General features: G+C 48.8%; 47 protein-coding genes (1 of these 47 running past the window's edge). 29 read left to right on the plus strand and 18 right to left on the minus strand.

All coding sequences use genetic code 11. From position 1 onward, the window contains the following. Positions 1–117: 117 nt before the first annotated feature. From AC0J20_RS12590 to AC0J20_RS12605, 4 genes are all read left to right on the plus strand, one after another. On the plus strand, positions 118–333 hold the full coding sequence (locus tag AC0J20_RS12590; RefSeq protein ID WP_473021907.1) for a hypothetical protein: 216 nt from the start codon (positions 118–120) through the stop codon (positions 331–333). Between the two features lie 536 nt (positions 334–869). After that, positions 870–1,424 (plus strand): AAA family ATPase, encoded by a 555-nt coding sequence (locus tag AC0J20_RS12595; protein ID WP_473021908.1) that lies wholly within the window; start codon positions 870–872, stop codon positions 1,422–1,424. Between the two features lie 137 nt (positions 1,425–1,561). Further along, complete coding sequence (locus tag AC0J20_RS12600; RefSeq protein WP_473021909.1) at positions 1,562–2,035, plus strand: CreA family protein; 474 nt, start codon at positions 1,562–1,564, stop codon at positions 2,033–2,035. Positions 2,036–2,089: 54 nt separating this feature from the next. Next, a complete protein-coding gene (locus tag AC0J20_RS12605) occupies positions 2,090–2,698 on the plus strand; it encodes an HAD-IB family hydrolase (RefSeq protein ID WP_473021910.1) in 609 nt (202 codons plus the stop codon). A gap of 25 nt (positions 2,699–2,723) precedes the next feature. On the opposite strand, the gene AC0J20_RS12610 is transcribed toward AC0J20_RS12605, so the two are convergent. Further along, a complete protein-coding gene (locus AC0J20_RS12610) occupies positions 2,724–3,044 on the minus strand; it encodes an Mpo1-like protein (RefSeq protein WP_473021911.1) in 321 nt (106 codons plus the stop codon). A 167-nt stretch (positions 3,045–3,211) separates the two neighbouring features. Between AC0J20_RS12610 and trxA the strand changes: the two genes are divergently transcribed. The 7 genes from trxA to AC0J20_RS12645 all read left to right on the plus strand — a co-directional run bounded on the left by trxA (position 3,212) and on the right by AC0J20_RS12645 (position 9,594). Next, positions 3,212–4,039 carry a thioredoxin gene (trxA, locus tag AC0J20_RS12615; protein ID WP_473021974.1) on the plus strand — a complete coding sequence of 276 codons (828 nt, stop codon included), beginning with the start codon at positions 3,212–3,214 and terminating at the stop codon, positions 4,037–4,039. Positions 4,040–4,218: 179 nt separating this feature from the next. Next, positions 4,219–4,914, plus strand: coding sequence for a spondin domain-containing protein (locus AC0J20_RS12620; RefSeq protein WP_473021913.1), 696 nt, complete (start codon positions 4,219–4,221; stop codon positions 4,912–4,914). A 9-nt stretch (positions 4,915–4,923) separates the two neighbouring features. Beyond that, positions 4,924–5,649, plus strand: a complete 726-nt coding sequence (locus AC0J20_RS12625; RefSeq protein ID WP_473021915.1) for a spondin domain-containing protein — start codon at positions 4,924–4,926, stop codon at positions 5,647–5,649. A gap of 72 nt (positions 5,650–5,721) precedes the next feature. Further along, positions 5,722–6,447 (plus strand): response regulator transcription factor, encoded by a 726-nt coding sequence (locus AC0J20_RS12630; RefSeq protein WP_229530103.1) that lies wholly within the window; start codon positions 5,722–5,724, stop codon positions 6,445–6,447. Next, positions 6,444–7,928: a HAMP domain-containing sensor histidine kinase gene (locus tag AC0J20_RS12635; protein ID WP_473021916.1), complete on the plus strand. Its 1,485-nt coding sequence runs from the start codon at positions 6,444–6,446 to the stop codon at positions 7,926–7,928. Before AC0J20_RS12630 ends, AC0J20_RS12635 begins: the two co-directional genes overlap by 4 nt. Before the next feature lie 165 nt (positions 7,929–8,093). Continuing rightward, positions 8,094–8,657 carry a methanogen output domain 1-containing protein gene (locus AC0J20_RS12640; protein ID WP_473021917.1) on the plus strand — a complete coding sequence of 188 codons (564 nt, stop codon included), beginning with the start codon at positions 8,094–8,096 and terminating at the stop codon, positions 8,655–8,657. Then, positions 8,617–9,594, plus strand: coding sequence for a GGDEF domain-containing protein (locus tag AC0J20_RS12645; RefSeq protein WP_377307075.1), 978 nt, complete (start codon positions 8,617–8,619; stop codon positions 9,592–9,594). The genes AC0J20_RS12640 and AC0J20_RS12645 overlap by 41 nt, the downstream gene beginning before the upstream one ends. Here the strand turns inward: AC0J20_RS12645 and AC0J20_RS12650 are convergent. The 6 genes from AC0J20_RS12650 to lptM are packed head-to-tail and all read right to left on the minus strand — an operon-like array spanning position 9,586 to position 14,258. Then, positions 9,586–10,353: an HAD-IA family hydrolase gene (locus AC0J20_RS12650; RefSeq protein WP_473021918.1), complete on the minus strand. Its 768-nt coding sequence runs from the start codon at positions 10,351–10,353 to the stop codon at positions 9,586–9,588. The two genes, AC0J20_RS12645 and AC0J20_RS12650, sit on opposite strands and share 9 nt — an antisense overlap. Then, complete coding sequence (gene xerC / locus AC0J20_RS12655; RefSeq protein ID WP_473021975.1) at positions 10,313–11,197, minus strand: tyrosine recombinase XerC; 885 nt, start codon at positions 11,195–11,197, stop codon at positions 10,313–10,315. The genes AC0J20_RS12650 and xerC overlap by 41 nt, the downstream gene beginning before the upstream one ends. 21 nt (positions 11,198–11,218) lie before the next feature. Further along, positions 11,219–11,899, minus strand: coding sequence for a DUF484 family protein (locus tag AC0J20_RS12660; RefSeq protein WP_473021919.1), 681 nt, complete (start codon positions 11,897–11,899; stop codon positions 11,219–11,221). Further along, positions 11,896–12,726, minus strand: coding sequence for a diaminopimelate epimerase (gene dapF / locus AC0J20_RS12665; RefSeq protein WP_229530096.1), 831 nt, complete (start codon positions 12,724–12,726; stop codon positions 11,896–11,898). The genes AC0J20_RS12660 and dapF overlap by 4 nt, the downstream gene beginning before the upstream one ends. A gap of 33 nt (positions 12,727–12,759) precedes the next feature. Beyond that, entirely contained in the window at positions 12,760–14,010 is a 1,251-nt protein-coding gene (gene lysA / locus AC0J20_RS12670; RefSeq protein ID WP_473021920.1) for a diaminopimelate decarboxylase, read from the minus strand. A gap of 14 nt (positions 14,011–14,024) precedes the next feature. Then, positions 14,025–14,258 carry an LPS translocon maturation chaperone LptM gene (gene lptM / locus AC0J20_RS12675; protein WP_473021921.1) on the minus strand — a complete coding sequence of 78 codons (234 nt, stop codon included), beginning with the start codon at positions 14,256–14,258 and terminating at the stop codon, positions 14,025–14,027. Between the two features lie 120 nt (positions 14,259–14,378). Between lptM and AC0J20_RS12680 the strand changes: the two genes are divergently transcribed. Beyond that, on the plus strand, positions 14,379–15,521 hold the full coding sequence (locus AC0J20_RS12680; protein WP_229530093.1) for a hypothetical protein: 1,143 nt from the start codon (positions 14,379–14,381) through the stop codon (positions 15,519–15,521). Between the two features lie 41 nt (positions 15,522–15,562). Here the strand turns inward: AC0J20_RS12680 and AC0J20_RS12685 are convergent, their stop codons facing one another. The 3 genes from AC0J20_RS12685 to AC0J20_RS12695 form a co-directional block, all read right to left on the minus strand. Then, the gene (locus tag AC0J20_RS12685; protein ID WP_473021922.1) at positions 15,563–18,250 is read right to left on the minus strand and encodes a response regulator; all 2,688 of its coding nucleotides are present in this window, start codon (positions 18,248–18,250) and stop codon (positions 15,563–15,565) included. Continuing rightward, positions 18,247–20,631 carry a TonB-dependent receptor gene (locus AC0J20_RS12690; protein WP_473021923.1) on the minus strand — a complete coding sequence of 795 codons (2,385 nt, stop codon included), beginning with the start codon at positions 20,629–20,631 and terminating at the stop codon, positions 18,247–18,249. The genes AC0J20_RS12685 and AC0J20_RS12690 overlap by 4 nt, the downstream gene beginning before the upstream one ends. 134 nt (positions 20,632–20,765) lie before the next feature. Beyond that, positions 20,766–21,947: an HD-GYP domain-containing protein gene (locus AC0J20_RS12695; RefSeq protein WP_473021924.1), complete on the minus strand. Its 1,182-nt coding sequence runs from the start codon at positions 21,945–21,947 to the stop codon at positions 20,766–20,768. 237 nt (positions 21,948–22,184) lie between these two features. Between AC0J20_RS12695 and AC0J20_RS12700 the strand changes: the two genes are divergently transcribed. The 5 genes from AC0J20_RS12700 to AC0J20_RS12720 are packed head-to-tail and all read left to right on the plus strand — an operon-like array spanning position 22,185 to position 26,238. After that, positions 22,185–22,907, plus strand: a complete 723-nt coding sequence (locus tag AC0J20_RS12700; RefSeq protein WP_229530181.1) for a 1-acylglycerol-3-phosphate O-acyltransferase — start codon at positions 22,185–22,187, stop codon at positions 22,905–22,907. Between the two features lie 31 nt (positions 22,908–22,938). Beyond that, positions 22,939–23,292 carry a ribonuclease E inhibitor RraB gene (gene rraB / locus AC0J20_RS12705; protein WP_229530089.1) on the plus strand — a complete coding sequence of 118 codons (354 nt, stop codon included), beginning with the start codon at positions 22,939–22,941 and terminating at the stop codon, positions 23,290–23,292. Positions 23,293–23,331: 39 nt separating this feature from the next. Then, a complete protein-coding gene (locus tag AC0J20_RS12710) occupies positions 23,332–24,561 on the plus strand; it encodes a nucleoside recognition domain-containing protein (protein ID WP_229530088.1) in 1,230 nt (409 codons plus the stop codon). A 17-nt stretch (positions 24,562–24,578) separates the two neighbouring features. Further along, positions 24,579–25,403, plus strand: a complete 825-nt coding sequence (locus AC0J20_RS12715; RefSeq protein ID WP_473021925.1) for an alpha/beta hydrolase — start codon at positions 24,579–24,581, stop codon at positions 25,401–25,403. 40 nt (positions 25,404–25,443) lie between these two features. Beyond that, a complete protein-coding gene (locus AC0J20_RS12720) occupies positions 25,444–26,238 on the plus strand; it encodes an alpha/beta hydrolase (protein WP_473021927.1) in 795 nt (264 codons plus the stop codon). A gap of 42 nt (positions 26,239–26,280) precedes the next feature. On the opposite strand, the gene AC0J20_RS12725 is transcribed toward AC0J20_RS12720, so the two are convergent. Both AC0J20_RS12725 and AC0J20_RS12730 read right to left on the minus strand, forming a co-directional pair. Then, complete coding sequence (locus AC0J20_RS12725; protein WP_473021928.1) at positions 26,281–26,976, minus strand: hypothetical protein; 696 nt, start codon at positions 26,974–26,976, stop codon at positions 26,281–26,283. A gap of 168 nt (positions 26,977–27,144) precedes the next feature. After that, the gene (locus AC0J20_RS12730) at positions 27,145–28,275 is read right to left on the minus strand and encodes a peptidase M14 (protein ID WP_473021929.1); all 1,131 of its coding nucleotides are present in this window, start codon (positions 28,273–28,275) and stop codon (positions 27,145–27,147) included. A 199-nt stretch (positions 28,276–28,474) separates the two neighbouring features. Here AC0J20_RS12730 and AC0J20_RS12735 point away from each other — a divergent pair, with 199 nt between their 5' ends. From AC0J20_RS12735 to AC0J20_RS12780, 10 genes are all read left to right on the plus strand, one after another. Continuing rightward, positions 28,475–28,981: a GAF domain-containing protein gene (locus AC0J20_RS12735; protein WP_473021930.1), complete on the plus strand. Its 507-nt coding sequence runs from the start codon at positions 28,475–28,477 to the stop codon at positions 28,979–28,981. A 91-nt stretch (positions 28,982–29,072) separates the two neighbouring features. Further along, positions 29,073–31,742 carry a hypothetical protein gene (locus AC0J20_RS12740; protein WP_473021931.1) on the plus strand — a complete coding sequence of 890 codons (2,670 nt, stop codon included), beginning with the start codon at positions 29,073–29,075 and terminating at the stop codon, positions 31,740–31,742. After that, complete coding sequence (locus tag AC0J20_RS12745) at positions 31,735–32,106, plus strand: response regulator (RefSeq protein WP_229530082.1); 372 nt, start codon at positions 31,735–31,737, stop codon at positions 32,104–32,106. Before AC0J20_RS12740 ends, AC0J20_RS12745 begins: the two co-directional genes overlap by 8 nt. Then, complete coding sequence (locus tag AC0J20_RS12750; RefSeq protein ID WP_473021932.1) at positions 32,099–35,278, plus strand: poly-gamma-glutamate biosynthesis protein PgsC/CapC; 3,180 nt, start codon at positions 32,099–32,101, stop codon at positions 35,276–35,278. Before AC0J20_RS12745 ends, AC0J20_RS12750 begins: the two co-directional genes overlap by 8 nt. Continuing rightward, positions 35,275–37,686 carry a hypothetical protein gene (locus AC0J20_RS12755; protein ID WP_473021933.1) on the plus strand — a complete coding sequence of 804 codons (2,412 nt, stop codon included), beginning with the start codon at positions 35,275–35,277 and terminating at the stop codon, positions 37,684–37,686. The genes AC0J20_RS12750 and AC0J20_RS12755 overlap by 4 nt, the downstream gene beginning before the upstream one ends. After that, positions 37,686–38,474, plus strand: a complete 789-nt coding sequence (locus AC0J20_RS12760; protein WP_473021934.1) for a hypothetical protein — start codon at positions 37,686–37,688, stop codon at positions 38,472–38,474. The genes AC0J20_RS12755 and AC0J20_RS12760 overlap by 1 nt, the downstream gene beginning before the upstream one ends. Further along, positions 38,459–43,084, plus strand: coding sequence for a hypothetical protein (locus AC0J20_RS12765; protein WP_473021935.1), 4,626 nt, complete (start codon positions 38,459–38,461; stop codon positions 43,082–43,084). The genes AC0J20_RS12760 and AC0J20_RS12765 overlap by 16 nt, the downstream gene beginning before the upstream one ends. Next, positions 43,081–47,154, plus strand: coding sequence for a hypothetical protein (locus AC0J20_RS12770; protein WP_473021936.1), 4,074 nt, complete (start codon positions 43,081–43,083; stop codon positions 47,152–47,154). Before AC0J20_RS12765 ends, AC0J20_RS12770 begins: the two co-directional genes overlap by 4 nt. Before the next feature lie 81 nt (positions 47,155–47,235). Then, on the plus strand, positions 47,236–49,404 hold the full coding sequence (locus AC0J20_RS12775; protein ID WP_473021937.1) for an ATP-binding protein: 2,169 nt from the start codon (positions 47,236–47,238) through the stop codon (positions 49,402–49,404). Then, positions 49,379–50,047 (plus strand): response regulator, encoded by a 669-nt coding sequence (locus tag AC0J20_RS12780; protein ID WP_229530075.1) that lies wholly within the window; start codon positions 49,379–49,381, stop codon positions 50,045–50,047. Before AC0J20_RS12775 ends, AC0J20_RS12780 begins: the two co-directional genes overlap by 26 nt. A 19-nt stretch (positions 50,048–50,066) precedes the next feature. Here AC0J20_RS12780 and AC0J20_RS12785 read toward each other — a convergent pair whose 3' ends face one another. The 3 genes from AC0J20_RS12785 to AC0J20_RS12795 all read right to left on the minus strand — a co-directional run bounded on the left by AC0J20_RS12785 (position 50,067) and on the right by AC0J20_RS12795 (position 54,348). Next, positions 50,067–52,247 carry a PDC sensor domain-containing protein gene (locus AC0J20_RS12785; protein WP_473021938.1) on the minus strand — a complete coding sequence of 727 codons (2,181 nt, stop codon included), beginning with the start codon at positions 52,245–52,247 and terminating at the stop codon, positions 50,067–50,069. After that, the gene (locus tag AC0J20_RS12790) at positions 52,240–53,445 is read right to left on the minus strand and encodes an ABC transporter substrate-binding protein (protein WP_473021939.1); all 1,206 of its coding nucleotides are present in this window, start codon (positions 53,443–53,445) and stop codon (positions 52,240–52,242) included. Before AC0J20_RS12790 ends, AC0J20_RS12785 begins: the two co-directional genes overlap by 8 nt. A gap of 153 nt (positions 53,446–53,598) precedes the next feature. Beyond that, positions 53,599–54,348 carry a HesA/MoeB/ThiF family protein gene (locus tag AC0J20_RS12795; RefSeq protein ID WP_473021940.1) on the minus strand — a complete coding sequence of 250 codons (750 nt, stop codon included), beginning with the start codon at positions 54,346–54,348 and terminating at the stop codon, positions 53,599–53,601. A 204-nt stretch (positions 54,349–54,552) separates the two neighbouring features. On the opposite strand from AC0J20_RS12795, the gene AC0J20_RS12800 reads away from it, so the two are divergent. Further along, on the plus strand, positions 54,553–55,317 hold the full coding sequence (locus tag AC0J20_RS12800) for a choice-of-anchor H family protein (RefSeq protein ID WP_473021942.1): 765 nt from the start codon (positions 54,553–54,555) through the stop codon (positions 55,315–55,317). 66 nt (positions 55,318–55,383) lie between these two features. Then, complete coding sequence (locus AC0J20_RS12805; protein WP_473021943.1) at positions 55,384–55,797, plus strand: hypothetical protein; 414 nt, start codon at positions 55,384–55,386, stop codon at positions 55,795–55,797. 75 nt (positions 55,798–55,872) lie between these two features. On the opposite strand, the gene AC0J20_RS12810 is transcribed toward AC0J20_RS12805, so the two are convergent. The 3 genes in view from AC0J20_RS12810 to AC0J20_RS12820 are tightly spaced (at most 11 nt apart) and all read right to left on the minus strand, a layout consistent with a single transcriptional unit that may run on beyond the window. After that, the gene (locus AC0J20_RS12810; RefSeq protein ID WP_473021944.1) at positions 55,873–56,457 is read right to left on the minus strand and encodes a hypothetical protein; all 585 of its coding nucleotides are present in this window, start codon (positions 56,455–56,457) and stop codon (positions 55,873–55,875) included. Continuing rightward, positions 56,450–57,004 carry a sigma-70 family RNA polymerase sigma factor gene (locus AC0J20_RS12815; protein WP_473021945.1) on the minus strand — a complete coding sequence of 185 codons (555 nt, stop codon included), beginning with the start codon at positions 57,002–57,004 and terminating at the stop codon, positions 56,450–56,452. Before AC0J20_RS12815 ends, AC0J20_RS12810 begins: the two co-directional genes overlap by 8 nt. Before the next feature lie 11 nt (positions 57,005–57,015). Then, a protein-coding gene (locus tag AC0J20_RS12820) for a TonB family protein (protein ID WP_473021948.1) crosses the window boundary here: on the minus strand, positions 57,016–57,671 show its 3' portion. It continues 13 nt past the right edge of the window; 656 of the gene's 669 nt are visible here — the last part of the coding sequence; its start codon lies beyond the right edge, outside the window; the stop codon is at positions 57,016–57,018.

Below are 57,671 nucleotides of genomic sequence, written 5' to 3' on the forward strand. Positions count from 1 at the left end.
ATACGTATGCAGTTTATTCCTGTGACTTTTTGAAAATTTAGCAATTAAAAACTTGTAAATGTTGAGGTGTACATATATGTCTTTGTAGGTCTGACTTGAGCTACATGGACGTAGTGAATGCCGATTTTGCAGGAGCAAAAATCGGCCAGTCAGACACCTTTGCTGGCTTTTAGCATCTTCGTTGGACTAAAGTCCAACCTACCTCATATCTACAACGATTCCGCCTTTGAGGCTTATGTTGTCTCGCGCCAAGGGCATATGGGGGTTGAAGGGGAGCTCCCCTTCGAAGAAGCAATATCAGAGTACTGGACTGTCAATCTGACACCGTTGTAAGAAACAACCAATGTTGCTCTGTTTAATATTATTGTCGGGGCGCCGACAGCGCCTCAAGGTGAGCGGCTGCGCCCCCCTTGAGAATCCCCCGCAGCCCCTGACGCGCAAAAACATAAACTCCGACATCAGAACAACGACGACCATCAATGACAGCACATCCCTGTGCTGGGCATTGATTGAGGTATCTTCCCTGATACCTCTCATCGTTGTTTTAGCTAATGTCGGAGTTTATTGCGCGTAAAGGGGAATTAAATTCAGTACTTCGATTTAATCACTGTGCAACTTTTAAGACGACATTCATTTTGGTTTTGTAAAAATTCACCGCCTGATTTGTTCAAAGTCAGAACAACGCAATCTCTTGCAGGACTGGGCTTAGCATAACGACCTCAGACACAAGATAGACAATCTTGTGACACTTTGTTAATCCAGACAAAAACTCATTGGCTGCCCTTTTCCTCTAAGGCATTATATCCCATAGAGTTTTGCCGCTTTTTCGGCTGTTAGTTTGCAATAAGGTGTTATTTCACCGGGATAGTATGAGAAAAACAAAAGTAGTGGCTGTCAGCGGTGTATCTGGAGCAGGTAAAACCACCATTGTGAAGCAATTAGCCAAGGAGTTTTCATGCCCGTATTTGCTCTTTGACGATTTCGTTACCCAGAACTCTTACCCGCAAAACATGAAGAGCTGGCTGGCAAATGGCGCAAATGTTTCCCTTATTAAAACACCTGATTTTGCTAATGCAATAAAGGCCTTAGTTGCTGAAAATAGGTGTAATTTCGTTTTTATTGAAGAACCGTTTGGCAGAGAGCGTGACGTGATTTCGCCATTAATTGATTACGTTATTCTCTTAGATCAACCATTGGAACTGTGCCTGGCTCGCATTATCCAAAGACACACCGACAAACCTACCACAAATTCAAGTAACTCGATTTCAGCTTATTTAGATAAATACTGTGATCACTTCAGAGATATTTACCTGACCTGCGCCAACCAGGTCAGGCGCAACGCAGATTTGGTTATTAAAGAGGTATTATCTGTCCAAGATACAACCAGTTGCATAGGTAACTGGCTAAAAAATCAAGCCCGTTAATCGAAGCCTTGTTGTTATGGGTGTCTGCTTAATTTTGGTTAATTTAGTGATGGGTGTCCTTTGAATTTCCCTGATACTTGCATTTCACTCAAAATGATTAAGAATGTCAGCCACATAACAGCAATTGGCCTATTCCAATGAAAAAACTGACTGTACTCACCCTGTTCAGCCTCCTGCTTATTGGTTGTAACCGCAATGAGGTGGGCGATATCTCACTGGGTGTCTTTACCACCAAGGACATCAAACTGGATGCCTTTCGCGATCCGGTTGTGACGGGGGTTACCTGTCATGTTTCCAGCATTGAAGCGGATCTCAGTTTCGCTGATCCGTCAGACAGCTCAATCGCCTGTCGGCAGACCGGACCAATAACATCAGCGATGATTGCAGAAATAGACAAAAGCGAATCCGGCGAAGTGCTGTTTCGTAAATCCAAAAGTATATTCTTAAAAACCATGAAAATACGCCGCGTTTACGATGCTGAAAATCAAACCCTGCTGTATGTGGCTTACTCCACCAAAGAAACTTCAGGAAGCTTTAAGCACAGTCTGTCGACAGTACCGCTATACGGAACTGAAGCCTACCGGGTCGCAGCGTCACAACCTGCCGATTAAAGGCGTTTTGCAGCTAACACTCACACAGACAACACAGAAGCATGAGAAACTGTTTTGAACATTGCTTTATTTGATTTCGATGGAACCATCACCAATGCAGATATGTACAGCAAATTTCTGCATTTCTCGGCCACAAAAAAGCGCGCGATACTGGCAAAGGTCTTGTTATCTCCATTTTTCATTCCGTACAAAATGGGGCTTCTTTCGGCACCTAAAATGCGCAGTATTGCCAGCTTTATTGCGTTCGCCGGCCGTGTGGAAGAAGACGTTGTTGCCGTCGGCGAGAAATACGCCACCAAGGTTATTCCTGACTTTCTGAGAGAAGAGGCCTTAACCCGATTGCACTGGCACAAAAGCAATGGCGATCAGATTGTTATCGTATCAGCCTCGCTCGATATTTATTTGAGGTACTGGTGCGCAAAAAATGGATATTCCCTGATTTGCAGTGAACTTAAAGTTCAGCGCGGCAGGTTTTCCGGACGCTATGTTAATGATGATTGTAGCAATGCGAACAAATCAAAGCGGATCCGCTCTGAATTTGATTTAAAGCAGTATGATAAAGTTTATGCGTATGGCGACACAAAAGAAGACCTGGCAATGTTAGGTCTGGCAGATGAAGCCTACCTGAATTGGAAAAAGCACTCGGTGCATACATTACCTTAGCCGTTCACCTCCCCCAAAAGTCGCGCTAAAACTTAATTTTACCGGTCAGGATATCCTTAAACATCACCCAGTCCCCAAGCAAGCTATAAAACGGATAAGTGAATGTGGCCGGGCGATTTTTCTCAAAAAAGAAATGCCCCACCCAGGCAAACCCATAACCGATGACCGGCAGCAACCAAAGCAGCATCCAGTTACCGGTAACAATGGCACTGACCAGGCACAGTAACACCAGGCAGGAGCCGACGAAGTGCAAGCGGCGACAGGTAACATTCGCATGCTCAGCGAGATAAAACGGATAAAACTCAGCAAAAGTCTGATATTTTTTTTCACTGGTGGTATCTGACATAAGAAGTTCTCACGATAAAATCTCATATCAATGTAGCATAGCCCTGATAAAACTCTGTCACTGATACGACATTCTGGTTGTATTGTGACTGACAGCCCATACATAGAAAGCAACTTAAGCTCGTTAAAGGAAACCCTGTGGAACAAGTAGCCAGCAATATCGTGCATATGACACCAGAAAACTTCCAGCAAATTGTTCTGGAAGAGTCACAACAACGCCTGGTCATGGTGGACTTCTGGGCCGACTGGTGTGAACCCTGTAAATCCTTGATGCCCATACTGGAAAAGATTGCCGGCGAATATCCTAACGACCTGCTGCTCGCCAAAGTGAATTGTGATCAGGAACAGGCCATCTCCATGCAGTTTGGGGTTCGCAACTTACCCACGGTTATCCTGGTCAAAGATGGTCAGCCGGTCGATGGCTTTACCGGAGCCCAACCCGAAGGTGAGATCAGAAGCCTGCTGGAAAAGCACCTGCCAAAAGTCGAAGATGGCTTGTTGATTCAGGCCGGTGAGTTGCTGGCTGAAGGCAAATATGACGAAGCATTTCCCCTGCTGAAAACCGCGTACGAAGCCGCGCCAGAAAGAGTCGATATCAAGTTTGCCCTGATTGATACCTATCTGGAATTGGGCCGATTGAATCAAGCCAAAGAATTGCTGGATAGCGTCTTAATGGTGGATCAGGATGCCAATTATCAAACGCTGCGCGGCAAACTGGAACTGGCAGAAAAGGCCTCTCAGTCGCCTGAAATCATTGCCCTGGAAGAGGTCGTGGAGAAAAACCCCGACGATTTACAAGCCAAAATAGACCTGGCGGTGCAGTACCAGCAAAATAATCGCCAGGAAGAAGGTCTGGCGTTACTTCTCAAAGTACTGCAAAAAGACCTGAATTTTGGCGATGCCCGCAAACTGTTGATTGATGCCATCAATGCCCTGCCGGAGGGCGACAGTCTGGCTGGTACCTACCGCCGTAAACTATACGCTATGTTGTATTAGCGAGGCCTTCAATGTTTAGCGAACAGCCCCTACCGGGGCTGTAATGCACCAAACCCTGACGTTTCTTGAACATATCGTGAGTAACTTAGAAGGAATTTGTCATACTTCCGTGATACTTTTGCGATAACTATTTTTCATACTTTTCCCGTTGTTTAATTAAAATCAATCCGAGGAAAATTATGAAACTGCGTAACCTGATATTGTCCACTGCCTTGCTGTCTGGCGCTGCTGCCAATGCCGCAGAACTCAACATTGAATTTCAAAATCTGACCCAGGGGATTTACTTCACCCCGATTCTGGTCGCCGCACACCCTGCTGAGTCGTCGTTGTTCGAAACCGGTGAAAGTGCCTCCGATGAACTGCAAATGATGGCAGAAGGCGGTGATATCAGCGGCTTAGCGGATATCATTGCCGGTGTTAACGGCAATGCCGCCGAAGTGCAGGCTGAGCTTACAGCACCGGGGATGAGCCGCTCCTTTGCGCTGAGTACCGACGCCGATAACACGGTGCTCTCACTGACTTCCATGTTACTGCCCACCAATGATGCCTTTGTGGGCCTGGATAACTGGACCATCCCTACCGAAGCGGGTACTTACACCCTGTATCTCAATGCCTACGATGCCGGTACTGAAGCCAATGATGAAATTCGCGGCAGCGGTGCACCAGGACAAGCTGGAATGCCCGTACCGCCCCCACTGGAAGCGTTAGTTGGGACAGGGGGTAGTGGCGTCACCGCAGAAGAAACCAATACAACCGTGCATATCCACCGGGGTAATGTCGGTGACAGCATGAATGATGGTGGTATCAGTGATATCAACAGCAGTGTGCAGCGTTGGTTAAACCCCATCGCCAAACTGACTGTTACCGTGCAGTAGGAGTCCGTCATGACAAACCTGAAATTAACACATTACAAAAAACAACTGCTGCCGCTCAGTGCCCTGTTTATGCTGGCAGCCTGCGGCAGTGATAACAACCACACCACTGAAGTCCCCCCGGCCGAAGATCCGGCTCCGGTTATCAGTAGCTATGAGATCACTGTGACTAATCTGAGCCATGCTCAGCCGCTATCCCCGGTAGCAGTGGTACTGCACAGTACCGGTCAATTCTGGACTATCGGCGAGTCCGCATCAGAAGAACTGGAGTATCTGGCAGAAGGCGGTGACAACAGCTTTATCCTGGGTCATTCCATGGTGGAATCAGGGGAGAGCGGCGTTGCTCCTGTAGCACCTGGTGCATCGGAAACAATTTCTATCAGTATTGAAGACAATGACATGCCGCTACTGTCGGTAATCACTATGCTGGTCAACACCAATGATGCCTTTACCGGACTCAATGCACACAATCTGGCAGAGCTGGCACCCGGTGACAGCTGGAGTACTACGGCGCATGTGTACGATTCAGGTACGGAAAAAAACTCGGAAGCAAGCGGCACTATTCCCGGTCCTGTAGATGGTGGAACCGGTTTCGATGCACTGCGTGACGATGTGGATTTTGTCAGTATGCATCCAGGCATAGTTGCCACCGAAGATGGATTAGCCAGTTCAGTGCTCAGCAAAGTTCACGCCTTTGACAATCCCGTGGCAAAAATTAGCGTAAGCCGAATTGAATAATCTCCCTGATACCAGGCTCAAACTGTCCCGCCGGTCAGTTTGAGCCCGTTGACTTAAACATTGCGAATAAGCATGAGCCATAAAATACTAATTGTTGAAGATGATCTTGATATTGCAGACCTGATCCGGGTGAATCTCGCTGAATTAGGTATCGACATAGAGCACTGCATTGATGGACAGCAGGCACTGGACAAAGCCAGGGCCGAACACTTTGATCTTTTGCTGCTGGATATCATGTTACCTTCACTCAGTGGTTTAGACATATGCCGCATCATCCGCCAGGAAAGGCCCGCTCAGGCGATATTAATGCTCACCGCTAAAAACTCCGAAACCGATCGTGTATTGGGACTGGAATTGGGTGCCGACGACTACATGTCAAAGCCTTTCAGTGTCAGAGAATTACAGGCCCGGGTGCGTTCACAGTTGCGCAAGGTGACATTGGTTCGTCAGTTAGCAGAGCAGCCACCTAAGAACCTCGATGAAACACTGCAAACCGGAATATTACACATTGAGCACAAAGCCCGACTTGCCAGCTTAAACGGTTATACTTTGGAACTCACCGCCACCGAGTTTGATTTACTGTGGTATCTGGCTAAACATCCCAATCAGGTGTTCAGCCGTGCACAGTTACTGGAATCGGTCTGGGGATACTCGCACAATGGCTATGAACATACGGTTAATTCTCACATCAATCGCTTGCGGGCCAAAATTGAAAAGGATGCCGCATCACCCAATATAGTGCAGACCGTCTGGGGCGTGGGCTATAAGTTTAACCCCGAAGGTGTGCAGCTACCGTGAAGCTGTGTTTTTATCAACGCTTATCTCTGGCCACCATCAGTATATTTTTGTTGATCACCAGCAGTTTCCTGTGGTGGTCAAACGCTATGCAGGAACGCACTCAACATCAGGCAGAGCAACAACTGCATCTCAATCTGGCGCAACATTTAGTGGATGACAATCCGCTGTTGAAAGAAGGTGTTTTTGATTACCAGGCGCTGGGTAATTTGTTTCATACCCTGATGGTGATGGGGCCCAACTTTGAGTTTTACTATCTGGATATCGAAGGCCACATTCTGACCTTTAATGCCCAACCCGGCAAAGTCAAAACCCGGCAGGTGGCCCTGCCACCCATTGAGCGTTTGTTACAACACCCGGACCAGCTGCCCATTTATGGCAGCAACCCCAAAGACCCGAAAAAAGACAAAATCTTCTCTGTTGCTCCGGTTTACAAAGCGCAGCAGAAACAGGGCTATTTGTACGTTATTCTGGGCGGTGAACAGTACGATACCATTATCAAAAAACTCACCCATGACCAGAACTTCGCGCAATTTACCTTGCTGGGTGTCACCACTCTGGTGTTATTTTTAGTGCTGATGGTGTGTTTGTTCGCGTGGCTGACCAAGCCCATGAAAAAACTGACACTGGCAATGGATTCAGTACGAGCCGCAGACTATGATCTCAGCCGCTCCGGGTATTCACCTATGCATTGGGATCGCAACAGCATAGATGAAGTGCAAAAACTGGGTTGTGCCTTCAATGACATGGTGGCCCATATTCAGGGGCAATTCGAAGCCTTGCAGGCACTGGATAGCCGCCGCCGTTCATTGTTGGCGGATTTATCTCATGATTTGCGAACTCCGCTGGCCAACCTGCAAGGTTATATAGAAACTCTGGCGCTAAACCATCAGAATTTAAACCCGGAAGACACTGAACGCTTTATTCAGATATCGCTGAAAAACGCCAGGAACCTGAAGCATCTTATCGACCAGATTTTTGAGCTGGCCTACATTGAAGCCGGTCAGATAACCCTGCACAAAGAACCCTTCCCCATTGTGGAATTGATCCATGATATAGCCGCCAAATTTACCCTGAACGCCCGGGAAAAGAATATCGAAATAGCGGTGCAGGCAGCACAGTCAGATGCCATCGTCTATGCCGACATCGGAAAATTAGAACGGGTGCTCACCAACCTGATAGAAAATGCTATCAGACACACACCGGAAAACGGCAAAGTTACACTTAGCATTGTAAGCCAGTGTAATGGCGTTGCAGTTTCTGTGGAGGACAATGGCGTTGGTATTCCGGCCAATGAACTACAGCATATTTTTGAAGCCAGATATCAGGCCAGTAACAGTGAAAAAGACCACCATATTCACGCCGGATTAGGGTTGGCTATCTGTAAAAAGCTCATGGAGCTCAATGACAGTTCATTGTCCGTCATAAGTGAAAAAGGCCGGGGAACCTGCTTCAGCTTTGTTTTGCCAACACCTGAAGAGTAATTGTGTAAATTTTATAGTCCCAATTAGTGAACCACTTCACATTCAATTTATGTGAAATTAAATTAATTAGACTAAACTACTATTGACGTTTTAGAAAAATTGGACTTTGAGTTTTACACAAAGTAGGTTTGCTGTTTCCGAATTGTTGTGACAACAGGAGCAGGTATGCCAGAAATTTCCGCCGAGCAGCGCATCGATATCAAAAATCTGGATGTTGATCTGAACAGCGATAAATTTTTCCGGCAAATGATCCGAACGATAGCGGGCACGTTAGAAGACAACGTGGGTATCGACGAAGCATCCGGGTTTATCGCCATCGTGGGCCAGGAACTGGGGCGCAGAATTGAAATAGAATACGAGAAGTCTCTGAATACCGGACAATTTAACAAGGAAACTATTGCAGACATTTTAGTGGATTTAAAGCGTCGTATTGGTGGAGATTTTAGTGTTGCGTCGGTTAACAACCGGCAAATAGTTTTAACCAATCGCTGTTGTCCATTCGGTGATGAAGTATTGAGGCGGGATTCACTGTGTATGATGACCTCCAATGTGTTTGGCTTCATCGTGTCAAATCACAACGGCTATGCCGCGATAAAGTTACCGGAAACCATCGCGCGGGGCCACGGCAAATGCCGGGTCGTCATTGAGTTAAAAATGTCTGACGAATTCACAGAAAGTGAGGGGTATCGTGAGTATTTTAATCAATCAGCAGGAAAAAACAGGGCCTAGATTCTCTATTCAGAGCTTGTTAAATGGCTTCTCTGAGCCCGCCTACTTGTGCGATCACAAAGGCAATATCATCAATCTCAACAACACGGCCAAAACCCTGTTGCAACATTGTGATCAAGACACCACCCAGCCACACAACCTGCCTCAGGTGCTGGGTATCGATCAGCTCAAGTTCTCCAGAGTAGCCAGGGGCACCTTGCGCACCACAGCTAACATCCCATCGCGTTTTGAAGCAGCTCACCCGATTTCCAACGAGCAGTCTGTTATCGCCATGACCCTGTCCTCAGTAAGAACCGAAGGCAACAGACAACCCACTCACCTGCTGATCAGGTTAACCGACAATAACTCCTTGCTGGAGAGAAAATTCCGCCGCCTGAAAGATCAGGTAGATCAGGTTCAGGAAGAATTGAAAAAACAGGTTAAGCAATCCATCACCGACCCGCTGACAGGCTTGTTAAATCGCAGAGCCATCAGCAATGAATTTAGCGATCATCAATCGCCCTTTAACTGTGAAGATCACACCCACTCCATCGCGATTGTGGATATTGATGATTTTAAGGCCATCAATGACTCGTTTGGCCATCGGGTAGGAGACGAAGTGCTTCGTGGTCTGGCCGCCCTTATGCGTGAGCAATGTCGGGAAGAGGATATCTGCTGTCGCTGGGGAGGCGAGGAGTTTGTCATCGCGTTACTGGATACCGATCAGGTTCAGGCCCTGGAAGCCATGCAACGCCTGCGCATCGCAGTGGAAAAGCACAACTTCGGCACAGAAGCACGGCTGGTTAAAATTACAGTAACCATTGGGATCAGCGAATTTTCCTGTCAGGACAGCATAATCGAAGTTATTGAGTCTGCCGATGCCGCCATGTACAAAGCTAAAAAATCGGGTAAAAACAGTGTATTACTCAGCAGCCACAAACATCTGACGCTAGATTAGTTGCAATAATTCCGACAGCGAATCGAGTGCAATGTGGGGCAACAAATGTGCCTGTTCACGGTTCAGGTTCATCGTTCTGTTTTCGGCATACCAGGCGGCCTGAAAACCCGCCATAACAGCACCGGCAACGTCTTTTTCCAGATTATCGCCCACGTGCAAAATAGACTGCGCCGGTACCTTCAGGTCACGGCACGCCAGTTCAAACATATCCGGAAAGGGTTTACTGCGCATTGTTGAACTGGCGTGATAAACCCGCTCAAAACACCCATCAAGACCAATTCTGGCGATATCAACGTTGCCATTGGTAATAGCCATCAATGGCACTTTTTGCGCTAACTGTTTGAGCACGGTGACATACTCATCAGGTACTTTGAAATGGCTGCGGTGAAAGTAAAAGGTGTCATAACTGCGACTGATGGCATCTGCCAGTGCATCTCCGGTCAGCCCGATTGCGCCAAACATCTTAGCCAATACTGCCCGTCGCAAGGCAATCATGTCGTGCCGGCAGGCCGGCGTTTCACGGACCACTTCCCGTCGAAACTGACGCCAGGCAGGTTTACCCAACGATGCCGTTTCCGGCCAGTGTTGCTGCATGAAGGCGAACATCTGCTGTTCCGCTTCCACAATATAAGGGTGATTGGCATAAAAGGTATCGTCCAGGTCAAAGGTCATGGCCTGAATCGGATTGAGACGACGGTAATACTTCATCGGTTTCGCTCTAAGGTTTTCGCTTTCTGGCTCTGGGATGAGCCGTATCATAGATTTTGCTCAGGTGCTGAAAATCCAGGTGGGTGTACACCTGGGTGGTAGACAAGTTTGCATGCCCCAATAACTCCTGAACTGCCCGTAAATCGCCGCTGGATTCCAGCATATGAGTGGCGAAGGAATGGCGTAACTTGTGCGGATGTACCTGTTGATCCAACGACTGTTTTTGCGCCCAGAGTTTCATGCGCTTGGCAATTTGCCGGGATGATATGCGCTTGTTTTGCATACTGACAAACACCGCAGGTTCGTCTTCGCCGATCAGTTGTCCACGCACTTTCAACCAGGCTTTAAGCGCTTCCCGGGCCACTTTGCCCACAGGTAAAATGCGTTCTTTACTGCCTTTACCACGCACCCGAAGTTGCTGCATGCCCTCTTCAATATGATTCAGATTGAGATCGGTTAATTCTGCAAGTCGCAATCCACACCCATAGGTTAGCTCCATCATGGCTTTGTCACGCACGGCCAGTACCGATTCTTCATCAATATTGAGCAATTGCGACATTTCATCGACGTTCAGTTGTTTGGGTAAAGGACGCCCCTGCTTGGGTGCCGTCACCGCCTTGGCGGGATTCTGTGTCAACACGCCCTGGGTAACCAGATAGCGGCAAAAGCTACGCAAAGCAGATAAGCGCAGGGCAATACTCTTAGGTGACAAATCCTGACGCCTTGCCTGAGCCAGGACTCGCTTCACATGAGCCACGGTCAGCAGATGCCAGGCTTCAATGCTGATACCTTCAGCTATCACCAGTAGCTGCCTTTGGTAATTCTCTATGGTTTTTGCAGATAAGTTGCGTTCAAACTTCAGGTAATCCAGAAAGTCTGTAATGGGTGTCAGCATCGCATCTGATACTGACACAACTCAATCCTGTACAGTGGGGATAATAAGGCTGAGGAATTGCTGCAACTGAGTGATCAGCAAGGTATCCATTTGCGGATTAAAGTGACCATCGTTGTCACTGCCTATCACCAGCAGACCCAGTTCATCTTCATGGCGCAAACGCATAATCACCACAGACTGTGGCTGACTGGCAGAGAATAAAATCTGATTTTCCTGCTGGGTTAAACGACCAAAGAAAAAGTCCGACTTACTCAGGCGTTTGTCCAGAATAAGTTGTCTGTCTTTGTCTGTCAGGCCATTTTTGTCAGTCACCAGATGTAACACCACATCGCTTAACTTGAGTTGCTGACACACGGTGTCTTGTAAGGCATTGCGAATATCGGCTATCTGTTTACAATTAAACAAACGCAAATTCAGATCGGCGTAAATACGGTAAATAGCTTCATTCTGACGGGCCACAGACATCAGATCGGTGAGCTTTTTTTGCAACTCTGTGACTTTGTCCCGCAGCTGTTCTGCCTGTAACTCCACCAGAGAAACAGAGCCTTTTTTCTGGTGGGGGATTGTCAGTTCTTCAGCCAGTAGCGGATAACGAATAAAGAATTCCGGATTATTCAGTAAGTAGTCTTTCACCAACTCCGGTGTTAACCAGTCAGCAGAAGGCGTGTTGATTTCGGCGGTATTATTTGGAGTGTCAGTCATATTTCTATACTGCCGTCAAAAACGTGTTCTGCGGCACCTGTCATTTTTATCATTGTATCGTTACCCTGCCACCGTATTTTAAGGGAACCACCCGGTAAGTCCACCCTGACATTGTCATCCAGTTTACCTTGCAGATGTCCGATGACCGCCGCAGCACATGCGCCGCTGCCACAGGCCAACGTCTCACCGACACCCCGTTCAAATACGCGAAGGCGAATATGCTTGCGGTTAACAATCTGCATAAAGCCCACATTAACCCCTTCCGGAAAGCGTTCATGAGTCTCCAGTAAGGGGCCGAGGGATTCTACCGGTGCGCTGTCAACATTATCCACTTCCATCACACAATGGGGATTACCCATGGAAACAGCGCCGGCCATCACCGTATGCTCCTCCGCCCGGATCAGGTAGATATTTTCCTGTTTGTTGGCTTTGATGGGTACCGCCGCCGGTTCAAAATTGGGTCGCCCCATATTGACCGTCACCATGCCATCGTTCTCCAGATACAATACCATACGACCGTTTTTGGTACTGACCGAGATTTTGTTGCGATTAATTAAGCCTTTCATTTTGACAAACCGGGCAAAACAACGGGCGCCATTGCCGCATTGTGTTACCTCAGAGCCATCCGCATTAAAAATGCGGTAATGAAAATCCTGATCCGGATCGTAGGGCGGCTCCACCAGCAACATCTGATCAAAGCCCACACCGAAATTCCGGTCGGCCAATTGTGCGATCTTCTCTTTTGAGAAGAATACGTTCTGGGTGAGGTTATCAACAACCATAAAATCATTACCCAGACCGTGCATTTTAGAAAACTGCACTAACATGTGATTAATTCGAAAACTTCTATTAGGTCTATATTACGGGAGTTTACGTTCCAGTTTCCACAACTCTTGTAAAGTTTCCCGCTCGCGCACCAAATGTAGTGTATCCCCATCCACCATAAGCTCCGGTGGACGAGCGCGGGTGTTGTAGTTGGAAGCCATCACAAAGCCATAGGCTCCGGCACTTCTGACCGCCAATAAATCGTCTGCTGCAATAGCCAGTTCCCGCTCTTTACCCAGAAAGTCACCGGTTTCGCAAATCGGACCGACCACGTCGTATACCGCCTTTTCACGCTGCAAACCGCTATCCACCGGGATAATATTCATCCAGGCAGAGTACAGCGCCGGTCGGATCAGATCATTCATGGCAGCATCTACGATCGCAAAATTCTTCTCCGCGCCGGATTTCAGAAATTCTACTTTCGTCACCAGAATGCCGGCATTTGCCATAATGGCGCGACCGGGTTCAAATACCAGGGTTAGCTCTTCCCTGCCCTGCAAGCGCTGCGCTAATGCCGCGGCGTATTCGTTAGGGTGCGGCGGTGTTTCATTCTGATAAGGTACACCGAGGCCGCCACCAACATCCAGATGATTGATGTGAATGCCTTTTTCTTTAAGTTCGTCGATTAATGCCAGTAACCGGTCCAGAGCATCCACAAAAGGCGCCAGATCAGTTAACTGAGAGCCAATGTGACAATCAATACCTTTGACTTCCAGGTGGCTCATTGCAGCCGCCTGCTGGTAAATAGCAATGGCTTGTTCGCGCTCAATGCCGAATTTATTGGCTTTCAGTCCGGTGGAAATATAAGGGTGAGTTTTGGCGTCTACATCCGGGTTAACGCGAATGGATATCGGAGCTTTAACATCCAGCTCTGCCGCGACTTTATTAATGCGCGACAATTCCGCAGGTGATTCTACGTTGAAACAATAAATATTGTGCCTGAGGGCCAACAGAATTTCTTCTTCCGTTTTCCCCACACCGGAAAACACCACTTTTTTCGGATCGCCGCCCGCGGCAATGACTCTTTGCAATTCACCACCGGACACAATGTCAAAGCCGGAACCCAGTTTTGCCATCACCGACAACACCCCCAGATTGGAATTGGCTTTTACCGCGTAACAGATCAAATGGGGTTGTTTGCCTGCCGCCTTATCAAACGCCTGCCAGTGGCGCTCTATGGTGGCGCGGGAATAAATATAACAGGGCGTACCATATTGCGCAGCGATGTCTGCTACAGACAACTCTTCAGCAAACAATTGCTCATTTTGATATTGAAAAAAATCCATAATAATCCCTGTTGTTACTCTTTGGGTTGGTCCGACTCAGCGGCTTCACTTGCAGCAGCAGGAACAGGCGGATTGGCGTTGTCGCTCTGATTCTGGGCGGCTTCTTCAGGTAAAAATAGCGGGCCACGTTGGCCACAGGCGGTCAACAGGCAGAGCATGAGGAGGATAAAAGAACACTTTCGCATGTGATTTTTGAGTCTGGAAATCATAATTAGGGCCATATTCTCATTGCCCTGGCCGATTTCCAAATAAAACTTTATATCCAACTCGCATAAATAAAAAAATTTTCTGACACTGTATAAAAATGGCCCCTGGAGTGCCGATTAAAAACTAATCCGGAACAAAACTTCACTGTATCGAAAAATCTAATGCAAGTGCAAAGTGCCCAAATCCAGTTCGCTCATCAGCATGAACGCAGTGAACGTTACACTAAAAGCGAAACACTGCTGGCGGAGCGCGCAGCACAACAGCAAGGTGACCCGGCAACCCGCACCGTTTTGCTATCAGAGCGGACAGATATTCAGCGTTCTGAACAAGCTTTAGGTATTTCGGCAAATGACAAGCCGCAATCGCCTGTCACTGATTTATCGCAAAGAGGAAGAGCATTGGCGGCGCAGATAGAACAAGCTGGTAATCGCGCGCAGGGGTTCACAGCCTTCTTGCGTCCTGAGGAAGACGAGCTCAGTGACAGTCATTTGGACGCCAAAATCTGGCAATTAAAATCCGTTGTGGAAAGTTTTATCGGACGGGAAATCCATCTACACCATTTGCAGGAAGAGCAAGAAAGTCCGGATCAGTCTGTAAGTAATGGTCGCAACAACCAACGGCCGCCAACAAGCTCCACCGCAGAGTTGATTTATCAATATCAGGAAAGCTATCAGGAAGACGAGTCGTCCTTGTTTATTGCCAGCGGCGAAGTCACGTTGCAATCCGGTGAGACCATTCAACTGGAATTACAACAATTTACGCAGCGCAGCTTTTATCAGGCCAACAGTCTGGAAATGAAAATAGGTGAAATTGAGCTGACTGATCCTCTGGTTATCAATCTTCAGGGCGCATCCGTTTCACTAAGCCAGCGAACTCACCAGTTCGATCTGGATCAGGATGGTCAGCAAGATACTATACATTTTGCCACCGGTCAGTCTGGGTTTCTGGCCCTGGATCGTAACAACAACAGCCTGATCGATGATGGCAGCGAGTTGTTTGGTGCAAAAACCGGTAATGGCTTCGCTGAACTGGCGCAGTATGATGAAGATCAAAATGGTTTTATTGACGCCGGTGACAGTGTGTTTTCCCGACTTCAGTTTTATCAAAAAAATGCCCTGGGCGAAGATCAACTCAGCAATATCAGCGAACTGGGTATTGGTGCCCTGTACTTAGGACAACAAGCCAGTCCATTTGATATCAAAGACGCAGACAATCAACTACAGGCCAAAGTGCGTTCCAGCGGTTTGTTCATCAATAATAACGGCACCGTGGGTAGTCTGCAGCAGATTGATTTAGTGGTGTGACTATACCGGGTGCTGGCTTCACTCAGTGAGCTGGTGCCCCTTTATGCAGTGACCAAAGTGCGTTGAATAACCTGATACAGGGTATTTGCGTCTATGGGTTTTGCCACATGAGAGTTCATGCCATGGGCAATATAGTGGTCTACGTCATCTTTCATCACGTTGGCCGTTAGCGCAATAATTGGTAGCTGTGCGATAGCGGGATTGTTATCTGCACGTATTTTCTGGGTTGCAGCCACACCATCCAGTACCGGCATCTGAATATCCATGAGAATTAAATCAAATTCGCTATCGCGTTTTAAGGTTTCAAGGCACTCAACCCCATCAGAGACTATTTGGCATTTTGCCCCGGCGTTCTGCAGCATATTTTCGATCACCACCTGATTGATGGCATTATCTTCTGCCACCAGAATTCGCAAATTGTGCAGCTCTGTAGAGACCGGTTTCGCAGGTAACTCATCACCGCCTGAGGTTGTTGTGATGGCGTCAAACAGCTGGCTGGCCGGACAAGGTTTTTGCAGTACAGTACTGATCTTAAGACCGTCACTTTTTTGTTTTACTACCGCAACATCATACGCGGTAATCACTATAATTTTTGGCGTCCAGCCCTGCGCCAGTACCGCTTTGAGAAATCCTTCGCCATCCATCTCCGGCATACACCAGTCAGTAATGACGATATCAATTTCGCTCTTTTTAAAATGCGCTAATCCGTGTTTGCCACTTTTGGCAATCAGCACTCTGGCGCCACCTTTGGTAAGGGTGGCAGCCACTTCTTTCAGCGCCAGAACATTGTCATCCACCACCAGTATCGTTTTGGGTTCTGCCATGCTGTAGTCGCGCTCATCCGCTAACACTACCCGATTATTTCTGAGTAACTGCACACTGGCCACAAAGCGGCTGCCCTGATTTATCTGGCTGGTTACTGTTACATCCCCTCCCATCAGTCGACACAATTGCTGACTGATCACCAGCCCCAACCCGGTTCCGCCATACTTTCTGGTGGTAGAGGTATCAGCCTGAGAAAACTCGGTAAACAGCCCGCCAATGGTTTCCTGACTCATGCCAATACCGGTATCTGCCACGACAAATTGCAGTTCGACCGCCTCACTCAGGGTTGGATTGGTTGCTGCCTGCGCGGTAACTGTCACTCTGACACCGCCTTGACTGGTAAATTTAATGGCATTGGAGCAAAGGTTGAGTAACACCTGATTTAATCTGACCAGATCCCCTATTAAATCCAGCGGCACATCCGGATCGATATCAAGACAAAAGTCGATCCCTTTATCCAGAGCAGTTTGTTCAAAATTAGTCTGCAAAAAGTCGTGCACGCTCATCAAAGAAAACGGGATCTGCTCCAGCTCAATTGAATTGGCACTAATTTTCGAATAATCCAGAATATCGTTGATAACAATCAGCAAATGCCTGGCGGCCGACTCCATTTTGCTTAAGAAGCCCGTTTGTTGCGCATCCAGGCGGGTATTTTGCAGTAACTGGGTCAGCCCAATTACCCCGTTTAAAGGAGTCCGAATCTCATGGCTCATATTGGCCAGAAAACTGGATTTAGCCCGTGCGGCCTCCCGGGCATCATGGACCGCCTGTTCAAGTTGTTCGTTCTGATGATGCAGTTGCTGTCGCTGTTTACGCAGGGTTTCAACGGCATCATTGAGATCCCGCGTTTTTTCGTCCACCTTTTTCTCCAGACGAACGCGCAGCGTCAGATTCAGGTATACGATGCTCGCAAGCAAAATTGCCAGGCAGGTGCCGGTTAACAAGATAATGCCTTGTTGCCACAATTGTTGCTGCGGACTTTCATTGGGGATCACGTAGAGGGTCCACTGGCGGTCAAAAACCTGCAGACTGAATTCACTGTAATAGTCCGATGACAACAAAACCGGCGCAGCCTGTTGTTCAATGCTGTCCTCAGGGAAATAATATACCTTACCCTGAGCATCAGCCAGCGCGTAACGAAAGGCGGTTTGTCCGATATTCATTTCCGTGGTTTCAAACACTTCGTGCAAATACTGACTGGAAGTCACCAGGCCAGCCACCTGTTGTTCATGGTCCGTTTGTTTGCTCATTATTGGCGAAATATGCACGAAAAACGGACTTTGGGTGATGGCCTGCAATGGCTCAAAAAAACCAATTACGGTATTGTTTCGGTTGCGAATAGCGCGGAAAATCGAAGGCCCCAGAGGCAGGTTTTCGGTCATCTGGCGGCCGATAAAGTCATCCCGCGCAATGGCCGGGTATGTGTATTGAATAAACGTAATGCTGTTGTTTGCGGTTTCCACGAGCGGGGCTTTCTGTCCGCCTTGCAAACTAAACGGCTGAAAATCGCGAAACTCCGCCGTTTCGTTACTCCTGAGCTTTTGCAGCAATGGCAGTAGCTGCTCGTCAGTAACGTTTGCCAGTATGGAAACCCGGCGTCCCTGTGGAAATTCCGGATAAATTTGCTCAACAAATCCGGCAAATTCGTTAAAACTCACCCATTCTGAACTGGCAAAAAAGTTAGCAATGGACTCCACCTGATACAGGGCGCGTTTTAGGCTGGCTTCGATGTCGGCAGCACGCAACTCAGCGCGTCTTTGCAACTGTGTGATATTTTTCTCGGTAATCGCTTGCTGCTCATTAATGGCGTACCCCAGGGTCAACAGCAAGCCAACAACAAACACCAATAATGCCGCAACAAGCGGCTGTATCCGGGTGGCATTGTCAGGTGTAAACAGGCTCATTCAAAAACCACTTCGATGCCAAGACCCAATTCGCGAAATGCGCCCTGAGCGCACAGCCGGTTGGTATCCACATTGGTGCCAGGAATAGTGGCGCGCTCGCTGCAATATTGCTCATCCGTCAGATTGCGCCCCCAGACAGACAAATTCACCCTGGGATAACTGGCAGGCGTAAAACTGATACCGCCGTGCAGTAAATGCACTGCAGATTCAGAAAAGTTGTGCCGCCAAACTTCAGAATGATTACCCGCCAACGCGTGAATGTAGGCGTCTGTAAAATTGTAGTGCAGATGCCAGTTCATCGTGCCGTATTCTCCGGTCAGGCTCTGTTGCAGCAGGATGCTGGCAGTCCAGGGGGGCGTGTTGGGTAGCGCATTCCCTACCACTACTGAGTTTTGAAAACCGCTTTGCAGATGTTCTGCAATCGCGCGGGTATCCAGTTCGGCTTCTGTGACTTTGGCATCGACGTACGCCAGTCCTGCTTTGAGGGTAATATCTGAGGGTAACAAAGCGCTCAGCTCTGCCTCAAAGCCACGCGTTCTGGCCCCGGGCAAATTCACCAGCGAAGCAAACAAATCAGCAGGATTACCGGGATTGTAAACCAGAAAAAACTGATAATCTTGCCAGTCGTTATTAAACAAAGACAGGTTAAAGCGCAATCGATCATTGAGCCATTCAGATTTGAGACCCAGCTCTGCGGTGACAACCCGTTCCGGTGAGACCACACTGTCCAGCAAAGCGGTATAGGCGGCTGTTGTAGGATTTGAGTTAACCGCACCCATTTTATAACCTTTGGCCAGATAACCATAGAAGCGCAGGTTTTCGCTGTAATCGTGCATCAGTGACAGCTTTCCACCCCACTCGCGAAATGTGCGATTGATATCCGCGTTCGCGGGTATGCCCTGGTTGGCCTGATAAAAATTATCAATCACGGCAAATCCCGCATAATCCCGTTGCACATCAAACGACGGATTCCCCAGGCTATACCAACCAAAAGAGCCCAGGGGAAAAGGCATGTCTTCGGCATCCATCAACATCCCGGCGCTGTTCACTGTGGGTGTCAGGCGCTGCAGGGTCCAACGACCACTGATGCCAAGCAGGGTTTGTTCCGCAATAGCCTGCTCCAGGTGACCATACCCTGACAATGACACAATATCATTGTTCACCAGCGCACCGCGATCAAACAAGGGCCCCTGCCCCGCGTCATCAATAGCATCATCCGGGCGTCCAGGACCTACCGGGTCGATGAACGCCGTTTGTAAAATATCGCCCTGCTCCAGCGTAGAGAGCACACCCAGTAACCAATGTCCTGTTGCACTTAGCGGTGACAGCCACTGAAATTCTTGTGAAAAAGACCGGGTGTCAGTGGAGTTATAGGTAATCACCTGCGCTACCCCGGATGGTGCCCCCTGCGCTCCCCAGTCATCCATGCGCTCACTGTCAGCAATCTCAAAGGACGTCGTGGACTTAAATTCAACCCCCGGAAATTGCTGGCGATAAAGCAGGTAGCCGCCATAGGCTTCGATATTGTCTCTGGGGTTGATCAGCTGACTGGTCACTTTCTGTAAATCGTATGCGTCCAGGTCAATCAGGCCACTTTCATCGCTGGCGGTAATAAAGGTTTTTACCGCACTAATTTGCTGTTGCCGCCCACCATACAAGGCCACCTGAAAATGGCTGTCCTCGCTGACATCAAACCGCACCTGTGCTTTAAAACCTTGCCGATCGGAATTGTGAAACTGCGTGTCATTGCCCACATGGCTGGCATCAAGCCTGCCGTCCTGACGCAGTGTATCTGCCGTTAAACGAAACCCGATATCGTCATCCGGGGATGCTGCCAGGGTCGAAGTCAGTTGCCGCAGTGCGTCACTGCCCAGATTCACCCTGAGTTTGCCTTGCAGGTTGTCTCCGGCCTGCGGACGGGCTGAAATATACTTGATAGCGCCACCGGTAGTGTTTTTGCCATAGAGCGCCACTTGTGGTCCCCGCAGCACTTCGACTTGCTCTATGTCCAACAGGCTAAAGTTTGCCAGAACCGGATTTTGAATTGCGACATCGTCGATATAAAGCCCGACGGCGGGAATAGAAGAGAGGTTAAAGTCATCGGTGCCGACCCCCCGAATAAAATAATTGTAAACACCGGATATGGAGCGATTGGCATTGAGGTTAACAATTTGTCCGGCAATCTCGCTGGCCTGATCGATCTTAAAGGCGTTTAAGGTGCGATTATTCACAGCAGAAACAGACAAGGGCACTTGCTGGACCGACTGAATGCGTTTTTGCGCAGTCACTTCAATGCGTTCCAACTCTGCATCCTGAGCAATGCCGTCAGCCCCGCTCAGTACAACCATGTAACCGATAACATAAGTTATGTTTTTGAACACAATAACCCCGTCTCCCAACGCACGATTACCCGAATCCCCGCAACTCCCTAAGGCAGTCGTCCCCTAAGCAGATTCTCCTGTTACCTGTATATCATTGCACAAGGTAAATAAATGCACCAATTTCAATTTTCAGCTTATTTCATTAATAAACTGGCCATAGCTTTGTTAAACACCGCCATCCAACGCTGACTGTATTGGCCTTCTGGCATGTTGTTCATTTCGATAACGGCGCGTTTTTTCGGGCGTTTGCGATGGGTGTCATGGGCCCGTTGATGGGTTAGTGCATCAAAAGTATCTAAAATGGCCAACAATTTCGCGCCTTCACAAATATCCTTTTCCATAAGTCCCAGAGGATAGCCGGAGCCGTCACAACGCTCGTGATGTTGCATCACAATTTTACGTGCCTCGTTCCACTGATCTAAGTGTTCCAGCAATCTGGAACTTTTATAGACGTGCGAGCGCAACAGATTGAACTCGGCAATTTCCAGCCTGTCGCGTTTGTGTAAAATGTGCAGAGGCATAAAGGCCATGCCAAAATCGTGAACATAACAGGCCACCAGCAGTTGATCCGCGTCAATGGGGCTGCCTTCCATCTTATTCATGAGTAACGCCAGTTTGGCAATTCTGTCGCCTCGTCCGGCCCAATACATAGACCGGGCTTCAATGGGCTCCATTAGCGCCCGGAAAAACACGATATCGGTTTGACGTTCCTTACTGAGTACTTTTATGGTGCTGTCGGAGTCCAGCGGGTTGGACTCTTTGTTGATTGCTGAATCATCATCGGTGTCCAGATCTTCATTCACCGACTGGGCTATCTCAGCCGGAGGATCATTTTCCGGCTTGGCATCCAAAGTGGGGTCCAGCAAGAGTACTGATTCGGCTAACAGCTTTTCGTGATGCGGGCCATTGTCGGGTTTTATCCGACTGATGTGCTGTACCAGGTGTTTAAATAATTGATCGTCATATTGTGCTGTGCCACTGCTGATACAACTTTCTACAAATAACTTTACCCGGTCCAGCGTAAGCAATACCAAATCACTCATGGTACTGGTGTAATTGATCTGCCCGTTTCTCAGGAAGTCCAGTAAGTCTTCAACATGCTGCAGCAGCGGGATCAGGGGTGAAAAATTCACCATCCCTAAATCCCCTTTGATGGTGTGGATCGAGCGAAACAGGGCGCGCTGCAATTCGTTGTCTTTGGGCTTTAATTCCAGCTCGATTAAGGTTTGTTCACTGGCTTCGTAAAGCTCATTAATCTCTTCAAGGAGATCGCCTAAAATCTCTGCGTCCAAATCGTCATGGGTAAAGGTTTGCATTAATCAGACAGCCCTGTTTTTGTTGTTTCTTTATTGCGTCGCTTGTTGTACAAAATAGTTCAAATGTGATCCTGTGCACTTAACCACAGGTCCTGCAACGAGTATAGGTTAAATCGTCAATCTTTGCATGACCAGAATAAGCGCGCAAAGTTGCGCTGTAAATTTACTGCTCATCTGACATGATTTAGCAAAAAAAACGCTATACTATGCAGCCTTTTGACGACACTGGAAATCATTTTGTTAGCCATCTTGCGCATTATTGCTTTGTTTATCAGCTTTCTCCTTATTAACGGGATCCTCATTATTTTTTGCCTTTTGCGTCCCATGCATCGCAACAATGTGTATTCCTGCAGTATGGTTTACGGCATTATGTCTCGTATTTTGGGCCTTAAAGTGGTGGTGCAGGGCAAAGAAAATGTCCCCAATGAACCTGTGGTTTATATCGCCAATCACCAGAACAGTTATGACTTAATCACTATCTGCAAGGCCGTCATGCCGGGTACGGTTTCAGTCGGTAAGAAAAGTCTGGTGTTTATTCCGGTATTTGGCTGGTTGTACTGGCTCTCTGGCAATGTCCTCATAGATCGTAAAAACGCAACACGGGCAGCGGACACCCTCAGCTCTACGGTGGCAAAAATAAAAAAGCGCGGTATTTCGGTGTGGTTTTTCCCGGAGGGTACCCGCAGCTATGGGCGCGGCATTTTGCCGTTTAAAACCGGTGCCTTTCGCATCGCAGATGCCGTAAACATGCCGGTGGTAAGAGTTTGCGCCAGCAACCTGATTGACAAAGTTGATTTAAATCGCTGGGACAATGGCACCCTGATTATCCAAATCAGCGAGCCGATATATATGGATGACAGCCGCGGCATCAAAGAATGGTCAGTACTGTTGCGGGAAAAAATGATCGAAGACTTTGATCAGGTCAATAACGAAGTCGCACAGCTGACAAAAGCGCGTTAAACTTACGCAAAAATATACTCAAGAGATCGCTATGCCACACTCAAATAGCCTGCAAGACTGGTATCAATTTAACCAGGAAACCCTCGAAGCGCTGATTAATGACGGCAGCGCTGCCGATAAACCCCATACCATAGAGCACCACATTGCCAGCAAGGATTTCGCATTGCTGGAAAAGGCGGCAGTCGACGCTTACAAAGCAGGGTTTGAAGTTACTGACGCCGAAGAGTTGATTTTAGACGACGGTGATGAACTCTTTAGCTTTGATGCAATCGCAGAAAGATCACTGGACCTGGAGCAAATTAACGCCGATACCAGTAAATTGGTGAGCATCGCGGAAAAGCACAAAGTGTTTTACGACGGTTGGGGCACCTATTTTGTGGAGTAGTTGTGCGCTGAACACGCACAAGCGATAGCAGAGCAAACTGTGCTGAATCTCATTTGGTTAGCCTTCTTTTTTATTGCCGCTTTCTGCGGTTTTTACCAATGGCTGGTGCTGGGTAATCAGGCCATTTTTACTGAACTGGTTAGTGCCATGTTCGACATGGCCAAAGTCACAGTAGAAATTGCCCTGGGACTGGTGGGTGCTTTATGCCTTTGGTTGGGCATTTTTAAAATTGCCGAGCACAATGGCTGGATAGCCAGGTTGTCCCGGTTACTGACCCCCCTGTTTCAACGTTTAATGCCTGAAGTCCCCGCTAATCATCCGGCCGTTGGGTCAATCACCATGAACCTGTCTGCCAATGCATTGGGACTGGATAATGCTGCGACACCGCTGGGCATTAAAGCCATGCAGGATTTGCAAACCCTGAATCCCAACAAAACCACCGCCAGTAATGCGCAAATTTTGTTTCTGGTACTCAATACCTCCTCTGTTACCCTGTTTCCGGTGTTTGTGTTCGTGTACCGGGCGCAACAGGGTGCAGCAATCCCCACCGATGTATTTTTACCGATACTGATCACCACCAGTTGCTCCTCGATTGCGGGGCTGATCGCAGTGGCTTTGGTGCAACGCATTAATCTTCTGCAGCAAACGGTGCTCCTTTATGGCGCGCTGTTTTTTGCCCTGATGGGCGGCTTGCTGGTGTATTTTGTGAGTTTGCCTGCGGCCCTAGTTGGCCCGCAATCTTCGCTGTTGGCAAACCTACTGATTTTCTGTTTTGTGGTGGGTGTCCTGTTTAGCGCCTGGCGCCAAAAACTGGACACCTATGATTTGTTTATCGAAGGCGCCAAAGAAGGTTTTCAACAGGCCATCAATCTGATCCCCTATTTATTGGCAATGTTAGTGGCGATCGGCTTATTGCGCGCCAGTGGTGCAATTCAACTGGTGGTGGATGCAATTGCCTGGCTGGTGTCGCTGGCAGGCTTGTCTACCGCGTTTGTGGATGCACTGCCTACCGCTCTGATGAAGCCGCTGAGCGGCAGCGGTGCGCGCGCCATGATGATTGAAACCATGCAGGTGCATGGCGCAGATTCCTTCGCCGGAAGATTGTCAGGAATTTTTCAGGGCTCAACCGAAACTACCTTTTATGTGCTGGCGGTTTATTTTGGCGCTGTGGGCATAAAACACAGCCGCCATGCTATTCCCTGCGCCTTAATTGCCGACGCCACCGCCATCATCGTGGGTATTGTGGTAGCCAGCGTATTTTTTGCATAGTACCAACAGGAATGATTATGCGTATTTTGTTACTTGTATGCCTTTTACCTTTACTGTGTAGCACCGGTTTCGCCACAGAACTACCTGAAGCAGGAAGCTGGCACACAGTTGAGCAGCCACTGACTATTCCGGTGTTACAGCGCGACCGCACTGTGCGCATTTACCTGCCGCCCGGTTATTACCAGCCAGAACGGCGCTTTCGGGTGTTATACATGCACGATGCCCAAAATTTGTTTGACGACAGCACGGCATTCGCCGGTGAATGGCAAGTTGACGAACATCTCAATGCGTTGGCAAAAGAATCAGATTTACAGCTGATTGTGGTAGGCATAGACAATGGCGGTGAACATCGCACAACAGAGCTAAGTGCCTGGTCGCACGAGCGTTATGGCGAGGGAGAAGGACAACACTACACTGACTTTATCGTTAACCTGGTTAAACCCTATGTCGACCGGCATTACAAAACCATGCCGGATGCCGAAAACACCGCCATCATGGGTAGCTCGATGGGAGGCCTGGCCAGTCACTATGCGCTATTCTCCCATGCTGAAGTTTTCAGCAAAGCCGGGATTTTCTCGCCCTCCTATTGGTACGCCCCGCAGGTTTTTCAGTTTACCCGGGAGCACACTCTGCCCAAAAGCCACCGTTTGTATTTTATCGTCGGTGAGCTGGAAGGTGAGGATATGGTGCAGCCGATGCACAAGATGACCCAACTTTTATCAGAAGAAGGGCACCCAAACCAGCATATCCAGGCTAAAGTCATTGCGCAGGGGAAACACAACGAAGCCTTTTGGCGAGCACACTTTTCAGATGCGATAACTTGGCTGTTCAGGCCACTGTGAATCTTCTACACTGAAACATAGGTAACACTGTGAGGTCATTGTGAGTGCCACTGATAATCACAACCCGGAAATGGAATGGAGCACAGCCTCAGCACAGGTGCACATTATTACGCCGGACTTTTTTATACCGGGCCTGAACCGGGATCGCACGGTACGGGTTTATCTGCCGCCCGACTACCAGCAATCAGACAAGCATTATCCGGTGTTGTACATGCACGACGGGCAAAATTTATTTGATGAGGCCAGCGCCTACTCCGGAGAGTGGCGGGTGGATAAAAGCCTGAACCTGATGGCCCATCAGCAGCAACTGGAATTAATTGTGGTGGGCATAGACAATGGTAAACAGCACCGCATTACAGAGCTGAGTGCCTGGGATAACGCCACCTACGGTAAAGCTGAAGGGCAGCACTATCTGGATTTTATCGTACAACAGCTGATGCCCCATATTAACCAGCATTACCGGACACGCCCTGACCGCAACAACACCGGTATTATGGGCAGCTCCATGGGCGGATTAATGTCTCATTTTGCCATTCATCGTTACCCGGATATCTTTTCCAAAGCTGGTATTTTGTCGCCATCATTCTGGTATGCCAGTCCGGTTTTTGAATTCACCCGACAACGGCCGCTACCGGCGGACTGCCGTCTGTATTTTCTGATGGGCAACGAAGAAGATAAAACCATGGTGGATGACATGCACAATATGGTGAATCAAATCGTAGACTGCGGGCATCCCACCTCGCACATTTTCAGTAAAACCGTGCCGGGCCGGGGCCATTCGGAATCGTTCTGGGCAGAGGAGTTCCCCCAGGCCGTAAAATGGTTGTTTGGCTAGCCGCACAAGCTATTGCGCAGCCGCCAACATCTTAAATAACTACTAAGGGGTCAACGTCAAATGCACCTCGGTGTAATACATGTCGGTCAGTCCTTCGTAACCTGAGTCAGTCCCTATCATGATCCACAGCTCGCCGCTGGCGGAAGACTGAACTTCAAATCCATCTTCGAGTGCCACTTCCAGGGTTTTCTCACCAAAAGCCGTGCCTTCACAATTTGCACCTTCAGCCACGATATTGCCAATCACAATCGCATCGTTACCCGGTTGCGACTGGTTGCCTTTGTCTATGTTCATGTAAAAGTCCAGTTGCTCAGGCTCAATTTCCGTGGCCCCCATCTTCACATACACAGACTCGCCAGGTGCACCACCGATACCAATGCAATCAGCGCCGGCATTAGAAAAGAACGAGACGCTGCCGTGCAAGGTATAGTCAGTGTTTGGATGCAGACCTACTACACGCCCCTTCAGGTACATGAACAGATCATCGCTGCGATTCATGCCTTTCAGACGAAATCCCTGGTCGCCTGATTCATCCGGCAAATCGGCAATTTCGGCCTCCAGCTCATAGATCTCCTCATCATCCACCGGATAATCTGAAAAGCCGGCTTCCCAACCCTGTTTGCCATCATTAAATTCTGTGGTGATCACCACAGGTTCAGGAACCGCTGGTTCATCATTGTCATCCGAGCCACAGGCGGCTAACAACAATGCCGCAGAAAAGGTTAAATAGTGTTTCATTGATACTCTCCTTTGATTAGCTGCGGCTATGATAAAAAGAGCGTCGCATGAATGTCGTAATAGATTGTTGTCTAATTGGATTAAATTGTTACCGATAGCGGGATTTTTGAGCAAACCGAAGGCGCTGCCCTGCTGCGCATTCCGCACCTTAGCAAAGCCACCCCATAATCACAGCTCAAAGTACTGCGTAAAACACTTGTACAATTGCGTTCCACCCAACACGCTGGCGGACGGAAAATGCAAAATAGGGATCAAATCACAAGGTGCCTTTATCTCGCTGACAGCGCGTTTATCTTCCAGCTCATCGATATTCAGCACCCTGGCCATGACTTCTCCACGCTTTACCCGCTGACCGGGTTTAGCCAGATACTCCACGATTCCGCCAACCTGACTAAACAAGATTTTATAGTCTTTGAGATACACCGTGTGACGTTGCATGTTTTGCGGAATGTAAAGAGGCTCAGCAAAACACCCTTTGGCCGATAAATAGCTCAAAATACTCTGCGCATCCTGTTGTCCGGCCTGAAAGTCAATCACTTCCTGGGAGCCCATTTCCACGGTAAAGGCTTCAACACCAAACTGCCAGTCCCGTTGCGGATATTTATCGGTCAGTTGTTGTTGCAAGGTCCACCAGGGACAAAACGTCGCTTCGTCCAGGGCTCCGGCGAACAGGTTAGGTATCAGGATGACATGCGGTATATTAAAAAACCTGGCGGATTCGCGGGCGTACTCAGGAACATAAATATGGCGGGTCGATACCGGACCGTTGTGTAAATCCAATACAATATCGGCGTCAAACGCAAAGCGCTGTAGTTTCAGGTTTAATTGTTGCGCCAGGCCGACGCCCCATTCCCTTGCTAATACCTCGTCAATGCCCTGTTTTACATGTTCTCTGAAGCGCGCTTTCAGCAGCTTAATGTCAGCATTTTCATCAACCTGTTGGATAAACTGATCTAATGATGCCTGATCAAAATGGTAGGCCCGATTCCAGTTTTGACCATTTACCGGGTCAAAACGCCCCAGTGTATACTCACCGGATTTGAGATTACTGCCCACCGGATTGCAGTTCGGGATCAGGATCACCTCACCTTTTAACGGCGCAGACTGCAACGCCTGGATCAAATGATAAATAACGACATTGCCCTGTACTTCTGCCCCGTGAATAGAGCTTTGAATGTAAACTTTTGGTCCAGCAACGTTACTTTTAAAGCGGTACACAGGCACGTTGAGATTGCGACCGGACACATTCTGCGCCACCACCAAATATTCTTTTTTAAAGGTAACCTGAGATTTCAGCATTTCTGATCAATACGTCCTGATTTTTCGTACCCACCCTAAATAACAAGTGAGAACAATTAGAGCAAGTTGAAATTATAAAACGAGTGGTGATGATTTTATCTAACCGGAGGCAATTAATCCTTAAGTATGATACACATAGCGAATTTTATCGGGTATGGTTTCAACTATCGGTTGCCCGGAGTATTGAAGGAGTTGCAACATGATTAAACCCGACGTTCCGCACAATGAAGCAAAACGGATGGCACTGGTGAATCAGTTACAAATATTGGATACCCGGCCAGACCAGGTTTTGGACGATATCACTGCGGCGGCCCATGCCTATTTCGACGTGCCTATATGCCTGGTAACTATCGTCGATAAGAAGCGCCAGTGGTTTAAATCAAATGTAGGTCTGAATGCCTGCGAAACGACACGCGATGTTTCTTTCTGCGGCCATGCCATTAATCACGACGAGACCTTGTACGTTCCCGATGCCGAAGATGACTATCGCTTCAGATCGAACCCTTTAGTGCTCGGTGAGCCTCATATTCGTTTTTATGCCGGTGCCCCCCTTATTTTGCAGCCCGATTTACGCGTCGGCACCTTGTGTATCATCGACCGGGTACCAAGAGAGCTCAGCGATGAACAACTGGCGGTTTTGCGCGATTTTGCCGACCAGGTGCAATCCTTTATGCTTTCTCTGTCAGAACATCAGGAAACCAGTTAACTGAGAAAAATTTTACTACCTGAAATACTCGACGATAATGAAAACAGCGACTCAGGAAATTGAGTAATGACTAAAGTACGAGGACACCGGATTGGATTTTAACAGGCGCTCGATAATTCCGTTTTTATTTACGATTACACTGGTTTTTACCAGTTTTTTCGTGTTGGAATACCACAATCTGAACCGCGCTGCTAACCTGGCCTTTCAGACGATATGGTTCTCACCGGATGACAACCTGACTGCTTCGTTTGTGATCGCCACTGACTCACCGACCGTGTCCGTTCAGCCCGGCGACGACGCCGCACCAGAGCAGCAACTCAAGCAATTGATAAATAGTCCGGCATCGAGAATATTTTGGTTACTGCCAGATAGTCCATTGGCGGAATCCAGTGCCCGTTTACTGGAACATCCCAAAGTCTATTCGGTTAAGATCCCGCAACGCAGTTTTTCCACAGACGGACAACGCATATATGTGCAAAACAGTGACTGGACACCCAGTGCAGGCTACCTTATATCTCCGTATCAAACCAACGGCACAGCCATCACCATTCCCCGCAGAATAAACCAGTTTAACTCCCCCACGGCGGCGCTTTATCCGGCGTTTTCAGATGCGACCGAAGATCTGTTGATAGATTTTGCCAGGGTAGCCTTAAACTCTGCCATTGTCACCCCTGAACTGTTTGCACAACCCGAACTGCTGGACCGCATGCTGGCAGGCAAAGACGTCTATTATATAGCAGATTTTAATTTGATGGATGCAACCATTTGGGTGCCCTACAACAACTCATCCCTTGGCTGGCATCCGGTGCAGTATCAGGCTGCCGCTTTACATGCCTACGAAAACCAACAGTACAAAACAGAACTGACTATCCGTGACCGTCTGGCGTTGATTGCCGTCGTCATACTGTTAATGGCGCTAGTTTATCTTGCCAGCCCAACTCATCTGAAACGCAGTACTACGGTATTGTATTGTTTGTTACTGCCAGGCATCAGTATACCAATAGCTCAGCTAAGTGGATTGATTGCACCTGTCATGGAGCTTTTAAGTTCATGCCTTATCCTGCTATTTGCCCTGGAGTGGCGACTCAGACGTTATCGACAGAGCGCCCTGAATAGCTTACAGGAACAGGTGGAAAATGAATTCCGATTGGCCGCATCCGGCGAAGATACAAGCGCGGCGTTTTGGCACAACATAGCCAACATGGTATCCCAGAACCTACATCTGCATCGTTGCATTTTTTTAGAATTGCAAAAAGGAGACTTCAGATTAACAGAGATCTCTGCCATCAATTGCAACCTGGCTGCAATCAACGAAATGCGCAGAGATATACGCCGCGAGCCCTATGAACAGGCAGTCAAAGATAAACAGGCCATCGTCATTGACCGTCCGTTTTTCAAACAAAAACAGGCGGATGAGCAGGAAATTCTGGTGCCGTTTTACAAGGGCACCCATATTTTAGGCTTTTGGGCGCTCACCACTTTTGAACAGGACAATGACCGGCTGAAAATATTGCTGGAACAGGTGAATCAGTTTGCCATCCACATCAGCACACTGCTCAATCTGCAACAACAAGCTAAATCCAGCAGGCAAACCGGACTGATAAGCCGTCGCCGATTCAGCAACAGTGAAAACCAAAGTATTAACTTTATCGCCAAAGGTACGTCTTACTTATTTGAGCAACTGGAATATCAGCGCGGTTTACAGGCCAACCTGGCAACACCGCTGATGGTTTTTGATATTTTTGGCCGCATCACGGTAGAAAACAGTGCAATGCTAAAACTGGCTGAAGAACACCAGTTAAAACCGGAGAATTGCAACGCCTATGAGTTTCTCAAAACCCTGCTGCCTATCAGTGACGACAGTGTTAAAAACCTGATCCGCCAAACTACGCTGGAGCAAACGCGCAAAAGAACCCGCTATTTCACTACGATAGGCGAAGGTAAATATGTCGTTGTCGTCTCGTCCTGTCAGTTTGACAGCAGCTCCTTAATGCAAGCGGATTTACATTTGAATCTGAATGGACTGATGGTAGAAATTCAGGACCTGAAAGAAGTTCAGGCATACCTGGACGTTGAGCGCGGCCTGCATGATCACTATATGGTGCACATTAAAAATCACCTGTCGACTCTGCAAATGGGGCTGTTGCAAATTGAACGAAAAGCCAATATGCCGCTGGTGAATGAAATAGCCACCTTTATGAACATCGAATTAAAAACCGCCGCGGACCTGACCCGACGTACGCATTACTTTATGAGCCGCATGTCGGCTAAGAAAGACAGCCACGCTATCCCATTTAATCCGTTGGATATCCTGGAACGACAGATCGCCCATTGCCAGTCACCACAGCAAAACAGCAGCATCTGGCGAGATGTGACATTCGTCAACCGCCTCCCCGCATTTGCCACCATGGGGCTGGGCTCTCCGGAAAACTTTGAACATTTGCTGATACAAGGGTTCAGGCTGTTGGCGGATGATGCGATCGCACCGAAGAAAATCCGCATCATCGGCAAACAGCTGGTTAAAAATGATGCTGACATTTTGTATCTGAAAATTGAAAGCGACGGTTATGGTTTACCCAATGAACAACTGGAAAAAATGTACCAACAAAATGCCATTATTGGCGAACAAACCCTGCTGTCAGAATTATTAATGGCGCTGAAATCAGCCAAAGATGCGGGCATTGATTGCCGATTAAAATCCCGTGTTGGCAAAGGCTATCGGCTTTCTATCCTGATTGAAGGAATTAACCTGAATGACTGATAACAACAAAACGGTATTACTGGTTGAAGACCAACCTATGTTAGCCATGATGACGCAGATGTGGCTCAGCGATCTGGGGCTCACGGTGGTGGTCTCAAACGACGGGCTGATGGCAAAGCGCCTGTTGGAAAGTCAGTCTTTTGATTACATGGTCACTGACCTGGTGATGCCAAACCTGGACGGCGCGGGCCTGCTGGAATGGATGCAGGAAGCGGGTCTGGCAATCCCGACCATCGTCATTTCCGGTATCAACGATGCCCAGGAGCTGGCAAAAATTCGCGCCTATCCTTTTGTTCGCGAAGTGTTGGAAAAGCCGCTGACACCGGAACAACTGCTTGACGCACAAGTGCTGTTAAATGCCTGATTTTCTGCAACTAACCCTGTTCCCGCCCGGTGCGCTGCAAAGCTCTGTGATTACCACGGTGTGGGTGGGTGTTTGTGTGGTGGTTTTTCTCAATGCCCGTTTCGGCACCACATTGGCAGGGTTGGTGGTGCCGGGTTACTTGGTACCTTTGTTTTTTGTTAAACCTGCCAGTGCCATGGTGGTACTGGTTGAGGCCTATATCACTTACGGCCTCGCCTGGCTGCTGGCCAATAAGCTCATGGTCCGCTTTGGCTACTCAGAGATGTTTGGCCGGGATCGCTTTTTCGCACTGATTTTATTATCGGTTTTAGTGCGAATTTGTCTGGATTTTTTCGCCATTCCACTGGCCATCGAGTTCACCGGAGACTGGTTTGGTGAATACGATCTCCGCAATAACCTGCAAAGCTTTGGGTTGATCATCGTCGCACTGATTGCCAATCAAATGTGGATGGGCGGTATCGTCAAGGGCAGCAAATCCCTGTTTCTGTATCTGGGCCTGACCTTCCTGATTATTCAATGGCTGCTAATTCCGTTAACGAATTTCAATATCGGTGGCCTGAATTATATGTATGAAGATCTGGCCACCTCATTATTGTCCAGTCCAAAAGCCTACATCATCCTGTTAACCACCGCCTTTATTGCGTCCCGTATGAACCTGCAATTTGGTTGGGAGTTCAACGGTATTCTTATTCCGGCCCTCCTGGCTTTGCAGTGGTATCAACCCGAAAAATTACTGTTTACCTTTGTTGAAGCGGGTGTCATTTTGTTGTTGGGGTTATTGGCCTTGCGCACACCTTTGTTGCGGGGCATTACATTCGAAGGCGGGCGTCTGCTACTGTTGTTTTTCAACATCGGATTTTTCTACAAAATACTGCTGGGATTTGCCTTAATAGAACTGTTGCCTACGGCCAAAATTTCCGATTATTTTGGCTTTGGCTACATAGTATCTACCTTGCTTGCCATTAAAATCTATCAGAAAAAAATCGCAGTAAAAATGGCGGTCAGCACGCTTTTCATTTCATTTGTGGGTATTGCCCTGGCGACGATTATCGGCTTTGCTCTGACCTTGTGGAGCAATGACGCCGCCCTGCCCCCGGATGCAGAACAGCGTCGCCACCTGAAATACAGTCAACAACAGGTGCGGGATGTTTACGCTGAAATCAGGCCAGTGTCCTTTTTCTCCACTGTGCGCCCAACCGATCCTGGTACTGAACAGGTTCAGGCATTTAACGTATTAATGCAGCTAAGCGCCACACTGTCGCCAGTGCAACTGGATGACCAGCTAAAACAATTGGAAGATTTGGCTAATCAGATTGATGCTGAACTCTGGGTACTTGAAAGCAAGGTACTGCTGCTGCACAAAGAGGGGATTGGGTTTTACGCCATTAGACTTAAACCGGAATCTCAACTGGTGGTTGAAGTCACTCAGGCCAGAGCCGATTTGGGTTCCGCTACCCTGGGCCTGGCATTGTTCGAAAAGCTGCAAAGCCGGGCATTGTTTATCGACCTGTCCTACCAATTGCAAAGTTCCGGGGAATATGTGTTTGATTCCGGTCTGCAAGAGGGGTTTTTCCAGGCTGCACATGAAGCATTCAGCCAACACAATGTGCTGCAAATCCGCGGCGATCTGAAACTCACAGAAAAACGCAAACAACTCAACCGGGCGAGCAGCGAGGCACAAAATAGCCTGCAGGTGCTGCGCTCACTACCCCAGGATATACCACTGGCATTGCTAAACAGCGTTGTCTCAGAGCTGGAAATAACCTGGCTGGACAACAAGGCGTCACCACAATGGCAACATGATCAGTTTGGCATTGCGCAATTAACCTTGAACAACCGGGAAATGCGCAGTGCCCTGGCCCGTATTGAAGTGTACCAAACCGATGCGCGGGAAAACCAGGTGAATAACGTGGAAGGTTATCTCATCTCCTGGTTACTGGAACGCAAAGAATACATCGCTAAAAAAGGCAGTAATGCCTTTCAGATCCCGACGGAAAACGAACTGCTATTCTGGCACCAGGACATACTATTGCCTTTAATGTCCTGGTTGAAACAATTCAATCAGCAAGGCTGGACGCAGCAAAGCCGTGATGAAATACAACGACTCAACTGGCAGGCCGCCAGTGTCGGTTACGAATTTCGGGTACTGCAACAACCACTGACAGGCAAAGAGTTTTTAATTGTAGAAGAACAACCCCTGTGGGCAGAATCCAATCAAAGAAAAAACTGGGCTACGTTAGTTATCAATCTGACAGCACAAACCAATTATCTGGTACAGGTGCCCAATCCCTTTTACGATCGCACCAGTTTTGAGTTCGGTGCCGCCCTGTTTAACAAATTACAAAATCGTTTTTTACTGCTCTCCGGGACTCACCCCTGGGCAAACCCGGACGGCAGCAGCAACGTGGCCCTGGCCGGGAACCGGCACACTTTGTATCACACAATGTTTATGGCCATTACCAAAGAATTTGAACATCAGGCGCCCACGCCGGTGTTATTGCGCAGTTTTTCCTTTCAGGAATCCCGGCCGTTTCCTCAGGAAATGGCGATGCTCAGCCTGTGGCGTAATATCAACCAATATAGTCCGGGCCAACAAACTCAATTCTTGTTACAGGAACTGCAGGATCTGGGGCTGAGCTATCGTTTCGTCAATGGCGACTTTATCACCTCGCCCTATTACCAAAGCACCAGTCAGCAAATCGACTACCTCAATTACTTGGCGTTAGATCAGTATGTCACCATCTGGTTGAGCCCACTGATCAGAGACAGCTTTAAGGCGACCGAAGCCATTAAAATAGAAGAACAACACGCGAGATTACTGGGTCTACCGGTGTTCAGACGGGATATCCGCAGTTTTGGTATCAACCCGAATCCCGACACCTACAATCAGGGTATTCACCCGGCGCTACTCAGCTATGCCAAATCCCGCAATATTCACAGTTTCTATGACGCCTTTGAACAGTTGCACAACGCCCGCCTGGGATACCTGTTAGACAGTTCCACCTTGCAGCAATTTATTTTAATTCTGGACAGCGAAGAGAACATTATTTCCGCCATCAACCTCAATAGCCTGAATCAAAAAACACTGGCCTCCTCATCCCCCGATGCGTTAAGCCGTTTTGTTGAATCCCGCTATCTGTGGTTGACACCCGGTGAGGTACAGCCGCAATGATGAGACTGATAAAGCACCTGATAATGCTGGCAATGGCCATCGCTGCGCTGTGGGTTATTGTGCAAACACTGCTGTCCGACAGCGGATTACAGCGGGTATCGCAACCCATTCCCGACAGTGTAAAACTGGATATCTCCAGAAGCTATATCTTACCGCCGGATACGCACCTGGATTACCGGCTTACCCAGTCACCACAAAAGTTGTGGATTTCCTCTGCGGCCATCCTGTCAGGCGCAGACAATAAAACCGCGCGTTATCCCTATCACCTGAAGGTTCAGGTACTGGACAGTCGTGGCAATATTCTGTTTGAAAACCAGTTCCATCACCATGCGCTGGCCACCCGAAAAGTGGAACTAAAAGCAAACCAACAACTGGTACCAGAGGCATTTTTAAATGATTCCAACGCCCGCCTGGCGGCAATGGAAAATCTGCATATCACCCTGCCTGAAGGTGCGTCCCGGTTGGTCATTTCGCAAATTGTGAAAAGCGACAATATCAAAGAGGTGGCAGTGCGTGCCTATCAGCATGTACAGCGCAGCAGCCGCGTTAAGCCGATAGATTTATGGCAACGATTATCAGTGAAACAAAAAGACAATCTGTTGCAGTACTATCCATTTGACACTGCTTTTTTGAGCGATACCGAGAAAGCCAATCTCGCAGAATATCGCTGGCAACCCTTAGTACCCAGCGGCGATGAGGATCAGGATTATCAATCTGTATTAATTTACCGGGTGCCCCTGACGGATATCGCCACCAAAAAGCACCTGCTGAGCCAGTATGAACACCATGCGGATGCCTACAAACAGGTTTCGTTCCCAATAGAGGTTGCCGGACAATATCGCATTGCAGGCGAACACGCGTTTACAGACCGTGCCTTTAAACTACACATGAGTTGGTTTAACCTGGAAGACAGTCTGGAACAAAAACGCAGTTTCACCTATACCGGCAAGCAATTTTCACAGCGCATTGCGTTAAAACCCGGACTGGTGAGCTTTACCTCTTCGGTTCCCCTGTCTCTGGCGTTATTTGCTGAATCCGGTTATGTGCAGGAACACGACCATTTTGCCAATACCGTTATTTTATCCCCGGGCAAACCATTGCGCTTTTCACTGTCTCAGGGTGACAGTGAGCTGACCCCATACAAGGTTCAGGTTCGTGCCTTTGCCGAACAATCACTGTCCACTGGCCCGAATGCCCTTGTTGACGTGCGTGTGCTGACCGACTCACAACAGTTACAACAGCATTCAATACATCCGGAGTTCGTACCGGAGAAAAACAATCAGCTGGCCAATGAAGAATTTTTTAACTGGCTGGGGCAAAAGCAAGAATTGTATTTGCAGGTGAGCAAAGCCGCACAGTTTCTGGAACTGTCCAGCAGCCAACCGGTTTTGGTTTCGGTGTTCACCCGGCTCAGTAATATGCCTTCAATGCGTACTCTACCGGAAGAAAAAAGAGACTGGTTTGATTATCCGGCAGGTGTCCCTGACTGGTTTGCCATGCGTCCTGATAGTTGGGAGCAGGAAGTTAATCTGGGCAACATCCGACTGCTAAAAAATTATCACGACAGTCTGCTGGACGAACGACCTGAGGTAGATCCTGATGAAACCTATCAGACACTGCTCGATGACTTTAGTACCCTGACACTCAGCGACATCATGGTTGAAAACCCCTACCCGGGACAACCCGTTGCGTTGGAAGAAAATAGTGCATTAAATTTCGCTTCATTGACGACTTTTCCTCACTTTGCATCAGCGGAAAAGTTAAGCAAACCCGTTGCCGGGCGGCTGTTTTTCAATCGCGACAGTGCCCGACCAGTGCAAATCACCTGGCGCAAAAACGATGTGCCGCAACCCCCTTTCTGGATAGCCGGGCAATGGGGATTAGTGGATGAATCCGTTATGGGCGGCAGCTTAACCGGCACCATAGCGCTGGATGCCCCGGATGTACAATGGTGGCGAAATGGATTACCGCGACAGGCCAGCCAATGGCAACAACGCAGGGCCTTGCTGGTGACAAGTGGCGACACCGTACAACTGAACAACACCAAGCAATCTACCCAGGAAATGTTGTCCTTTGTACTATATCAAACCACACCGGAGCCGGTGATACTGGATATTGAAATACAGGATGCCAGTCGAAACCCGGACATCAACACAGCGCATACTCTGCTAAAACGCCGATATCAGATAAATGCCACTGAGCGCTACAACGGTTATCAGTTATCAGGGAAACGTACCATAATCGGTCGACAAACCTTTTCTCTGTTGCTGGATGAGGATATCAGCAACAGTGCACACCGCATTCAATTGTCCCATCAGCAGGGTGATGAAGTTTATGTTTCGATCGTCAAGCGGGTAATTCAGCCTACGCCTATCATCGAACGTTACCGCAACGAGTTGGAGCACTAATGTACAGAATATTGTTAGTCATTTTATGCTGCTCATTGTTCCCGGTTCACGCTGTCGAACTGAGTGAAGAAGCCTTTACGCAAGTCAAAAACGATATCATGGCGCTGTACACCGGTACGCCGGCATCCGGACTGACATACCTGCAAAGCCAGCAAACCGAAGGCAAACTGCATCTTCACACCCGCAATGCACGGCAAGGCGAACTCTGGATACACCTGCCCTTAAAACAGGAAGATATTCGCCTGTTGCAGATACCCCATGCGTTTTTTGATCTGCACACGAAAACCATCGGTGAAACCTGGTTTGCTCTGCCGGCGTACCACAGTCACCGGCCCGATATCATGATGCAAAACACAGAACACCGTCACGAAACTGAAAACAGCGACATGTCACGAATACAACACTCTTTATTCACTGCGGTTGTTGCGGCCTTTATGGACCTGGATAAATCCGTTGCCGTTATTCAGTTACACGGCTTTAATCCGGCAACCCGCAAATCCGACAGCGGTGCCGCCAGTGATTTTATCATCAGCAATGGGACTGATGTCCCGTCGCCAGGCTTTCTGACCATGCAAAGCTGTTTACGCGATAATATGGGGCTGTTGGCACGGGTCTATGGCCGGGATGTATTCGAATTAGGTGCCACTATCAATCCCGTGGGAAAACTCATCCGCAGTGTCTCCCCCAACAAGGTAAGCTTTTTGCATATTGAGATGTCAACGCACCTACGTCAGGCTTTTGTCGCCAATGAACTACCGGAAGAAATCATTTCGTGTTTATTAAATTAAAGACAATGTTAATTCTGTGTGCATCACTATTGCTGGTGCGGCCCGCGCTCGCGCAAAATTTGCCAAAGCAACAGGTAGTCAACTGGGAAAAACTAACGCTCCGGGACGGTCTGTTTACTGAAGCGCAACAACATATTCCTTTTAGTAGCCCAATTTTCACGCTGGAAACGCAACATAGCGTTAAGGTGCTGTTGCCTGGCGATCGCCACTTTTACCTGCAGTTTCATGACGATGAAAACCAAAAAATTACGCCTGAACGCTTCCGTACAGAAGCTGAGCTAGAGATCAATCAGGTATCGCTGTTACTGTCTGACACTCCGGGTATCAGCCAGCAAATTACCTTAACGCCAGTCAGCGCGCTGTTACCTGCGGTCAGTTATGACCGTGTTTTACAGATAACCAATGCCCAAAACAGCGACCTGAATATCGCGGTTTTCAGCGGTCAGCAAAAAGCCCTGAGGGACTTTGCTCCTTTGTCCTGGCTCTCTCCAACGGAGGCAGACAGTAAACGCTTTAAACGCACCGATAATCGCAGCGATGACTTTTTTCAGAGTCAACAGGCCGGGACCGTAGCCGTTGCAGCGGAGCAGGAGTACTGGCTGGAGTCTCTGCAACCCACCAGTCAGCAATGGCAAAACAGCGCCGTTGAGTTTTTGCAAATTCAACCTCACCGGGGCCAGGCTCAGATAGCACCGATATTTAGCAACCACTCTGCGAAAACCGCATTTGTACCGGAAACAGAAACAGTTAAAGTCATGACAAGCACTCAGTTTAGTGCCACCGAAGATGACGAGGTAAGCCTCAAATCCACCGCTCCCACCTGGATGCGGGTTCAGTCGATGCAGGCAGACTGGTTATTCGATGACAATTATCAGACTCTGAGCGTCCCGGCTGTAACCCGTAAAAAACAGGAAAGCGCCCTGCATGCAGACTGGCACAAACAGTCCTCCCCGGCGTTAAGCGATACCCTTATACTGAACAGCATGGCTCATCAGGCAACGAATCGCTGGTTGGCCGAAAAGACCCTGACCGCTTCTGCTTCCGGGGGATTCAGGGAGCAACAAATCCAGGCTGAAACACGCCGCTGGGATTTTGCCGGTGAAACCCGACAACAACCAGATTTAGCCGCATCCCAAATCCATATTGCACAGCACAAGACCCCGAACAGCTTTTCCCTGCTGAGTCAGCAAAGCCCCTTGTCTTTTTCGGTAGCACACGACCAGGCCAGCAATCGCATAGCCATAGAAATGCTGACCCAGGATGACCACCAGGACGCCATTATCAAAGTATTGCTGGATAATCAGCATTACACTACACTGAATACGTTTACCGATCCTGAACTGCACGCCTATGTGCGCAATACCACATGGCAAACTCAGCAAGCCAGGACAACTGACACAGCCTATATAGCCAGGCAAACCCTGTATCTGCCAGCGGGTTGGAAAACCCTGACGTTAGTCACTGAACAGAACGATGTGCCGGTGCGGATTCGGTATCAAATTCGGCGCACGCCCGAACTGGACCGCCCCCAGTGGCAAGCCCTGTTAGCACTACCCGCTGCAGAGCAGGCAACACAACTGGCCCATCATCCCCTGTGGCAGGAATATCAACACTATCAAGCGGTGAAAGGGCTTGAATTTAACGGCGATGATGTGCCGGACATGTGGCAAGCCTGGCTGCAACAGCAACGCATAACCAGCACCATATTAGATCACCCGGTGATCAACTCCATGCCAGAAAGCAGACGCATTCAAAAGGCGCTGCTTTACCCCCGCATGCAGGACTGGTCATTTTGGTCACAGTTGTTCAGTGATCTGCAGTTAGCGGGCTGGCAAACTTATGCTGAAAACCTGCTCACCGCACTGGTGTTGTATCATCCGGACAACGAGGTTCAGGGCTTCGCTATTGCCCGTTTATTAGCCCATTACCAAAGCATAGATAACCTGGCAGAACAAACCAATCTGCTCATCAACGTAATGCAGGGCGCACAGTTTCAGACCGCACTCAGGGAAAGTGCGCGGTTGGCCTTAGCCAGACTTTATTTAACCCTGAACAAACCCGACTACACGCTGTTTACCCTGCTCAGTGCCAAAGACAGCGACAGGAAACAACTGTTGACAGACACCGCCCTGTTTCGACTCCATCCGACAACAGACAAAAAGGCCACAGCCGACGCCCCAACGAACATACCAGGCGACAGGCACATCCGGTCAGCGGCGCAAGATTTTATCTCCCATATACGCAGCCAGGCAGTGATTCAACTGCACAATGTTGAACTGAATGTGCCCCAAAAAAATTACCTGGTTACCCCGGATAATCCCTTAGAAATCAGCCTTTCTGCGGCAACCAAATTACATTTTACTACCCGGCAATGGTTTGCTGAATCCCACGGTAATGATGACTGGTTAAGTATTTCCCAACATCAGCAGCACTACAAATTGCCCCTAAACAACAGCGACTATCGCAGCAGCACCTTGCGCCACCCCGAAGCCAGCGTAGGTGCCGGCCACAAATTTGCCGTTGCAGTGGCCAAAGCCGGAGTACTGACGATTCGTCCGCTACAGCACCCTGTTGTGATCAATATCCAGCAATCACTCTCTGAAACCCAAACCACCTTTCACACCGACAGTTGTGTCAGAGACAATACCCGGTCACAAAACCAGCATTGGTGGTATACGGTCGACGAGCCGAAATTTGAATGTGCCTATTGGCAGTCTGTACCGGCCGAAATTGCAGAGTTTGCCGTCACGGCCAGTTATCTGCCCAGTCTGACGGAGCAACACCGCAAGTTGCTGAATCAGCTGTACCAGTTTGAACGCGAAGCAACACAAAACCAGTTAAATCAGATTAACCAGCAGGCAGCGCAACTGAGTGATTCCGCCTTTGTACACATGCTTCTCAGACGCGCCAACAAAAATGCCAGTTGGGTGGCTTTAAACTTTCCAACCCAGACTAAAAAGTTCACGTTTTACAGCACCAGCACCAATGAACCTCTGTCGCCGGAAGCAATCCGGGGGCGTCTGTTATATACCCCGTATCAGCCAGACTGGGAAAAGCTGGCCACCCAAAGCACCCTGAATTACGAATTGCTCACCAAACCGGGTGAAGAATACCGATTATTGGTTCAGTCGCAGCAACACCTGTTTCAACGGGATGCAACCAGTCGCGTACTGATCACCTTGAATGGGCAAGCACACAGCACCCTGCAACTGCGCACCGGTGAGTTAAAAACTCAGTTGCTACCACTGACGCCAGGCAAACATACCCTGTCGCTGTCTGCCGATTACCTTTCCGGGCAAAATGCTATCATCGCAAAACTGCAATTCAGAAACGCTCAAGGCGACTGGCAGGAACAGCCTCAAGATCTGCGGTTACGACTTTTTCAGGCAGATCAACGCGAACCCTTTCAGATTTTCTTGCCCGAGGCAAGCTGGTTGAGAATCGACAGCTTTGATCAGAATGGCCTGGCCAGACATCAATTTGTACAGGCGCAGCAGGGCATGTTTAGCTGGTTTGATGAAGACCCGGCGTACCTGGGCCATCGGGTTTTACAGTTGAAACTGCAAAATGCCGCTGACAACGGGTTGACCTCTGAAGGGCTGCCATTGGATCTATATCCATCGCCGGAATTACGCGGTGTGCAGATTATTGCCAGTAATAAACTGCGCAGCACAGATACCCGTAAAGACTACACCTGGGGGCTGGAAGGTGCGATCACACAGCAACGCTCTCCCAGTGAAGATGCTGCACAAAATAACCGTTATCAACAGCTTCGCCTGTTCTTTCGCGATCAGGATGTTACCGGCCGATATTTTTATGGCAGTGAACTGGCGGTACGTCGCTATCAGTCTGACCTGCAGGAAAGTCTGCACGCCAGATTTGACTGGTGGGATACCCAATGGTTAGACAATATCGCGCTGCAGTTGGGATTGTCGGTCAATGCACAACAAGGTTATCAGGACAACGACTGGGGCTGGTCTGCCAGAGTATCGGCCGATGCTCACTGGCAATATGTGCTCAACCGGCGCTTATACAATCGTGTAAGCCTGGGCGTGTTTGCTAATATTCTGGATACTGACCGGCTGCCGGAGCAATATGCCAGCGCGGTTTACAGCCAATATAAACTGGACCACAAATACGGATTTACCCTGGCGGAAAATCTGCGCTATAAGTGGTATCACGATGTTGAAAGTTGGGCAGATCTGAAAGCCACCAGCAATGAACTGTCGGACAGTCAGCTAATCGATAATATTGCCCTGACTCTGGGCTCGCGGATCTACTATCAGGGGGTCGCTGTGGACATTGGCTGGCGCTGGCAAAAGTATTTCGACGATTCAGATCGCAACGACAAAGAACTCAATCAACGTCTGGGAGCCGGTCTTGAATGGTTTAGCTGGCAATCAGACAACCACTTGCGGCTGCGTCTGGGGTATGAGCGCAACCTGAGCGACAAGGAAAACTACTGGTCGCTACAGCTCAGCTATATCGAGTCAGGACACCGGGGAGTGTCTGATTACCTGCCGCAATCGCTGGCCTTTTCCAGTCTGCGTGAACAAGAAGGTCTGCTTCATGCGCTGGACAGGCAGGCTAACGAACAAGAGCAACAATGATCATGAGCGCCAAAGCCAGACTGTCTGAATTCAATGGCATTTTAGAAACCGGACTAAGCCCGTTCTGGCAGAAAATTTACGCCCGGTATATCGGGCAACTCAGCCAGCTCTGGTATCAACAGGCTGACGCTGGCAATGCCGCCGATTCAGCTGAAAACCTAACGTTGGCAATAGGTATCCTGACGCAGACATTACAGGATATCGAACAACGCCTGAACTCGCTGCGCAATCGCTATCGTATTTTTAACACCGAAATCAGTCAGGAAGCGGTAAAAGCCAATCGCGATGAATTGCTGCTGGAATTTTGCCGCTACCTGGGAGACAGCAATTTATCCGGTGATCGCCGAGCGCTTTCTCGCTGGCTGGATGAAGACGCCATAAGCGAGCGCTGGCAAAGTCGTATTAAAGATCAGGAATTTTATGCCAGCTTTATCATGGGCAGAATTGCCGCGTTGTTTGATTTATTAGCATTTTCAGACAGTGATATCGATCTGCTGGCCTACTGGCAACGCTTAAAAATAGAAAATCTGCTTACGCCCTGGATACGATACGGTTTTGAGCCGAAAGTGCAGTTAGCAGCGTTTAAGTACCTGAGCAGTATTCTGGTGTCGATTCACGCCCAGGACTCACACCTACTCAGTTCTGAGTTATTGCGCTACACCTACCGGTTTTCGCTGGATGCCAAGCAGCAACCAGAATTACAGGTTGAGGCGCTGAATCTGCTGGCCGTAGCTGACCTGAACAAGGCCATCAACCTGATCCAAACCCGGCTGAACCGCGAAGAAGAGCGGGACCAAATTTTCTTTCGGGAAGCCATCGCAGATATTATTTCGCTGCACTACCTCAACAAACCTGAAATATTTCAGTTAAACCAGCAGCTAATTGTCGACCCCAGCCCAACCGTGCGTCAAAGCGTGATCCGAACCCTGACCTTGTGTGACGACGAGAAACAGGTGATGACTATCGTCGCCAGACTACTTCAGGACAAAAGCGACGCCGTATACTGTTACCTGGTAACCCAGTTGCCTTTTATTCAACACCTGCGTATTAGTCTGGCGTTGTTAACCCGGGAACTGCACAAAGACCACAGTGAATTGCGCATTCAGGCGCTGTTGCGGGCCATAGTCAGTTGGCACCATCAATACGCCGCCAACGCATCGGATAAACAAACCGTCGCTCTGCGCGGTATGGAGGAATTATCACAGTTAGCGCAACGCCATAGTTCCCCACGTATTCAGTATCTGGCTATCGAGGCCAGAGAAAAAGTCTGGGCCAGCCTGCAAACAGACTTAGGAAAATTATTGCGGCCTCTGCTGAACAAGAACGCGGAACAACGTATTGCGCTGGACAAATCCCAGCAAGCAGCGCTGGCCAGTGAGCAGGGCAAACGCTGGTTAGCTGCGCATATCGGCCACGGTTTCAGCATTCAGATCAAAGACCGGCATTTGCAAATTGGCGAAGCCATGCGCTTCCGGTTTTGGCGTTTCTGGCACGAATTATTTCATCCGGCCACTGATAAACGCCAACATCACAGTCACCTCAAAGGTCGACATTACGACAGCCGGTACATTATCCCGTCCGCCAGACTGGCAGAAGTCAGCCAGACCACCGTGCCAGGTGAACCACTGCACATGGACAAAGAAGGCCACTGGCGGCCGTTTCTGCCACTTGTCGATCAATTGATTTCAGCCTTGCAAAATGGCGGCAGAGGCAAGAGCACCTTGCTCTATCACGCCGCCGGTAAAACGGAGATTTTTCCGCCCAAAGGGTTGCTCAACAACCTGAAAGCGAGATTCATGCTGAGTTTCCGTTTCAGCTACTACGCCCGCTTGCGCAACGTCGATTACGATGCGGATGCTCCCGGCGTCTATATTCGGGCATTAGAAAAGCTGGGCTTTAGCATTCATTGCAATGGTCATTTGGCAGAAGGTTCCGACACCCCTCTGCCTCCTGCCCCGGCAGTGGCACGATTTTTTGATCTGGCAGTCCCCCTCACGGTGGTGCAGTTCTATCAGGATTTCCAACGTTATTTTGTCTCTGTGTACCAGAACACCATTCAACATATCCTGATCTTTTGCCTGGTAATGATGGCAATTTTCTGGGGCAGTCACAGTTGGTTAAGCCAACGGGTAAAACAAGCCCGCAGGCAGATCCCCATGACAATTGGCGGTTGGGGAACGCGTGGAAAGTCCGGGACTGAGCGGCTGAAGGCGGCGCTGGTTAATTCGGTTGGCCTGGCAACGGTATCAAAAACCACAGGCTGTGAAGCCATGTTTTTGTACGCCACCCGCTATGGCAAACTGCAGGAAATGTTTTTGTTTCGCCCCTATGATAAAGCCACCATCTGGGAGCAGACTTTTGTCACCCGCTTAGCGGCAAAATTAAAATCCGATGTAATGTGCTGGGAATGTATGGGTCTGACGCCCCGCTATATCGATATTCTGCAGGGACAATGGATGCAAGACGATATGGTCACCCTCACCAATTGTTTCCCCGACCATGAAGATCTGCAGGGCCCCGCCGGCATCGACGTGCCGCAGGTTATCGCCAGGTTCATTGCGCCAAAATCCAAAGTCTGGACCACCGAAGAAAACATGCTGGCCTATCTGGAGCGGGAAGCACAGCAAAAGCAGGCGAAACTCACACAGGTGGACTGGCTGGACATTGCCACCATACCCGAGGATCTGTTGGCCCGCTTTCCCTATGAGGAGCATCCCGCCAACATAGCCCTGGTGGCAAAAATGGCGGCAGACATGCAATTAACCCGCACGATGGCCATCAAGGAGATGGCCGATCGCGTTGTACCTGATATCGGTGTCCTGCAGGTATTCCCTTATACCAGGGTAATGGGTCGAAATATGCGTTTTATCAATGGCATGTCTGCCAATGAACGCTACGGTGCGGTGACCAACTGGAAACGGCTGGGCTACGACAATATTGAGCGCCAGTTAAACGGTGATTTTAATCTGGTTACCGTCATCAACAACCGGGCCGACCGGGTGCCCCGCTCCAAAGTATTCGCGCGCCTGATTGCCCGTGAGTTCCCGGCTCACCGACACTTTGTTATTGGCAATAACCTGAATGGTTTTCATATGTTCGCCATGGAAGCCTGGCAGGAACGCTTAGACGAAGCACTAACCAGTGAACTCAGTCGCAGTGAATTTCGTGCTCACTGCGAGGCATTAATGCACTTTTTGTTACTGCCTCAAACCGAGCAGCAACTGCGCCAGTACATAGACAAACTATGGCAGGGTACAGTGCAGCTGCCGGAGGATTTCAAAGAGCTAAAAGCCGTGATTGAAAAGGCATTGCCGGAGCAATTAGATGCTTACAGCCAAACCTATCTGGTGACACTACTGACGCAGTTCCAGCAAGGCCAGCAGCTATTGCAGGAAGACAGTAAAAAGGTAAACGACGACACCATCGAAAACGCCCATCAATTTTTTAGCCTGATGTTTCAACACAAGCTGTGTTTGCTGGAGGATTACTATATTACCGGGGATCAGTTAAATAAAACGATCGCCAGTTCGGTTCCTGCGGGCATCAATACCGATATTTTAGGGCTGCAGAACATCAAAGGACCAGGCCTGGATTTTGTGTATAGCTGGCAGCAGTGGCAGAAGGTATCCACCTTACTGAACAAACTCAATGATGAATTTGGTGAGGAGTTTGAGCAGGCAATAACAGACCTGGCAGCCATGCCGGTTTTTACCTGCCTGGACCAACAAGGGGTCGAATCCAGCCTTGAAACAATCGGCGTGGAAAGTCGTAGCCTGCAGGAAGAGGCGCGCTTTGCCATTGACAAAATTAACGCCAACCTGGATAAACTGGCGGCGAAACAACAAAACCAGAACTCAGCCAGTCGCCTACTGAAGCCCCTGTATGCTATTGCAGAGGAGGTGATAGACGTATTTGACGCCATTCGCCGCGGCAGAAAGGCGAAACAAATATTGAAAGATCTGGCTACTCAGCGAATAAGCCTGAATAAGGCCGCCTGGTTGCTGATGACTATCAATAAACGTCAAAAAGGAGGGTGGTTAAGCTCAGGCAACAGCAACCCGGGAAAATAAACCAGGTCGGACACACTGCTTTTTTAAAACGATTCGCGTTATCATTAGTGCCACCCTGTTTAGATTAATATTTGAGCACCGATGCCTGTTCCCCGTTTTTTTAAAACCGCGCTCGTTTTGCTGACTGTGGCCCTGCTCCCCTTCAGGGTTGCCGCCGCCACCGACGCTTTAGCGGCTCTGCAATCGCAATTAGCCACGTTTTCACCGGACGCACCGGCATCACTGCCCATTCGTGTTGATATCGTCAAAACCTGTTGGCGGGCCTGCCCCGATGAGGCCAAAAAGCAAGGGTTAGCCGCACTGTCATTGCTGGACAGTCATCCGGAGCCGGAACTGGAAGCGCAATTGCTAATCTATTTGCCAAGATTGTACATTCGCGAAGGCGATTACCCTCAGGCACAGGCTCTGGTAACCCGCGGGCTGGATGCGGCGAACCTCGCCGGAAACACCCGAAAACTCGCCAATATTCAGTTTAATCAGGCCATCATCTACTCTGATAACAACAAATTCATTCTGGCTGAAAACGCCTATCAACGGTTGTATCAAACCTACCAGACGCTACAACATGGCAATGGCATGGCCAGCGCTTTGAACAACATGGGCCGTATTAATCATCGCCTGCACAATTACGGCAAGGCACTGCAGCAATATCAGGAAGCGTTGGCCATTTTCGAGGCGGAAAACATCACGCACAATTATGCCAATACACTGGCCAATATCGGTGAAATTTATCGCTTTATAGGTGAATTTGACAGCGCTGAAGCATCAATGCACCAGGCGCTGGAGGCAGTAGACAAGGATCAGTTTCCGGATGTCCATACTTCGGCTTTATCGAAGCTTGCCGATGTTTATATTGATACCTACCGCTTCGACGAGGCCGAAGCCGCCCTGTTAACCTGCGTAGAACTTGCACAGCAGAACAATCTGCAATTTGTCTTATTGCCTTTCTATTCAAAACTCACCCTGGTTGCGATTGAACAACAGGATTTGCCAAAAGCGCAGCGCTACTTTGACAGTGCGAAGGCCATCATCCCAACGGGCGATACGCTGCAAGACTACAGTGATGTCACCCTGGCGGCAGCTTCGCTGGCCATTGCACAACAAGATTATCAGCAAGCGGCCAGTTTGTTATCTCCGGTAATTGAGGCGGTTAGTAGCGGGGATATCTCCGACAGCAATCTGAGCTTACTGAACAAGCTGATCGAGGTGACAAAACTACAACAACATTGGCAGGAAGCCAGCGCACTGCAATCTCTGTATCTCAGTACCTATGAAGAGCAGGTGCAGCTCAACCGGGACAATCGACTGGAAGAATATGATGCCCTGTACAAAGCCAGTGAAAAAGAGCGCCAAATCGCCCAGTTACAGGCAGATAATCAGCAACAATCCATTGCTGTGCTGACGGAGCGCGCCGCCAGAAACAAGGTGATTTTTATAGCAACCATTATTTGCATTACGCTGTTTGTATTTATTTACTGGGGTACGCAAAAACGGCGAGTTCTCAGTATGAAAACGGCATTGATGGCTGCCGATGCCGAGAAGAAAAAACAATTGTTCTCGGACATTTCTCATGAATTACGCACCCCCTTGTCGGTATTAAAACTGCAAATAGAAGGGCTGGAGCATGATTTGGTGGACGATCCGAAACAGACCTACCAGATATTGCACAACAAGATCTCCAGCATTAACCACCTGATCAGCGATATCTCACATCTCGCTCAGGCGGATGCCGGAGATCTGAACCTGTTGTTCGAGTCCGTGGAGTTAAAACCATTCTTCCAACAGTGGTGTGACAGTGTAAAACGCTTGCCGGAAACGGAAGGTCTGGATTTCAGCTATAAACTCAATGTCCAGGACCAGGAGGTCGCCTGGTTAGATCCGGAACGTATCAGACAAGTATTAAACAATCTGTTTTCCAACAGTCTGCGCTATACCCAATCGCCCGGCAAAATCGAATTCAAGGTCAGAGTTCAGCAACAGCAATTGCAGTGGTACATTCAGGATAGCGCCCCCGGGCTGCAAGACGAGCAGTTGACTCAGGTTTTTGAACGCCTGTATCGGGCTGATCCATCCCGCAGCCGCCAAACCGGTGGCAGTGGTCTGGGACTGACCATTTGCAAGAGCTTTATCGAAGCCCATCGCGGCAAAATTAGCGCATCCCACAGCGAGCTGGGCGGAGTACGCATTGAAGTCACTATTCCCATTGATACAGGAGCGCCGAAACATGCCCAGGCACATACTGATCGTTGAAGATGAGCCGGATATGGCCAGCATGATAGTCAAATTTCTGGAAAAGGCCGGCTATCAGGCCAGCCACATCGACGATGGTTTAGCGGTACTGCCTTTTATAAAAAATCAGCAACCTGACATGCTGTTACTGGATCTGATGTTACCGGGCAAAGATGGCATCAGTATCTGTCGGGAATTGCGTCAGTTTTCAGATATTCCGGTACTGATGGTGACCGCCAAGACCAGTGAGGCAGAACGCCTGATTGGTCTGGATATTGGCGCCGATGATTACATCTGCAAACCCTTCAGTGCTAACGAATTAGTGATGCGGGTCAATGTTTACTTTCGCCGTGTTGATGGTCGCCTGGCAAACAAGGGATTAACCCTCAATGAGGACACGCTGCGCATCAGTTACGAGGGAAACAGCATTGAATTAACCGCCATCGAATTTGCGTTGCTCAAATTTCTGCACAGCAAACCAGGCACCATTTATTCCAGAAATTACATCATGGATAATATATACCGGGACTACCGCATTGTGTCAGATCGCACGGTAGACAGCCATATCCGCAACTTGCGCAAAAAGCTGAAACAACTGGCACCGGAGCAGGAGTTTGTGCACTCGGTATATGGCGCCGGATACCGCTACAGTGAAGCGGAATAAAGCAGGACGATGCCAGTACTCACCAAAACGCAAACATGGTAAAGAAGAACAGTAAGCCCCCCAATACCGGCCAGTAAAGTAATTTTGGAATATTGTTGTCCTGATATTGGATCAGCGTGATATTAAATCCCCAGCTAAACAGGATGGAATTCACCGACACAATCAGGATCATGATATAGGCGATAATGAAAAAATACTCCATATATATCAGTTCATTCGCGCCAATATGGGAACGCAGTTCGACATGCGCCAGCAACGCCACAAAAAACAGTGCCGAGGCAGATGCCAACACCTCCAGTGCGTTAAAACCGATTAAGCCGATGCGATGTTCATCTTTGGAATTGGTCAGCAACACAGCGTACAACATCAATAACACAATAATGACCGGGAACAGATAGGACACAAAGGGATCGATAAAGTTACGACTGATGGCAATGTTGAAATGCAGCTCCGGAGCTTCGTTTTTATTCGCCCGATTGGCAATGCCCATGTTGGAGTTGAAACTGTTTCCGCGAATGTCAAAAAAACTACGTTCCACTCGCCAACCGCCCACACTGAAGTCTTGTTCCAGACCCGGCCGGTTGCTGGTATTCATATTGTCGTAAGAGTCTATATCCGGCAGTAACACCACGTGTTTCAGGTATTCCTTGGGCCAGATCCGCAACCACACCAGTTGCTTGTCAAAGGGATAGGTTTCGTATTCAAAATGCTCAGGGATCACGGTTTCAAAGGCCCAGCCCAGGGTCTGGTAACCATTGGCAACTTCGTCATAAACCAGACGAATCTGGGTTTCACTGGACTCCGGGAATACCACGCCTTTTTCAATTTCGAAATTGTTGGCTAACATAAATCGCTGCCAGATATAGCCGGTTAATTTCAGGTTGTTTTCGCTGTCCATTTTCATGGATTGCAGCGCCACACCGGTGGGTACAAAGATCGGCGGTTCTTTGTGTGCCCGCAGCGTGTTTTTGCTGTAACTTTTGACAAAACTGCGCAAGTCTGCCTGATTGGTGACCACTTCACTGCCATAAATTCCATCCAGATCAGTGAGTTGCTGTTCCACCCAGATATAGACAATGCCCCCCACAAATGACAAGGTGATAAACAGGGCTGACCACCAAACCCGGCCGTGAAAGCCTTCCTGCAGCAGCGAACTCCCCAGCGCGGTCCAGCAAATAATGGTAAAGACCACCATAAAGGTCAGAATATGATGATTGTCTTCAATCAACGAGGCCACCGGCGACACATCCGCCTGCAACTCATGATGCGCAAAGAACTCCCGTTCGATCACCACGGCAATGGTCCACTGGGTATTGTCCACAATGGCCAGATCCAGAAAAGATGGCACGTCAGTTACTTCATTGGGCACAATGATTTGCTCTTCAACACTCAGGGCGTGAAGATCTTCCGGTTTTAATTGCGGAAAAACTTGTGAAAACAGGATTTCAGAGGCATCGCGGGTGTTGGGATGTAACGAGTGATAGATTTGACGTTGCTGGTTATCAAAGATAATCACATAACCTTCATCACCGGTGTCTAACTTGTGAATGAGCCGGTCAATATCTTTAATATTCAGACTCAAATTGACATAGCCGATCAGCTGCCCGTCGACTTTTAACGCGCGCACATGTTGCACAATCCAGGCATTGCTTATCTCATCAAAACGCAAAGGCAGCCAACGTTGTTCTGAGGTTCTGGCACACTGATACCAGTTATTGGAAGTACATTTATTATCCGCCTGCTGGGCATAATAGTCGTACCAGGCATCAAGCCGTTCGGTGCGATATCCCCCCTCATAATGAACAATGTACGGGGCAAAGAGGCGTAAACTGTCATCCAACGCATAGGGTTCAAAGGCTGCACCAATGGCCACAAATCCGTCGTAAATCGCACCGGTATTTTCCAGAATCGTACGAATTTCTTCCGGCTCTAAGGAGGAATTAACGATGTTATCTGCCAGCTCCTGTGCAATGGCTTCGATGCCATTCAGATGCTGCAAAATAGAACTTTTTATGACCCGCGTGTTGTTATCCAGATACAGCCGGGTTTCCTGATGCATGGTTTTGCGCAAGCCGGAATAGGAATGAATTAACACCACACTGATCAGAGTGGTGAGCAGGGTTGCGGTAATTATAAAGCGAAACCACTTTTTCTTGGCACTTTGACTGGCAAGCCCGGGGGGAAACAGTTCGCTATTCATCCGATGCTCCTGACACTTTTTTAGTAAATCCTTGCCCTTGCTGATATTGCAGTAACCAAACTTGATTGCTGGCCTGATGGTCATAGGCCGAAAAACGCAGTGGCACACCGAATCCAATTTCTATTTCGCTAGTTTGCTCTAACGCGTCTCGGATCCCCTTGCGATCCAGCGTCGTTTTTTGCTGGCGTAAACTCTCCACCAGTAAACGCGCCGCAATATAGCCTTCAAAACTGATTTCATTGATCTGACCATCCGGCACAAACGTGGCCATGTCCTGGCGAAAATCGTGGGACAACGCCAGTCCATTGCCCAGATAAGGCACAACCTGCGAGACAAAGACCCGGTTGCTGGCGATATTCAGACTCGCCCCCAGAGCAGACGCCCCGGTAAAGGACAAGTTAAAATAGAGGGTTTCCGGAAACAGGTTATGACTGTAATTAATGAACTTGGCCGAGGCCGCATAGGCACCTACAATTATCACGGCTTTCGGTGGTTTGGGCATATCCAACATGTTTAAAATGGCATCTTCTACCTGCAAGGAATTCCGTGGATAGCGCGTCACCAGGAGTTCTTCAACGCGCGTGTAGCCCTTTTGTTGCAATACACTGCTGGCGGCCATAAACCCGGCCGTCCCGTAGGCATCATCCTGTAAAAAGAAGGCAATGCGCCCCGGTTTAATTCCGGAGTGAATAATGAAATTGACGATGGCCTGCAGTTCCTGTTCATAGCTGGCCCGAAAATTAAAGATGTGACTTTGAGGTGGTGATTCCCGCAGAATATCGGCCCCTGTGTAGGGCGCGAACAAGACGGTTTTGTGTTCCTGCAGGTACGGGGCCACCAGTTTAGCCGTTGGTGTACCCACATTGCCCACCACCGCCATCACCTGATCCTGTTGCACCAACTTTTTAACGTTGTTTAAGGCGCTTTCCGGTTGATAACCATCATCTCTGACCACCAACTCAATACGGTGCCCGCGCAAACCACCAGCACAATTAACTTTCGCGAAATAGGCCAACATGCCGTCGCGCATCGACTGCCCGAGGTACTGGGCGGGCCCACTGAGTGCGGTACTCATGCCTAACTTTAGATCAGGCTGAACCGGCACGGCATCGGTACATTCACTACGCGCTGTGACAGGGAGAGTTATGATCAGCAAGATACTGAAAAGCATCAGCTTCGGAATACGTGGAAAGTCCATATTGCCCGGTAAAAATTATTCAGATACCCGAAGCATAACTCTGGGGGAATTCACTGTCTAACATCAAGCAGGGGATTTCCTTATTTTTTATTCAACCCCGCTGATTTAGTACTGATTTACTGCATATTCCGGCCAGCCTGTTGCGCTTGCGACTTAATTGCCACAAACCGCGCAGGTCGGATTTTTGGGCACAGTAAAAGTACGCCAGTCACAGGATTTAAAGTCAAACAACAACATTTTTCCCAGTGGAGACTGTCCTAATCCTAACAACATTTTCAGGGTTTCCATTGCCTGCATCGCACCGATAATAGCAACCACCGGAGGCAACACCCCGGCCTCAGCACAAGACAAAGACTGCTCCGGGAAAAGCGCACTGAAACATTCGTAACAAGGCAACTCCGGGCTGTTTTGAAAGCAACAAACCTGCCCTTCCAGGCGGATCGCAGCACCGGATACCAGCGGTGTCTTTTGCTGCCAGCACACTTTATTGATTAGGTTTCGGGTATTCAGGTTGTCGCAGCAATCCAGCACGATATCCGCTTTTTTAACTTCAGCGCAAAGCTGTTGCTCTGACAACCGGGAGTGAATGCTATGAATCCGACACTGACCATTTATCTGCAATAAGGTTTCCCGGGCAGAATCCACCTTGTGCCTGCCAACATCCGGTTCGTAATGCAGTACCTGACGATGCAGGTTGGAAAGTTCCACTACATCGTCATCCACCAGCGTCAGTTCACCGATACCTGCGCCCACTAAACTCTGCGCCGCACTGCATCCCAATCCGCCAACGCCGATAAGCAGTACCCTGGCATTCAACCAGCGCTCCTGCCCTTCCAGATCAACGTCTTTTAGCGAAATCTGGCGGTTGTAACGCATCGCCTGCTGATGAGTAAGTTGTTGCATAATGTTTTGCCTGAAATCGTTGCCTGAAAAACGCCACCGGGAAGATTCAATATGGACGCTGCCCGGGGAAAATCAATATTTATTTGCCTTGCGGTGCCCTCAGAGTGCCGCGCCCCGGGGTTGTTCACTTAAAGTTCACTCCCGATTCATGCTCATCCGCCCAAACTCAACATAACCTTCTAAGGTAAACATCAGGAGAATGCCATGAATCGCTTAACCGTTGTGTCACTATTCGTTTTATTACCCGGATTGAGTTTTGCTGAACCAGAATCTCAGCCGACGCCAGCATCAGATGATGCGGCCCCGGTCAGTAAAACGTTCTGGCAAACCAGAAACACTGAAAAACAGGCCGACAGCAACAACCTTAAAGTCGTGAAATCCTCACAACCCCAGGAAAAGAATCAAAATCTGAGTGCCAGACAAGCTCAACCGGCGCAAAGCAAACCGGTGCAAGATCATTCACCGGTTGCACAGGACCATGAAATTTGGGTATACGACGCCTGGGTGGTGTTGAAAGGCGACTATGATCACGACAGTTACTACAGCGAATTTGAACTGGGTTTTGATGTGGACACCCGATACTCTTACGCTGAAGTCTATGCCCGCATTTTTTTGGGTGACGGGCACCTCTTCAGAGAAATCCATACCACCTCGGTTTTCCATGTACATGGCGATAATAGTCAGGATGAATTTGTCATCAACTCTGAGTTACTGGAGGGCTTCGCCAGTAATGACTACGACCTGCTGATTGAAATATACGATGCCGACACCGACGAACTGCACGACAGTTATGATCACCTCAACGATAACGATTTATATCTGCTGCCACTGGAAAGCAATGAGTATGAACACAGCGGCTCACATGGTGGCCAGGTGGTCATTACCACCGAGCACGGTGGCAGTGCCGGCTTGATTTCACTACTGGGCTTAGCCTGCATATTCCTGATGAGAAGAAAAATGCCATTTTAGTTTTGTCGCCAGCAGGTGTATATTTTCCGAAGCAAACTATTATTCAGGCAGCTTTGGAGGCGCGTTTTGGCTTACAGGATCGTTATTTTAGCCACGGCTTTGTTTTTGACTCTATCCTGTGCTTCTGGTCCACAACGTGCCAAGAGTATTACCAATGAGTCTTTCCTTACCGATATCAAAGAAAATGGTGCAAAACTCTTTGTTTATATCGCTAATTTTCGGGGCCAGGCCCCCGCGATTCATCGCGGCGGCAATAACAACCCGGCACCGCCAGTCAGCATGAGTCAACTGCGCAGTGAGATGGCCCTGCGCCAGGAAGAAATGGCAATTGAAGCCCTGGAATACAAGCTGCTGACCAGTGGTTACTGCCGCGATGGCTACTTTATCTTAGGCAATTACAATCAATTTGGCTCAGTGGAGATCCGGGGCGAATGCCAGGAAAGCGCCACAGATAGCGACAAGCGTTTATTTGGTAGTTAGTAGGATCTGTTGACCTTTGCAAAACAGGTTTTGCTTAAAACAGGCGTGTTTTAGTCGTGAAACAGACCCTGATACTTAGTCACAGATTAGTGGCTCTGTACTTTCCCGTAGTTGCATAATTTTGCCGTCTGCCGCTAACAACACATCAAAAGGTTTATCGGGGCTGACAGCCAGTGGAACCCGTTTATATTCCTGCAACATTGCCACCAGTTCTTTGGATAACAACATGTCGTTGTGTTCGCAGGAGCGCAGTTGCCAGGCACCATCTGGTTGTATGGCCAGTCTGACGTGCTTTCGGTTATCAGCCAATAAAGTGCTGCTTTGCGTGGCCAGGTCACTGAGTGAGCCATAACTAAGCGCGCCGGCATTCGCTGTCGCCTGTTCCGATTCCAGAATGTGGTACTCCAGCATCGCCATATCAGGCTGTGAAGAAGGAGCATCACCGGGCCACCAGAATATCCACCCAAAAACAAACAACGACGCCAAAACGGCGACTGCCTGAAAGTTAACCAGTGAAAATACCGGTTGACGGCTGCCTGCGTTGCGCCGGGCTTTAGCCAACAGGTTGCGTTTTATTGCATCCGGGGCCTTCACCCGCTTTTTTTGATGTTGAAACTGTTGCTGCAAGGCGCGTTCAAAATCATCATGAGATTCAGACATGCTCTACCCTCCAGATTTTTTTAAGCTTTGACTTACCATAGCGGAGTCGACTCTTGATGGTTTCTGTTTCTTCACCGGCAATTGCCGCAATTTCCTGCAGACTAAAGCCTTCCTGCTGCAACACTATCGCTTCTCTTTGATGAAAGGGCAGTCGCTGCAACGCCTCAGAAAGTGATCTTGTACCGGCATTGAGGTCTCCGGTCTCAGGCTGAACAAGTTGTGCGTCATCCTCGTATTGCCAGCGCTGCAATCGCCGTAATTCGTCGATCAGTAAATTACGTGCGATGGCAAACAACCAGCCTTTAAACTTGCCGCTACTGCGATAACTATTGCGTCTTTCTATTACCCTTAACCAGGTCAGTTGGCAGACTTCCTGTGCCAACTGGCGGTCTGTTTGCGACAAGATATAGTGATAGAGATCATCACCACACTCCGTGTAGAGCAATTCGATATACCGGGCTTCCTGCGTCAGCCGATATTGCTCCATTAGCCATTCATTGTCCGCTTTGGCGGGAAACAAATTTTTAAGTGCCAGAACAAGGCTCATAGGCAGACTTCCTATTGCTCTAATTTAAAGTCCAGTTGTACAGTGATCTGCGTTTGTTTTACCGGTTTACCATCCACCACCTTGGGACGGTACTTCCATTTTCTCAAGGCCCTGATAGCTTCGCGATTAAACACCCGTTTCGGCTCGGCATCCAGTACTTCCACATCCTCAACCCCACCAGTCTGATTGATAGAAAAGGATAAGACAACCCACCCCTCAATGCCATCCCGCGCCGCTGTTGCGGGATATTGTGGTGATATTCTGACCACAGGGCGCGCTTCACCGCCACTGACATCCAGGCTGGTATTGGCATCCGTGTTAATGTTGGGACCCGTCAGCGCAATATCTAACGGGAAACCATTGAGGTCATCACCGCCACTGTCCGGCTCCAGCTGGCTTGGCAGGACTTTAGGCGGCTCCAGCGTTTCAGGCTTTTCCGGTAGTGTTTGTCGCTCGGTGATCTTCTCATCTGGCTCGCGAAAAGCCGGATCAACGGTGATCAACGGGGGTAATTCAGTGGGGCGAATATTTTGCTGCGCTATCAGCTGGGCCATGGCGTAAAACAACGCCAGCGTAATACCCGATGCCAAGCAAAGTAACAAAGCAAACTTAGCCACTTTACTGGCCTGTTGAGCTGAAACAGCGGTTGCTGTTGCTTGTGAATAAG

Source organism: Planctobacterium sp. R6, assembly GCF_055755215.1.

Excerpts from the sequence above, each read along its gene's own strand:
- AC0J20_RS12590 (WP_473021907.1), top strand. The coding sequence starts at position 118 with ATGCCGATTTTGCAGGAGCAAAAATCGGCCAGTCAGACACCTTTGCTG.
- AC0J20_RS12595 (WP_473021908.1), top strand. The coding sequence starts at position 870 with ATGAGAAAAACAAAAGTAGTGGCTGTCAGCGGTGTATCTGGAGCAGGT.
- AC0J20_RS12600 (WP_473021909.1), top strand. The coding sequence starts at position 1,562 with ATGAAAAAACTGACTGTACTCACCCTGTTCAGCCTCCTGCTTATTGGT.
- AC0J20_RS12610 (WP_473021911.1), bottom strand. The coding sequence starts at position 3,044 with ATGTCAGATACCACCAGTGAAAAAAAATATCAGACTTTTGCTGAGTTT.
- trxA (WP_473021974.1), top strand. The coding sequence starts at position 3,212 with ATGACACCAGAAAACTTCCAGCAAATTGTTCTGGAAGAGTCACAACAA.
- AC0J20_RS12620 (WP_473021913.1), top strand. The coding sequence starts at position 4,219 with ATGAAACTGCGTAACCTGATATTGTCCACTGCCTTGCTGTCTGGCGCT.
- AC0J20_RS12625 (WP_473021915.1), top strand. The coding sequence starts at position 4,924 with ATGACAAACCTGAAATTAACACATTACAAAAAACAACTGCTGCCGCTC.
- AC0J20_RS12630 (WP_229530103.1), top strand. The coding sequence starts at position 5,722 with ATGAGCCATAAAATACTAATTGTTGAAGATGATCTTGATATTGCAGAC.
- AC0J20_RS12640 (WP_473021917.1), top strand. The coding sequence starts at position 8,094 with ATGCCAGAAATTTCCGCCGAGCAGCGCATCGATATCAAAAATCTGGAT.
- AC0J20_RS12650 (WP_473021918.1), bottom strand. The coding sequence starts at position 10,353 with ATGATACGGCTCATCCCAGAGCCAGAAAGCGAAAACCTTAGAGCGAAA.
- xerC (WP_473021975.1), bottom strand. The coding sequence starts at position 11,197 with ATGCTGACACCCATTACAGACTTTCTGGATTACCTGAAGTTTGAACGC.
- AC0J20_RS12660 (WP_473021919.1), bottom strand. The coding sequence starts at position 11,899 with ATGACTGACACTCCAAATAATACCGCCGAAATCAACACGCCTTCTGCT.
- dapF (WP_229530096.1), bottom strand. The coding sequence starts at position 12,726 with ATGTTAGTGCAGTTTTCTAAAATGCACGGTCTGGGTAATGATTTTATG.
- lysA (WP_473021920.1), bottom strand. The coding sequence starts at position 14,010 with ATGGATTTTTTTCAATATCAAAATGAGCAATTGTTTGCTGAAGAGTTG.
- AC0J20_RS12680 (WP_229530093.1), top strand. The coding sequence starts at position 14,379 with ATGCAAGTGCAAAGTGCCCAAATCCAGTTCGCTCATCAGCATGAACGC.
- AC0J20_RS12685 (WP_473021922.1), bottom strand. The coding sequence starts at position 18,250 with ATGAGCCTGTTTACACCTGACAATGCCACCCGGATACAGCCGCTTGTT.
- AC0J20_RS12695 (WP_473021924.1), bottom strand. The coding sequence starts at position 21,947 with ATGCAAACCTTTACCCATGACGATTTGGACGCAGAGATTTTAGGCGAT.
- rraB (WP_229530089.1), top strand. The coding sequence starts at position 22,939 with ATGCCACACTCAAATAGCCTGCAAGACTGGTATCAATTTAACCAGGAA.
- AC0J20_RS12715 (WP_473021925.1), top strand. The coding sequence starts at position 24,579 with ATGCGTATTTTGTTACTTGTATGCCTTTTACCTTTACTGTGTAGCACC.
- AC0J20_RS12725 (WP_473021928.1), bottom strand. The coding sequence starts at position 26,976 with ATGAAACACTATTTAACCTTTTCTGCGGCATTGTTGTTAGCCGCCTGT.
- AC0J20_RS12730 (WP_473021929.1), bottom strand. The coding sequence starts at position 28,275 with ATGCTGAAATCTCAGGTTACCTTTAAAAAAGAATATTTGGTGGTGGCG.
- AC0J20_RS12735 (WP_473021930.1), top strand. The coding sequence starts at position 28,475 with ATGATTAAACCCGACGTTCCGCACAATGAAGCAAAACGGATGGCACTG.
- AC0J20_RS12745 (WP_229530082.1), top strand. The coding sequence starts at position 31,735 with ATGACTGATAACAACAAAACGGTATTACTGGTTGAAGACCAACCTATG.
- AC0J20_RS12750 (WP_473021932.1), top strand. The coding sequence starts at position 32,099 with ATGCCTGATTTTCTGCAACTAACCCTGTTCCCGCCCGGTGCGCTGCAA.
- AC0J20_RS12755 (WP_473021933.1), top strand. The coding sequence starts at position 35,275 with ATGATGAGACTGATAAAGCACCTGATAATGCTGGCAATGGCCATCGCT.
- AC0J20_RS12760 (WP_473021934.1), top strand. The coding sequence starts at position 37,686 with ATGTACAGAATATTGTTAGTCATTTTATGCTGCTCATTGTTCCCGGTT.
- AC0J20_RS12770 (WP_473021936.1), top strand. The coding sequence starts at position 43,081 with ATGATCATGAGCGCCAAAGCCAGACTGTCTGAATTCAATGGCATTTTA.
- AC0J20_RS12775 (WP_473021937.1), top strand. The coding sequence starts at position 47,236 with ATGCCTGTTCCCCGTTTTTTTAAAACCGCGCTCGTTTTGCTGACTGTG.
- AC0J20_RS12780 (WP_229530075.1), top strand. The coding sequence starts at position 49,379 with ATGCCCAGGCACATACTGATCGTTGAAGATGAGCCGGATATGGCCAGC.
- AC0J20_RS12785 (WP_473021938.1), bottom strand. The coding sequence starts at position 52,247 with ATGAATAGCGAACTGTTTCCCCCCGGGCTTGCCAGTCAAAGTGCCAAG.
- AC0J20_RS12790 (WP_473021939.1), bottom strand. The coding sequence starts at position 53,445 with ATGGACTTTCCACGTATTCCGAAGCTGATGCTTTTCAGTATCTTGCTG.
- AC0J20_RS12795 (WP_473021940.1), bottom strand. The coding sequence starts at position 54,348 with ATGCAACAACTTACTCATCAGCAGGCGATGCGTTACAACCGCCAGATT.
- AC0J20_RS12800 (WP_473021942.1), top strand. The coding sequence starts at position 54,553 with ATGAATCGCTTAACCGTTGTGTCACTATTCGTTTTATTACCCGGATTG.
- AC0J20_RS12810 (WP_473021944.1), bottom strand. The coding sequence starts at position 56,457 with ATGTCTGAATCTCATGATGATTTTGAACGCGCCTTGCAGCAACAGTTT.
- AC0J20_RS12815 (WP_473021945.1), bottom strand. The coding sequence starts at position 57,004 with ATGAGCCTTGTTCTGGCACTTAAAAATTTGTTTCCCGCCAAAGCGGAC.